Source organism: Saccharothrix sp. ST-888 (assembly GCF_000955975.1).
Classification (GTDB): Bacteria; Actinomycetota; Actinomycetes; order Streptomycetales; family Streptomycetaceae; genus Kitasatospora.
On the sequence record NZ_JYJF01000037.1, the window covers coordinates 1 to 56,232 of the forward strand.

Below are 56,232 nucleotides of genomic sequence, written 5' to 3' on the forward strand. Positions count from 1 at the left end.
GCGCATGCTGCCCGCCGTCCTGGACGGCCACGCGCTGCCCAAGGGCTTCGAGCACCCCGAGCTGGGTGTCGCCATCGGTGTGGACGAGACCGAGCTCGCGCCGGTCTTCCTCAACTTCGAGAGCGACCCGCTGTTCGTGGTCTTCGGTGAGAGCGAGTCGGGCAAGTCCGCGGTGCTGCGGATGCTGATCAAGCAGATCACCGAGCGCTACACCCCGGACCAGGCCGGCATCGTGATCGGCGACTTCCGCCGTTCGCTGCTGGGCGTGGTGCCGCCGGAGTACCTGGTCGAGTACGCGGCGGCAGCGCCCGCCATGTCCTCGATCGTGGAGATGCTCCGCGGGGCCTGCGCCCGCCGTCTGCCCGGACCGGACGTCACGCCGGAGCAGCTGCGCAACCGCAGCTGGTACAGCGGCAAGGACATGTTCGTGATCGTGGACGACTACGAGCTGGTCGCCACCCAGTCCGGCAACCCGATGGCACCGCTGGCCGAGTTCCTGCCGTTCGCCCGTGACATCGGTCTGCGCATCATCATCGCGCGCAGCGCCGGTGGTGCCGGCCGCTCGCTGTTCGAGCCGGTGATGCAGCGGATGCGCGAGCTGGGCGGGCAGGGCCTGGTGCTCTCCGGTGACAAGAACGAGGGCGCACTGCTCGGCACGGTCAAGCCGCAGCCGCTGCCGCCGGGCCGTGGCGTTTACGTCACCCGCCGGATGGCCGCGGGCCAGACCATCCAGGTCGGCTGGCTGCCTGCGCCGTAACACCGAGTGACACCACGAGGCCGGGTCCGGTACGGACCCGGCCTCGTGCGTCCCAGGTGCTGAAACGTTATCGAGTTTCTTGTATGACTTTGCTGCGGTTCTCGTTGTCCGCCCGGACAGCCGCAGCGCTCGGAGGGGTGCCTGGCCAGCAGAAGCCCATGCGACGGACGACCATGGATTCATGGGGTGCAATCTTTCGTTCACCTTCGATTCAAATACGGCATGGCGAAGGTAACAAATAGGACATGCTCGACGATCACCGCCCGCAACCATCGGATCCTCGGCTCGACCCACGCTGACCTGCGGATTCCGAAGCAGTTCGGCCGTTGACGCGATCTATACGGCACGGTTCCATGGCTTCCCGGGAGCGACCAGGACCAACACCAGCCAGCGGAGGCGATAGCGCTCCCTCCCCAGGACCTCACCGAGCCGATCGGAACGCTCATGACCGACACGCTTCGCCCGCCAGCCGCCGCAGCCCCCACTGCGGCGACGGACAGCCTCGACGGGGCGCCGAAGAAGCTGAGCCGTTCGCTCGGTGTCGTAGGCGGGACCCTGCTCACGCTCTCCTGCGTGACCCCCGCCTCTTCGCTGTTCGTGATCGTGCCGAGCCTCTTCAACAGCCTGGGCACCGCGACCGCGCTGACCATCGGGATCGGCGCGATCCTCTGTGTCGCGGTGGCGTTCTGCTACTCCGAGCTCGGCACCCTGGTGCCGAGCGCCGGCGGCGAGTACGCGATGGTCGGCACCCTGGCGGGCCGCTTCACCGGGTGGCTGGTGTTCATCCAGTCCCTGATCGTGGTGATGATCGTGCCCTCGGTCATCGCCCTCGGCACGGCCGACTACCTCGCCCCGATCGTGCACATCGACCCGGCGGTGGCCGGAGCCGGCGTGATGCTGGCCGCCACCGTCGCCGGCCTGCTGGACCTGCGGGCCAACGCCTGGATCACCGGCATCTTCCTGGTCCTCGAGGTCATCGCCGCCGCCGTGGTCTCCTTCCTCGGCTTCGCGCACACCGAGCGCGGCATGGGCAGCCTGCTGCACGGCGTGACCGCCGACACCGGCGGCGCGACCAGCCCGGTCGGCATGGCCGCCGTCCTGGCCGCGATGGGCACCGCCCTCTTCGTCACCCAGGGCTTCAGCACCGCGATCTACCTCTCCGAGGAGCTGGAGAACCCGCGCCGCAACGTCGCCCGCACCGTGCTGTGGACGCTCGCGCTCTCCGTGGTGGTCATCATGGTCCCGGTCGTCGCCATCACCATGGGCGCCCCCGACCTGGCCTCGCTGACCGGCGGCGACATCTCCACCATGGTGGTCGGCTGGAGCAACTCCGCGGTCGGCACCTTCATCAGCCTCTGCATCGCGCTGGCCATCATCAACGCCGGCATCGTCATGGTCATCCAGAACTCCCGGGTGCTCTTCGCCTCCGGCCGCGACCAGGCCTGGCCCGCGCCGATCAACAGGGCCTTCGGCACCCTGAACCGCTTCAGCGCCCCCTGGGTCTCCACCCTCGCCGTCGGCGTCCCCGGCGCGGTGCTCTGCTTCGTTCCGAACACCATGCTGACCAACATCACCGGTGTCGCGGTCGCCGCGCTCTACCTGCTGGTCGCCGTCGCCGCCCTGTTCTCCCGCCGCAAGCAGCACCGGGACGCCCCCGCCTGGCGCCAGCCGCTCTGGCCGGTGCTGCCGGTCCTGCTGATCGTGGTGCTCGGCTACATCCTCACCCAGCTGGACGTCACCGCCCTGCTGTGGACCGGCGGCATCACCGTCGCCGCCTCGCTGTACTGGCTCCTCTACCTCCGCCCCCGCCAGGACACCCACTGGGTGATCACCATCCCGGAGGACGAGCAGCTCTGAGCACAGAACGGCCGCGGGCCCGGCTCCCCTTCGAGGGGGAGCCGGGCCCGCGGCCGTTGTGTCAGGACTCGCCGCGACGCCTTCGGTGGTCCCGGACCACGATCGAGCCGCCCGCGAGGCCCGCGACCAGCAGCGCGCCCGCCCCCACCACGTAGGTGCCGGTCCGGCTGTCCCGCTGGGCCTGGGTCTCCCCGAGGCCGAGCGGCTGCGCGACGATCTTCGTGGTGTCCAGCTGCACCGGTGCGTCGGGCACCGGAGCGTCCTCGGGCTTGGCATCACTGCGGACGGCCTTCACCGGGTCGACCACACCCCAGCCGACGAACCGGTTGGGACCCCGCTCGGTGCGCTGCGCGGTCTGCTCGATCCGGGCCCGGATCTGCGCGGCCGTCCACTTCGGGTACTTGGACTTCAGCAGCGCGGCCACCCCGGCCACGTACGGGGAGGAGAAGCTGGTGCCGTTGTCGACGCACTGACCGCCCTTGGGGACGGTGGAGAGCATCTCCACACCCGGCGCGGCAACCTTCACGAAGTCCCCGTACTGCGAGAACGGGGCCCGCTCGTTGTTGCGGTCCGAGGCGCCGACCGACAGCACGGTGTCGAAGGCCGCCGGGTACGTGGGGCCCTCGCGGCCGTCGTTGCCCGACGACGCGACCACGACGATGCCCTGGTCGTCGGCCTGCTTCAGCACGGCCTGGAGGTCGCTCTTGCGGTCGAAGTTGCCGCTGTCGTCGGTCGCCCGGACGTCCTGGGAGATGTTGATGACGCCGGCCCCCTTCTGGATCGCGATCTTGATCGCGTCGATCAGAGTGCCGACGTCACCGTTGCCCTGGCTGTCGTTCTGCCGGATCGAGAGGATCTTGGCGTCCGGCGCCAGTCCGACGAAGCCCGTCTTCTGCGGGAGCGGCTTAGCCGCGATGATCCCCGCCACCTTGGTGCCGTGGCCGACCGTGTCGTCCTTGCCGTTGCCGTCCACCAGCTTCTTGGTCGACTGGTCCATCAGCAGCGAGCCACCGTCCAGCACCTGGCCCTGCAGCTGCGGATTGCCGTCGTCCACCCCGGTGTCGATCACCGCGACGGTGACGTTGGCGCCCCTCGACTTGCCGCCGTCCCAGAGCTGGTCGAGCAGCACCCGCTGGAGCGCCCACGGCACGCCCTGCACGTCCGCGGCCGGGAAGCTGCAGTCGGCCGCCGCCGCGATCCCCAGCGGCGACCAGTGCACGGCCGCACCGTCACCCGGCCCGGACGCGGGCTGCGCCGCGTACGCGGGTGCGCCCGCCATGGTGCCGATCACCCCCAGCGCGACCAGTCCGGTGGCAGCCCTGCGGTAGGTCCCCAACGACACCTGTCTTCCCCTCTGATCCACCCGATGTCGTGCGCGCGGCGGACCGCGCGCCGGTGCCTGGAACAGGCCCAGGGCGGGCGCCCGGATGGACGCCCGCCCCGATGTGCGCTACTGCCGTGCCCCGTGAACGGAGCCTCGGCTCAGTTTCCGCCCCAGATCGCCGAGTTGCGCTGCTCGGTCGACTGGTAGCTCTGCGCGGCGTTGTCCAGCGAGGTGGCGATCTGGCCCAGGGCCTGCTGCAGGTCAGCGGCCTTGGTGTCCCACTCGCGCTGGCGGGCCTGGTAGCCCTCCTGCGCCGAGCCCTGCCAGCTGCTGGCGATCCGGCTCACGCCGGCCTTCAGCTCCTCCAGCTGCGACTGGATGCGCGAGGCGGTCTGACGGACCTCCTGGCTGGCGTTCTGAATGGTGGAGAAATTAACGAGAATGTGCGCGTCTGACACGGTGTCTTCCTCTCAGTGAAATCGTGGCGGCCGTCAGAACGGCCGATGAGTTACGGCTGCGGCGCCGTGGCTCAGAACGAGCCCCTCATCGACGACTGCTGCTCCTGCTCGGTCTGCGAGTAGGCCTTGGTCGTGGCCTCGATCGCCTGCTTGATCTCGTCGAGCACCTTGTTCAGCGCGGTCGCGTCCTCGTTGAAACGCGTCTGCAGCTGCTGGTAGGCCGCAGCGGCCTGACCCTGCCAGCCCGACTTGATCTCGTCGACCAGCGTGTTGAGCCGCTTGATCTCGCCCTGGATCTGGCCGTTCACCTCACCGATCCGGTTGGCGAAAGCAGTCATTTCTTCAGCGGTCGTCGTGAACTGACCAGCCATGGTCCACCGTCCCCCATGAGACAGACATCCTGACGGACGGCCCTGGCACAGACCATCCGTCAAACATCACGGTGTGATGCCACCCAGCACAATAGTCGCCAACCGCAAGTCACCCAACACCGGGAGTGCGGCAGTTACCAGACCATGACACTGCGCCGACCCACCAACTGACGCAGTGTCACGGATCTGCATCAGGCGTTCTGGGCCTGGAGCGCGGCGTAGGTGCTGAGCACCGGACCGGCCGGGACCAGGTCGGACCACCAGCGCGGAACCAGGGTCGGCGGCACCTTGTCGAAGCCGAGCCGGGCCTGCGCCTCGTTGGTCTGCTGCTGCGCGGCACCGCCCTGCGGGTCGGCGGACGCGCTCGGCGCGGGCGCGCCCTGGCCGCTGGGGCCGTCGTTGTTGCTGGGCACCGAGTAGCGCAGCCCGGTCTCGGTGATCAGGAAGTTGCTGCCCGAGCTGTCCACGCCGCCGTTGCCGTCCACCGCCCGGAAGAGCAGGCCGTGGCCCGGCGAGACGTGCGCGCTCGCGGAACCGCTGCTGACCTGCGTCGGATAGTCGGTGTAGGCCCAGACCGAGCGCTTGACGCTCTTGTCGGCGGCCCAGCCCTCGAAGGTGCTGCAGAGCACCGTACGAGCCGCCTTGCCGTTGTTCACCGCGTGCTCGGCGGGCTGCTCCTTCGGCATGTCCTTGGGGTCGCTGTCCATCATGCTGGTGTCGAAGCTGTCCTTGAGGTCCGCGTAGTCGGCCGGCGACAGCTCGGCCAGCTTCGGCGTGCCGGCGTAGAGACTCTTCAACGACCGGCTGTTGCGCATCAGTTCGGCCTGGAAAGCGGAGATCTGGTAGAGCTTCTGTGCCCCGACCACATAGAAGGTCTTGTTCTGGAACGACAGCAGTCGCCCGACCTTCTGCTCACTCGTCTGCGAGAGCTTCACGGAGGTCCGCGCACCGAGGGAGTTGGACCCCGGCATGGTGGGGAACTTGACGGGCGCTCCGTCTCCCAGCGTGGCCAGCCACTCCTTGGTGACCTGCTGCGGCTTGGCATCGCTGCCGAACAGCGCGGACTCCATCGCGCGGCGGTCGAGCGGGTCGGTGTTGAAGTCACCGAGCGCGTGCTTCATGCCCGTCGAATCGACCAGGAACTCGCTGCCCGGCCGGTCCTTGTCGTCGTTGTCCTTCGAACCGTCCTGCGGGCCCTGCACGAACAGCCACTGACCGGGGGCCAGGACCAGGTCGGGCCGGTGCAGCGTCTTGGCGTCGGCGTCGGCCGCGACGAACAGCGACTGGTTGACGGTCGCCTGGATCTCCCCCTGGCCGGGACGGTCGCAGACCGACCACAGCTTCGGCGTCCCCGCGTCGTCCGCCTGGGGCAGCCGGTCCGGGGCGTACGGGATCCCGATGGTGGCACCGTGGTTCTTGTACGCGTCCAGTGCGGAGTCCACCACCGGCACGACCTTGGCCCCGGCCGGCAGCACCAGCCGGGCCGAGGACATGTTGAGGACCTGGTGCAGCACCTTGTCGTTGGTCTTGGGATCGACCAGCACCACGTAGCGGGTGGTGGAGTCCTTGCCCTGGATGATGTTCTTGCCGTCGTCCCAACCCTTGGGTGCGGTGGGCTTGATGACGCCCCACATCCCGAAACCCGCCACCACGACGGCCGCCACCACCAGGCTCGGCAGCACCGCACGCACCGGACGCGGGGCGTCCTCGTCGCTGCCGCCGCCACCTGGCTGCAGGAAGGCGCCCACCGTGCGCTTGCGCGCGAAGGTGTAGGCGTTCAGCTCGTCCCGGCGTGATGCCATCTCGTCGTCTCCCCTGTTCGACCGGCAGCCGGACTGGCCCGACAGCCTCGGCCCGGCACCTGTGCGTACGTCAGCACGATTGGTCCATGCGCGAGTCTGCCACCCGGCGGGCACGAGGTGCAGCGAACCCTCTACGATGCAAAGCCTCTACGATGCGGCAGCAGACGGTGAGTACGGTACGGGTCCGGTCTGCCGACCAGCCAACCGGGCCGTGAAATCTGATCAGAGAGGTTCACGCGGGGGATGCCAAGCCAGACCGCTCCAGAGCGACGCAGCACATCGCACGGCAGGGGCAACGGCGGCCGGCGGAACGGGGGCAGGGGCACCCGCCGCTCGACGTCGGCCCGGGTGGGAGGTGCGACCGCGCCGGTCGCGGTGAAGATCCACCCGCGTCCCGGCCTGCTCGGCACCAGGCTGCGGTTGCAGCAGCTCGTGCTGATCGAGGTCGCGGCCGCGCTGGTCGCGGTCGGCTGGACCATCAGCAAGGCGATGGCCGGGGTGTTCGCGGTACCCGCCGTGCTGCTGGTGGTGATCGCCGTGCTGCCGCTCAACGGCCGCAGCCTGCCCGAGGGCCTGCAGGTGCGGATGGCGCACAGCGCCCGCCGCAAGCAGGCCCAGCTCAACGTGCCGCCGCCGGGCACCGACCCGGCCCTGGCGCCCGCGCTGGAGGTCGAACCGGCGCTGCGCACCTACACCCACGCCACCGAGGCCGACCTCGGCGGCGGCCGGCCGTTCCGGCGCGAGACCGGCATGGTCGGCGACGGCACGTTCCTGACCTCCGTCCTGCTGGTGCAGGCCAAGGACCAGCCGCTGCGGCCCGCCCGTACGGCCCTGCCGCTGCCGCTGGACGTGATCTGCTCGGCGCTCCAGGTGGACGACATCCCCCTGGAGTCCGTCCAGCTGGTCCAGCACACCCAGCCGGCGCCCGCGCCGCACCTGCCCGAGCAGTCGCTCGCCACCCGCGCCTACCACCAGCTGCCGGACGGGCTCAGCACGCCGGGCCTGCGGCTCACCTGGGTCGCGCTCAAGCTCGACCCGGAGGCGGCGGCCACCGCCGTGCTGGCCCGGGGCGGCGGCGAGGAGGGTGCCCGCAAGGCGCTCCAGCGGGTCACCGACCAGCTGGCCGGACGGCTCAACGGGGCCGGGTTCACCGCGACCGCACTGGACGAGCGCGAGCTGATCGCCGCCCTCGCCATCTCGATCTGCGCCAACCCGATCGCCGTGGCGGGCCGTCAGGGCACCGGCGGCGGTGGCGGCAGCAGCCGCCGGACCCAGGAGAGCCGCAAGTTCTGGCGGATCGACGACCGCTGGCACAGCACGTACTGGATCTCCAAGTGGCCGCAGCTCAGCCGCCCCGGCGGTGCGCCCGGCCGGATCGCCGCCCCCGACCTGGTCAACCTGGTCACCGGAACCCCGGCGCTGGCCAGCACCTTCAGCCTCACCGCGAGCCGGGGCACCGGCGGCGCGGTCGCCGTCAGCGGGCACGTCCGGGTGACCGGGCGCAGCGAGAGCGAGGTCGCCCAGGTCGGGCGGCTCGTGGAGACCCGCGCACAGAGTGCCGGGGTCGGCCTGACCCGGCTCGACCAGGAGCAGGCGCCCGGCCTGCTCGCCACGCTGCCCCTGGGAGGGACTTCCTGATGGCCTATCAGACCTACCCCACCCAGTCCGCCGAACCGGAGGCCGACCGCACCCGGACCACCCTGCGGATCCGTCCCGGCTTCGGCCTGCGCGGCCCGCGCCGCGAGCGGCACGTGCTCTCCCCCGAGGACCTCGCCGCGCTGTCCTTCCCGGTCGGCGACGACGGTGTGGTCATCGGTGTCGACCCGCAGCGGCAGCCCGCCGTGCTGGGCCTGTTCCGGCCGAGCCCGTACGAGGTGGTGCTGGTCGGCGGCATGTGGACGGCGCAGATCATCGCGCTGCGGGCGGCCGCCACCGGCGCCCGGGTCGCGGTGGAGAGCGGGCGTCCGCAGGCATGGGGTCCGCTGGCCCAGGCGGCCGGCGGCGGCCAGCCCTGTGTGACGGTGCACCAGGTCGGGCGGCTCGGCGCGCAGGGTGCCTCGGTGACCTCGCCGGTGCTGGTCGTCCGCGACCTGGGCGTCCGGCCGCCGCGCAGCCGGCTGTCCGCCACCCCGTGGCAGACCACGCTCACCCTGCTGCCGTACCTGGGCCCGAACGCCGCCCGCGTGCTCAACGCCGCCGACCTGGTCGGCGTCCAGCGGATCTCGCCGCAGGAGGCCGAGGTCGTCGCGCGGGTCCTGTCGCTCGGCGACCAGGACGTGGCGTCGCTGCCGACGCTGCCCGAGAACATCACGCTCTGGGCGACCAGGATGCGGCAGCAGTTCGTGATGACCGACCCCGGCGAGGCGGAGGGCCAGCTGCTGGGCGGCCCTCGCCGGATGGACTGAGCACGGCTCAGTTCCGGGATGCCGCAGGTGTCCGTCAGGGGCGTGAGGCCCTGCCCGGTCGACCGTGCACTCGGTCGGCCGGGCAGCGCTCCGCGCCCCTGACGGCTTGCCCGACGGCCTCCGGGCCCGGGAACGGGGGACGAGGTGAACAGCCGGTGAGATTCACTCCAAAGGCGGTTGTCATCACGCCTTGAAGCCCTGGTGAAGGCCCGTGAACCCCTGCGTGAGTTCGGGCACCGCCTTCAGGTGACCGCGAATCACGTCCTAGTCTTGTTGCCGGACGGCACCGCGAACCAGCGGCGAAAACGAGGGAGCCCAAGTGAGCAGCGATCGGGACGGCGTCTACGTCGGCGACAACGCGGCGGAGGACGACGACGACTGGTCGGACGTCCCTGACTACTCGCCGCCGTCCTGGTACACCCAGAGCCCGGAGCCCCAGGCGGCCGCGCCCGCCCCGGCACCCGCGCCCGTACCCGCCCCGGCTCCTGCACCGACGCCCGTGCCTCCGCCCGCACCCGTGCCGATGGCCGAGCCGGCTCCGGTCGCCGTCCCGCCGGCACCGGTGGCAGCCACTGCACCGCCTGCCGCGCACCCCGGCGGCGAGCAACCCCCGCACGTGCCGCCGGTGGTTCCCGCGCCGACCGCCGAGGCTGCCGGGGCACCCGCGGCCGAGCCCGTGGCGGCGTACGCTCCCGTGCCCGCCCCCGCCCCCGTGCCTGCACCCGTAGCCGCGCCTGTTCCTGCCCCCGCACCCGCTCCGGTGGAGGCGGCGCCGCCGCAGGCCGTACCCGCGCCCGCAGCCGAGGCTCCCGCCGTGCCTGCCCCGGTACAGCCGCTGGCCGCGCCCGTCCCGCCCCCGGTCCCCGCGCCCGCGCCCGCGCAGCCGGTGCCGCCGCAGGCCTGGCCGGCTGCCGACACCGCGCCGCAGCCCGGCCCCGCGCCGGCCCCGGCTCCGGCTCCGGCTCCGGCTCCGGCTCCGGCCCAGCCGTCGTACCCGCAGCAGGCCGCACCACCGCAGGCGCCCCAGGCACCCCAGAACCCGCAGGCCCCCAACACGTGGCAGCAGCAGCCCCCGGCCGCACCCGGTCCGGCCGCGCCCACCCCTCCGGTGGACCCCAGGCAGGGCGGCTGGCCGCAGGCCGGCGGGTACCCACAGCAGCAGGGCTATCCGCAGCAGGCCGCGCCGCAGGCGCCGGCGGCGTTCCAACAGGCCGGCGGTCAGCAGCCGATGGCCCACGGCGCGGCGCTCGGCTACACGGCCGCCGTCGAACTCTCCTCCGACCGCCTGCTGCGCGGACAGCCCAAGGCGCAGCGGCAGCAGCCGCGCTTCCAGTTCGGCGGCAAGGCGGCGCAGGCCGACCGGGCCCGCCGGCTGGAGATCATCCGTACGCCGGTGATGAGCTGCTACCGGATCGCGGTGATCAGCCTCAAGGGCGGTGTCGGCAAGACCACGACCACCACCTCGCTCGGGGCCACGCTGGCCAGCGAGCGCCAGGACAAGGTGATCGCGATCGACGCGAACCCGGACGCCGGTACGCTCGGCCGCCGGATCAAGCGGCAGACCGGCGCGACCATCCGCGACCTGGTGACGGCGATCCCGCATCTGCGCAGCTACATGGACGTCCGCCAGTTCACCTCGCAGGACCTCAACTCGGGCCTGGAGATCCTGGCGAACGACGTCGACCCGGCCGTCTCGACCACCTTCAACGACTCGGACTACCGCCAGGTCATCCAGGTGCTCGGGCAGCACTACCCGATCATCCTGACCGACTCCGGCACCGGCCTGCTGTACAGCGCGATGCGCGGGGTGCTCGACCTGGCCGACCAGCTGATCATCGTCTCCACGCCCAGCGTGGACGGTGCCAGCAGCGCCTCGACCACGCTGGACTGGCTCTCCGCGCACGGCTACGCCGACCTGGTGCAGCGTTCGATCACGGTGGTCTCGGGGGTGCGCGAGACCAGCAAGATGATCAAGGTCGAGGACATCGTCGCGCACTTCCAGACCCGCTGCCGGGGCGTGGTCGTGGTGCCGTTCGACGAGAGCCTGGCGGCCGGCGCCGAGGTCAACCTGGCGATGATGCGGCCCAAGGTGCGGGACGCGTACTTCGAGCTGGCCACCCTGGTCGGCGAGGACATCGCCCGTGCCCAGCAGGCCACCCAGGGCTCCTGGGCCCAGCAGCAGCCGTACCCGCAGCAGGGCCCGGCGCAGGGCGGTGGCTACCCGCAGCAGCAGCCGCAGCAGCAGCCGTACCCGCAGCAGGGCGGCTACCCGCCGCCACCGCCCGGCGGCTACCCGGGGCAGCCCGCACCCGGCGCTCCCTGGGCTCCCCAGCCGGGCCAGACGCCGCCCGGGTATCCGGCCCCGCCGCAGCAGGACTGGTCCCAGCAGGGCGGCGAGCGCCCCGGCTACGGCTACCCGCCGCCGCAGGACGGCCAGCAGCCCCCGCCCCCGCCGGGGTACGGCTACCCGCCGCCTCCGCAGCAGTGAACGACCGGACCCCGCCGACCTGAGGTCGGCGGGGTCCGCTGCGCTCCACCGCGTGTCGCGGCCGGTGCTCAGCGCACGTCGGTCATCTCGCGCGCCCGCTTGACGTCGTCGGCCATCCGCTCCAGCAGCGCCTCGATCGAGTCGAACTTCTCCATCCCGCGCAGATACGCGAGGAAGTCCACCGCCACGTGCAGGCCGTACAGGTCCAGGCCGATCCGGTCGATCGCGTAGGCCTCCACCGTGCGGTTGGCGTTGTCGAAGGTGGGGTTGGTCCCCACCGAGATCGCGGCGGGCATGCTCACTCCCCGCCCGTCCTCCGGCCCCGCCGGGCCGGAGGCGGGGGCCCCGGGCTCGCCGAGCACCGTCAGCCAGCCCGCGTAGACCCCGTCGGCCGGGACGGCGCTGTGCGGCACCGTCTCCACGTTCGCCGTCGGGAAGCCCATGTCCCGCCCGCGCTGCGCGCCGCGGACCACCACGCCCTCGACCCGGTGCGGCCGTCCGAGCACCTCAGCCGCACCCGTCATGTCCCCCTCCGAGACCAGCCGTCGGACCAGGGTCGACGAGAAGGGCTTCCCGTCCCCGGCCGCTCCGCACACCTGGAGGTCCACCACCTCGACCTCGAAATCGGCCTTCCGGCCGAGCTCCGCGAGCAGCTCGACGTTCCCCGCCGCCCGGTGCCCGAACCGGAAGTTCGGGCCCTCGATGACCAGCCGCGCACGGAGCGCGTCCACCAGCACCTGCTGGACGAAGGTCTCCGGCGACTCCTTGGAGAACTCCGGCGTGAACGGCAGCACGAGCACCGCGTCCACCCCCAGCTCGGCCATCAACTCCGCCCGGCGCGGCTGCGGCGCCAGCAGCGCCGGGTGGCTGCCCGGACGGACCACCTCGCTCGGGTGCGGGTCGAAGGTCACCGCGACCGCCCGCACGCCCAGCTCGCGGGCGCGCTCGACCGCGCGGCCGATGATCAGTTGATGACCCCGGTGCACACCGTCGAACGAACCGATGGTGACGACGCTGCGCCCCCAGTCCGCGGGGACCTCCTCCAGGCCACGCCAGCGCTGCACCCTGACCGCTCCTCGTTCCGTACCTGGCGCACGCTCTGTACGCTCTTACGTTCCAAACCCTGAACCCCTATAGCGTGCCATGCGCCCGAGTCTGCTTCGGCACCGGAAGGCCCACTTCGCGCGGCAGCGGACGCAGGGCGCCGCGCTCGGACTCCGCCGCGGCGTACTGCGGGTCGCGGCCGGCGGCGACCAGCGCCCGCATCCGGGTCAGCAGCGGACCGCCGACCAGCGGGTTCTCGGCGGCCGGCCACTCCGCGAGCAGCCGCGCGAACGCCGCCGAACGGCCGGCACAGCGCACCAGTACGGTATCCGCCTCGGCGGTCCTCACCGCGATCCGGCGGACCAACTCCCTTGCCTGGTACGGCTCGTGCTCCGTGCAGCGCTCGGCCAGGCACTCCAGCACCGCCGCCAGGACGCCCTCGTCGCGCTCCCCCGTCAGCAGCGCGTCCAGCAGCGGACCGCGCGACGGCAGCCCCGGCGTCGCCAGCCGGACCGCGAAGACCCGCCGCACCGGCGCGGGCCGGGTGCCGAGTGCCAGCACCCGCAGCACCTCCCGCGGCTCCGCCCAGGGCCGCCGTGCCGCACCGGACCGTACGGCCCGCTGCGCGCCGTCGTATTCCCCCGCCTCCTCGCCTGCGGCCTGCGGACCCGCCCCGACCTGCGGCTCCGATGTTCCGGCGAGCAGGCGGTCCAGGTAGTCGGCGATCTGGCCGCCCCGCTCGGGATGCTGGTGCAGCAGCTCGGCGGCCAGGTCGAGACCCCGGCGGGCCACCGCCGGGTCCGCCACCTCGGCGAGCACCCGCAAGCCCTCGGCCATCGCCGCACCCGGCGCCGTAAGGCGCTGCCGGAACGCCGCCAGCACGGGCTCCGGGTCCTCGGCCAGCGCAGGCGCCAGCACCTCGGCGGTGACGAACGGGTCGTCCGCCAGGTACCGTGCGATCGCCGCCGCCAGATACCGCCCCCGGCTCCGCCCGTCGCGCACCAGCAACGCCAACGCCGCACCGTGCAGGGCGGGTTCGTCCTCCCGGGCCAGCAGGGCGGTGGCGGTGAAACGCAGCAGCTCCGGGCCGGGCCCGGTGGCGTACGGCGCGGTGCGCAGCGCATGCACGGCGGCCGCGACATGCCGTTCGGGACGGGGGTCGTGGCTCCAGCGGTCGACCGCGCGACAGAGCGCGGAGGGCTCGTCGGCCGCGAGCAGCGAGAGCAGCGCATCGGCCCGGGGATGGCCGGTTTCCACCAGGCACTCCGTCAGGTCGTCCAGCGCCAGCCTCCGGTGGGCGTACAGCAGGTCGTGGGCCAGGTCGGCGACCGTGCAGTCGGGGCGGGCCGGAAGACGGCGGCTGTCCTCGAACCAGCGGCACAGCAGCGGAATCACCGTATGCGGGTCGGCGGCCAGCGCCTCGGCCGTCGCGGCGCGGAAGGACTGCGCGGCGCCGTCCGCCCGGACCAGGCGGCGGAGCAGGTCCAGTCTGGCGGCGGGGGCCAGCGGCAGGGCCGCCCAGAAGCCGGGCCCGAACGCCTCGGTCCGCTCGCCGCGTTCGGCCAGCTGCGCCAGCAGGGACCGGTGGGCTGCGAGGTCGGCGTCGGAGCGCAGGACGGCGGTGAGCAGGTGTCCGGCCCACCAGGCGGGCTCACTGCCCGCCGGGGAGATCTCCAGTGCCCGCCACAGCCGGTGCAGCCAGCGGTCCAGCGCCTCGGCGCCCCAGGTCTCCCCGATCCGGGTCAGCGCGACCACCACGGGCCCGGCGCGGTGTCTCGGCACCCGGCGGCCGCAGCCGGGGACCGCCGCTGCCGCCGCCCACGCACCCGACTCCGCACTCCCCTCGCCGCCGACGGCGTCCGCCCCGCCGGCGCCGTCCTCCTCCAGCAGCAGCCGCAGTGCGCCGTCCAGGTCCAGGTGCTGGCCCTGGAGCCACTCGCCGAGCTCCTCGTGGGCCAGCCGGTATCCGTCTCCCACCGCGACGAAGAGCCGCTCGCCGAGCACCGCCGAGGCCCAGCCGCCGGCGGTCGGGAACAGCAGCTCGAACGCGTCCGCCGACAGCCCGCCGTGCCCCGATCCGAGCATCTGCCGGGCCGCCTCGTGCACCCGCCCGGCGACCACCGCCGCCAGCCGCCGCACCCGGCCGGGTTCGGCCGCGCCCGGCCGTGGGCCGCCCCTGCGGTGCGCTCCCGGCCGCCTTGCCGTGCCGCCGTCGGCCAGCCGCTGGGCGATCCGCAGGCAGCAGAGGTCGAGAAAGCCCTCGAACAGCTCGCCGCGCCGTGGAGCCGTACCGTGCCACCACACTCCCGCCGCCTGCAGTTCTCCGGCGATCCGCAGCGCCACCGGGTGCGCCGCCCCCGCCCGGCCCAGCGGCCCGGCGGCCTCGGCCACCTCGGTGCCGTCCTGCGCACCCGGCGCCGACGGCGGCCGGCCCGCCAGCCCGTACCGCCGCGCGGCCCGCTCCGCGGCCTCCTCCGGCAGCGGGCCGAGCCCGTGCACCCGGGCGGCTTCGGCTCCCGACCCGTCCGCCCGCTCCCACTCGCCCCACCGCTCCGGCCGGCAGGCCGTCAGCAGCCCCGCTGCCGCCGTCCTCAGCCACTCGGACGTCGCGCACAGCCAGGAGGCCCCGGCGGCCGCCGGGGCCTCCTCCGGGGCGTCCAGGACGACCAGCAAGGGCCGCCCCGCCTCGGCGCAGAGCCGCGCGGCCCGCCCCGGTTCGGGCGGGTCGACGGCGAGCAGTCCGGCCGCCCTGGCCAGTACCCGGCCGACCGCGTCCACCACCGACGTGTCCGCGGGCCGCAGGTCGGCGCCGCGCAGCCAGAGCGTGGGCAGCGGGTGCGGACCACCGGCCCGACGGACCGTCAGGGCGGCCAGCTCGGTGGTACGCCCGCTGCCGGGGGCACCGACCAGCACGGTGAGCGACTCCTGCGGCTCCTCACCGGTGAGGCCGTCCGGACGGTCCACCCGGTCGGCGGCCAGGTCGGCGATCCGCCCCGGCCCGGCGACGGCCGATCCCAGCTGCACGGAAGCCAGTTGAAGCACCCCGGCCAGATTGAGGGCCCGCCCGTACGCGGGCACGGTGGCCGCGTTCCGCGCCACCGCCTCGGCCAGCGCACCGGCCGCAGCCACCGCCGCACCGGAGGCGGCCCAGCCGGCCCCGTCGAACCCGGACGCCCCGGACGCCCCGGACGCCCCGCTTCCGGGCCCCGTACCGGCCCGTGGCAGCACCAGCGGGACGGCCACCGCCCCGCCCCCGTACCCGGACGGCAGTGACGGAGCGACGACCCCGAGCACGGCCCCGGTCCCGGCGTCCACCACCGGCGCACCGGCCGGGAACACCGCCCCGGCCGCCGACAGGTCCAGCCAGAGCGCACCGGCGATCAGATGGAACTCGTCCCGCCAGGGGTACATCGCCGTACCCGCCCCGAGGACTCCCCCCTGCCCGGTCGCCACCGCGCCGTCGTCCCGGAGGTAGGGCACCGCGACCGGTTCCCCGCCCCGGGCGGGGCCGCCGATCGGCAGCGGCGGCACCGGCAGACCGCCGACCGCCTCCGTCCGCACCAGCGCGAGGCCGTACGGAGCGAGCGGTTCGATGCAGTCGGCGCCGAGCACCCGCGCCTGCCCGCCCTCGGTGTGCAGGACCAGCCGGGCCAGCCCGGCCACCGTCTCGTGCGCGGTGACCACGGTGCCGTGCAGGTCCACGACGAAGCCGAGGCCCCGCGTCCGCCCGTCCGGACCGCAGATCCGCAGCAGTGCCCGCCCCGGATCGGCTGCCGTCCGAAGCCATCCGTCAGCCGAATCAGACCACCCACCAGCGGCCATCAGCCCGCCTCCCCCGCCGGGCCGCGAACAGGCCCCGCCCTGCGGGGTGGCCCGCCGCAGCCGCCGTACACGCCCGTCGGGAGCCTGCCCCCGGGCGCGGGCCGGGCACCACAGCCACGCCCTGCACGCCGAGCGTTCACCTCGCGCGCCCGCTCGTACGGGTGAGATCGCCGCGCCCGGGGTTTCCGGGGTTCACCGGCTGCGGCAGGCGGGGATCGCAGGGGCACGGCAGGCGGGGACCGCAGGGCGTGGGGAACGACGCCCACGGCACCCCTCGGTCAGGCAGCACACTCCGGGGCAGGGGCGTGAGGAAGCACGCGAGAAGGGGGCGCGGGTCGTCCCCCGCGCCCCCGGGGGTCAGCCGACGAAGACGGCCACCGGGCGGGCGCTGCCGCCCTTCTCCTCCACCAGCGCGAGGAAGCGCCCCTCCGGGTCGAAGACGGCGATCGGCCCGTCCACACCCAGCCCGGGCGCCTTCAGCTTCATGCCGTTGGAGAGCAGCCTGGCCTGCTCGGCGTCGATGTCCCAGCGCGGGAAGGCGGCGTCCGCCGCCTCCGCGATGGGCAGCACCTCCAGCCGCTCCTCCAGCTGCTCCAGGGTGCGCGCGGAGTCGAGCCCGTACGGACCGACCTTGGTGCGGCGCAGCGCGGTCAGGTGGCCGCCCACCCCGAGGTCGGCGCCGAGGTCGCGGGCCAGCGCCCGGATGTAGGTGCCGGAGGAGCATTCGACGGTGACGTCGAGGTCGATCACGGGGGTGCCGTCCTCGGCGACGGCGGCCCGCTGCTCGTGCACGGTGAAGGAGTGGACGGTGGTCGCCCGGGCGGGGATCTCGAAGTCCTCGCCCTCCCGGACCCGGTGGTAGGAGCGCTTGCCGTCGATCTTGATGGCACTGACCTTGGACGGGACCTGCATGATCTCGCCGGTCAGCTTGGCGATCCCGGCGTCGATCAGGTCCCGCCCGATGCCCGAGGCGTCGGCGCAGGAGGTGACGTCGCCCTCGCGGTCGTCGGTGATGGTGTTCTGCCCGAGCCGGATGGTCGCCTCGTAGGTCTTGGCGGTGAGCATCAGATGCCCGAGCAGCCGGGTGGCCCGCTCGACACCGATGACCAGGACGCCGGTCGCCATCGGGTCCAGCGTGCCCGCGTGCCCGACCTTCCGGGTCCCGGCCAGCCAGCGCATCTTGGCGACCACCCCGTGCGAGGTGAGGCCCTCCGGCTTGTCGACAATGACCAGGCCGTCGGGGCCGGTTCCCTTACGCTTCATCAGTTCTTCTCTGTGCGGGTCTGTACGAGTGTGTACGGGTCTGTGCGGAACGGTTCAGGTCTGTACGGAACGGTCGGGATCCGGAGCTCAACGGCCCGCGGCAAGCGCGGCCCGGAACCGGGCGATGGTCACCGGAACCTCCTCGCGAGCGGCGAACCCGGCCGCGAACTGGTGCCCGCCGCCGCCGAGTCCGGCGCAGACCGCGGCGACGTCGACCGCGCCCTTGGCCCGGCAGGAGCCGCGCAGCGTGCCGTCCGGGTCCTGCTTCAGCACCAGCGCGACCTCCGCCTCGGCGGGGCGGCGCAGCACGTCGATCAGGCCCTCGATCTCCTCGATCGTCACGCCGAACAGCGCGAGGTCCTGGTATGGCACCCAGGTCCACACCAGCCCGAGGCCGCCCGCCGCCTCGGGCTCGTACACGGCGCGGTCGAGCGCGGCGGCGAGCACCTTGAGGTAGCCGAAGGAGGAGGTGTCCCACAGGGTTCGGGAGATCAGGTCGTGCCGGATGCCGGTGGCCAGCAGCCGCCCGGCGAATTCGTGGGTGGCCGGGGTGGTGGCCCGGTACCTGAAGGAGCCGGTGTCGGTGGCGACCCCGGTGTAGAGGCAGGTGGCGAGGTCCTGGTCGAGCGGTACCCGGAGGCGGCGCAGCAGTTCGTCGACGAGCACGGCGGTGGCCGGGGCGGTGGGGTCGATCAGGCGGTGGGTGCCGAAGCCGGGGTTGGAGGCGTGGTGGTCGATCACGATCAGCACGGGGGCGGCGAACGCCTTCTCGTGCAGCAGTCCGAGCCGGCTCTCGGCCGCGACGTCGAGGCAGACCACCAGCTCCGGGACCTCCGGCACCTCGGCGGCCGGGACGATCAGCTCCTGTCCGGGCAGGAAGGCCAGCGACTCGGGGATCACCTGCGGATCGTCGCCGAAGGAGACCCGGACCCGATGGCCGAGCCCGCGCAGCGCCATCCCGGCGGCCAGCGCGGAGCCGAGCGCGTCCCCGTCGGGGTTGATGTGGCAGATCAGGTCGACCGTCTCGGCCTGCCGGATCGCCTGGACCACCCGCTGCCACTCCGGCTCGAAGGCCGCGCAGGGGCCGGGTGCCGGAGCAGACCCGCCGGAGGCACCCGGTGACTCAGTGCGAGGCCCCGGAAGCACCGCGAGGGCACCCTCCACCGTGTCGGTGGAAGATGCCCCCTGGCCGGCCGTGACCGGCTCGGGTGTCACGGTTACTCGTCCTCGTCGTCGCGCTCGGCGCCCGGCACCCGGTAGGGCTCCGCGTCCCCGGCGTACGTCGCCCCGGCGGCGGCCGTCCGGACGGCGGCGTCGGAGAGCCGCGCCTTGTCCAGCAGGTCGTCGATGTTCCGGGCGTTGTCCGGCAGGGCGTCCGCGACGAAGGTCAGCGACGGGGTGAAGCGCACCCCGGTCTGCTTGCCGACCTCGGAACGGAGCACGCCCTTGGCGCTCTCCAGCGCTGCGGCCGTCGCCTCGCGCTCGGTCTCGTCGCCGTAGACCGTGTAGAAGACGGTGGCCTCGCGCAGGTCTCCGGTGACCCGGGTGTCCGTGATGGTCACGTAGCCAAGGCGGGGGTCCTTGATCCGTCGTTGCAGGGTCTCGGCCACAACCACCTGAATGCGGTCGGCGAGCTTGCGCGCCCTTGCGGTGTCGGTCACGTTGCCTCCTCGTACGGTGGGCTCGGTACCCGGGTCAGTGCTCCACCCGGCGGGGCCCACGCCCCAACGTACCTGCCCGCGCCCAGCCTTGTGGGCGCTGTCGGTCCTCGCCGGTGTGACGGTGGTGACTTCCGCACCACCGCACCCGGCTTCTCAGTCATCGTCGTCATGGTGGTAGCGCCTCCTGGCGGAGAGCAGCTGCACCTCGGGGCGGCCGGCGACGAGCCGCTCACAGCTGTCCAGGATCTCGGTGACGTACCCGGCCTCGCCGGACACCACAGCCAGGCCGATCTCGGCCCTGCGGTGCAGATCCTGGTTCCCGGTTTCCGCTGCGCACACGCTGTACCTGCGCTGCAGCTCGGCCACGATGGGCCGCACGATCGAGCGCTTCTCCTTGAGCGAGTGGACGTCGCCGAGGAGCAGGTCGAAGGTGAGTGTTCCCACGAACATGTAAGGCAGGTCTCGCCGACCTGAAGGCCTCGTAGGTCCCCTGAACAGGGGCGTACCAGGACCCTACACAGCGAGACCGGGGCCGGTCGACGGGATAATCATCCCGCAGACCGGCCCCGGCAGCCGACGCTTAGGCGCGCGGCTTCTCGCGCATCTCGTAGGTCTCGATGATGTCCTCGACCTTGATGTCGTTGAACGACCCGAGCGTCACACCGGCCTCGAAGCCCTCGCGGACCTCGGTCGCGTCGTCCTTGAAGCGGCGCAGACCCTCGATGGTGAGGTTCTCCGACACGACCTTGCCGTCGCGGATGAGGCGGGCCTTGGCGTTGCGGCGCAGCAGGCCCTCGCGGACCAGGACACCGGCGATGTTGCCGAACTTGGAGGAACGGAACACCTCGCGGATCTCCGCAGAGCCGAGGCGCACCTCCTCGTACTCCGGCTTGAGCAGACCCTTGAGGGCCGACTCGATCTCCTCGATCGCCTGGTAGATGACCGAGTAGTACCGGACGTCCACGCCTTCCTTCTCGGCCGCGGTGCGCGCACGGCCTTCGGCGCGCACGTTGAAGCCGATGATGATGGCGTCCGAGCCCATCGCCAGGTCCACGTCGGACTCGGTGATGGCACCCACACCGCGGTGCAGGACCCGGAGCTCGACCTCCTCGCCGACGTCCAGCTTGACCAGGGCGTCCTCAAGGGCCTCGACCGAACCGGAGACGTCACCCTTGATGATGAGGTTGAGCTGCTCGATGGAGCCGGCCGCGATGGCCTTGTCCAGGTCCTCCAGCGAGATCCGGACCCGACGCTGCGCGAACGCGGCGTTGCGGTCACGGGCCGAACGCTTCTCGGCGATCTGGCGGGCGGTGCGGTCCTCCTCGACGACGATGAAGCTGTCGCCGGCGCGGGGCACCGAGGTCAGACCGAGCAGCAGCACCGGGCGGGACGGGCCGGCCTCTTCGAGGTGGTTGCCGTTCTCGTCCAGCATGGCGCGGACGCGACCGTAGGCGTCGCCGACCACGATCGAGTCACCGACGCGGAGGGTACCGCGCTGGACCAGGACGGTCGCCATGGCGCCGCGGCCCTTGTCCAGGTGGGCCTCGATCGCAATACCCTGCGCGTCCTGCTCCGGGTTGGCCCGCAGGTCGAGCGAGGCGTCGGCGGTCAGCACGACCGCCTCCAGCAGCTGGTCGATGTGCAGACCCTGGCGCGCGGAGATGTCGACGAACATGGTGTCGCCGCCGTACTCCTCGGCCACCAGACCGAACTCGGTCAGCTGACCGCGGACCTTGGTCGGGTCGGCGCCCTCGACGTCGATCTTGTTGACCGCGACCACGATCGGCACACCGGCGGCCTTGGCGTGGTTCAACGCCTCGACCGTCTGCGGCATGACACCGTCGTTGGCCGCGACCACCAGGATCGCGATGTCGGTGGACTTGGCACCACGGGCACGCATGGCGGAGAACGCCTCGTGACCCGGGGTGTCGAGGAAGGTGATCGGACGCTCTTCGCCGTTCACCATGGTGGCGACCTGGTAGGCACCGATGTGCTGGGTGATGCCACCGGCCTCGCCGGCCACCACGTTGGACTTGCGGATGGCGTCCAGCAGGCGGGTCTTACCGTGGTCGACGTGACCCATGACGGTGACGACCGGCGGGCGCGGGGCCAGCATGTCCTCGTCGCCCTCGTTGGCACCGAAGTCGATGTCGAACGACTCCAGCAGCTCGCGGTCCTCGTCGTCCCGGCTGACGATCTCCAGGACGAAGCCCATCTCACCGGCCAGCAGCTCGAGGGTCGCGTCGGAGACCGACTGGGTCGCGGTGACCATCTCACCGAGGTTGAACATCACCGAGACGAGCGCGGCCGGGTTGGCGTTGATCTTCTCCGCGAAGTCCATCAGCGAGGCACCACGCGACAGGCGGACCGTCTGGCCGTTGCCGCGGGGCAGCATCACACCGCCGACGGACGGGGCCTGCATGGCCTCGTACTCCTGGCGCTTCGCCCGCTTCGACTTGCGGCCACGCGCCGGGCGACCGCCCGGACCACGACCGAAGGCACCCTGCGTGCCACCACGGGCACCCGGACCACCCGGACGGCCACCGAAGCCACCCGGACGCGGGCCGAAGCCACCGCCGCCACCCGGGGCACCGCCACCGGGACGGGGGCCGCCGAAGCCGCCACCGGCCGGACGCGAGCCCGGACCGGCCGGACGGCCGGCGAAGCCCGGACGGGCACCGCCGCCACCGGGACCACCCGGACGGCCGCCGGGGCCACCCGGACCACGGCCACCCGGGCCGGGACGCGGGCCCGGACCGGCCGGACGCTGCGGCATCATGCCCGGGTTCGGGCGCGGCATGCCGGACGGGGAGGGGGCACCCGGACGCGGACCGGCCGGACGGGGCATCCCGTCGGGACGCGGTGCACCGGCACCCGGACCACCCGGACGCGGCGCGCCACCGGGACCGGCGGCGGGACGCGGACGGTCGCCACCGGGACGCGGACGGTCGCCACCGGGAGCACCGGCGGGACGCGGACGGTCACCACCGGGACGCGGACGCTCGCCCTGGCCGGGAGCACCGGCCGGACGCGGACGGTCACCACCGGGACGCGGACGCTCGCCCTGGCCGGGAGCACCGGCCGGACGCGGACGGTCACCCTGGCCACCGCCGGAACGGCGGTCGCCGGGACGGGCCATGCCGGTGGCACCACCCGAGGTGAAGGGGTTGTTGCCCGGACGCGGGCCGGCCGGACGCGGGCCCGGACGGGCACCCGAGGACGGGGCGGCAGCGGCCGGACGCGGCGCCGGAGCAGCCGGACGGGCCGGAGCCTCACCGGCGGGAGCCGGGGAGGAGAACTCGGCCGCCGGAGCAGCCGGAGCCGGCGCGGCGGGACGCGCGGCCGGGCGCGGGCCCGGGGTCGCAGCGGCCGGCTTGGGCGCGGCGGGGGTGGCCGGGGCGGCAGGCGCCGCGGCGGCCGGGGTGGGACGGGGGCCCGGGGTCGCCGTGGGGCGCGGGCCAGGGGTGGGGGCACCCGGCTTGGGTGCGGCCGCGCCGGTGGCACCGGCGGGCTGGGGCGCCGCGGGCTTGCGCGGGCCAGGCTTTGCAGCGGAACCACCAGCAGGCGGCGTCGCTCCCAAAGCGTCAGTCAACTTACGAACGACCGGCGCCTCAATCGTCGAGGACGCCGAACGGACGAACTCACCGAGCTCGGTGAGCTTGGCCATCACGGCCTTGCTCTCCAAGCCAAGCTCCTTGGCGAGTTCGTATACCCGGACCTTAGCCACTTCGCTCCTGTCTACGTGTCCGGGGTCGTGTCCGCCGGACTGTCGCTACTTCATGGGCGTACTCATCGCGTACTCATCGAGTGCTCATCGCAATCTCGACCTACTTCCATCTCGCGAGGTACCTGACGTGTCGCGCAGGGCACCTGGGTGCCGTGCGCTGTGCATTGCTGTGGTGCTTCGCCGCGCCTGAGGAACTCAGGGCGCCGAGGTCTCGCCTACCCGCTCACCGACGTACACGCGCAGCGTGTCGGTGTCGAGCACACCCTGGAGCCGGAAGGCCCTGGGAAACGCCCGTCGACGTACCGCGAGGTCGAGGCAGGCCGACTCGGGGTGCAGATGTGCACCCCGCCCCGGCAGTGCGCCGCGCGGATCGGGGACACAGACGCCCTCGACCGCCACGACACGCAACAGCTCGTGTTTGGCCGCTCGCTTGCGGCAGCCCACGCAGGTGCGTTCCGGGCATGCGCGGACATGCGTCCGGCCAGACACGCTCAAGTCTACCCCTCCGGAGGGACATGGCGCCGCCCCGCCGATCACAGCGGGACGGCGGATACGTTTACTGCTCGGTCGGGGATTCCCCGGCCGGCACCTCGGTGTCCGGTCGGATGTCGATCCGCCAGCCGGTCAGACGGGCCGCGAGGCGGGCGTTCTGGCCCTCCTTGCCGATCGCCAGCGACAGCTGGTAGTCGGGCACGATCACCCGGGCGGAGCGCTGGGCGTAGTCCACGATCTCCACCTTCGTCACCCGCGCGGGGGACAGGGCGGAGGCCACCATGTCGGCCGGGTCCTCCGACCAGTCGACGATGTCGATCTTCTCGCCGTGCAGCTCGCCCATCACGTTGCGCACCCGGCTGCCCATCGGGCCGATGCAGGCGCCCTTGGCGTTCAGGCCGGGCTTGCGGGACCAGACCGCGATCTTGGTCCGGTGGCCGGCCTCACGGGCGATCGCGGCGATCTCGACGCTGCCGTCGGCGATCTCCGGGACCTCCAGCGCGAAGAGCTTCTTCACCAGGCTGGGGTGGGTCCGCGAGAGCGTCACCGAGGCACCGCGCACGCCGCGGCGCACGGCCACCACGTAGCACTTCAGCCGGGTGCCGTGCTTGTAGTCCTCACCCGGGACCTGCTCCTGCGGCGGGAGGATGGCCTCCAGCTTGCCGATGTCGACCAGGATGTTCTTCGGGTCGTTGCCCTGCTGGACGACACCGGTGACGATGTCGCCCTCCTTGCCAAGGTACTCGCCGAAGGTCTGGTCGTCCGCGGCGTCACGCAGACGCTGCAGGATGACCTGCTTGGCGGTCGAGGCGGCGATCCGGCCGAAGCCGCTCGGGGTGTCGTCGAACTCCTTCGGCTCGACACCCTCCTCCAGCTCCGCCGGGTCCTCCAGGGCCCACACGGTGACATGCCCGGTCTTGCGGTTCAGCTCGACCCGGGCCCGACGGCGGGAGCCCTCGGTGCGGTGGTAGGCAATGAGGAGGGCCGACTCGATCGACTCGACCAGCAGGTCGAACGGAACGCCCTTCTCGGTAACCAGCCCACGCAGGGCGCTCATGTCGATGTCCACGGCTACGCCTCCTCTTCTCTCATCACGTACATGGTTCAGCCTGCTCGTCAGTCGTCGGAGGCGTCGTCGGCGTCGTCCGCCACAAGGTCCTCGGCCTCGTCCAGGAGCTTCTCGTCTTCCTTGCGGTTGAACTCGACCTGGACCCGGGCCTTTGCCACCTCGGTGTACTCCAGACGGCGCTCCTTGGCCCGGCCGCGGCCCTTGACCGGCTGCACCTCGACCAGCGCGCCGTCCTCGTCGGCCGTCAGGACGCGGACGACGATCTCGCCGCCGTCCGCCAGCGTGGCCTTGACCAGCCGGCCCTCGGCCCGGCGCCAGTGGCGCGGCGCGGTCAGCGGGCGCTCCGCACCCGGCGAGCCGACCTCCAGCAGGTACGGGGCGTCGCCCATCACGTCGGAGTCGTCCAGCGCCTGGCCGACCAGACGGCTGAACTCGGCAATCGCGTCGAGGTCCACACCGCCGTCGGCGTCCACGTCGATCTGCACCTGGCGGCGGCTGCCCGCCTGGGTGACCTTGACGTCCTCAAGGTCCAGTCCGGCGTCGGCGGCCAGCGGTTCGAGCAGCGTGCGCAGCCGGTCAGTGGGGGTGGTGCTCATCCGGGTGACTCCTCGGCCGCGTCTGCTGTTGTCGGTTGGTGCTTAAGTCAACGCGAAGCCTATCCGGTCAACCCCGGAACCGCCGATTCCGCCGAGCGGCACGACCCCCCGGCTGCACCCTGTTGCCGGGCCATCGCCCGGCCGGGCTGCGAGGAACATCACATTGACGTGGCGGCCACGACCACGGCTGGCGGCCGTGGTGACTCTGTAATGATTCACAGCAGCGGGGGGCGCGCCGTCTCCCATGCCCCCATCCCCTGACCTTGCGGGAGCGCGACGATGCTGTCCCCCACCCGGCGGACCCTCCTGGGCCTCGGCGCACTCACCGGCGCCCTGGTCCTCTCCGGTTGCACGGGTGGTGGCGGCAGCGACGGCGGCACCCGCGCGGACCGGCCCGACCCCGACCTGCCGCTGCGGGCCCGCGCGGTGGCCACCACCGACACCCTGCTCGCCGACTACGACGCCGTCCTGGCCGGATCCGGCGCCGCACAGGCGGACCGGCTGCGGACCTTCCGGGCCGACCTGGTCGTCCACCGCGTCGCCCTCGCCACCGGCCTCCCCTCCCCCGGCGCGAGCACCCCGCCGAACCCGCCGAGCGCGGGCGGCCCGCCCGGTAGCCGATCGACCGGCCCCGCGGTGAACTCGGTGGCCGCGCTCGCCGCCGCCGAGCGGCAGGCCGCCGGTGCCAGGCTCGCCGACCTGGACGCCGCCTCACCCGCCCTCGCCAAGCTGCTGGCCTCGGTCTCGGCCTCGGACGCCCTGCACGCGGCCGCGCTCGGCGACACCGGCCGGATCACCGTCCCCGTCCCCGCCCCGGCGCCCTCGGACGGCACCGCACCGTCCGCCTCGGCCGCCTCGCTTGCCCCGTCCGCCTCGGCCACCCCGTCGGCCGCCGGCAGCCCGGCGCCGCTGCCGAGCACCGCCACCGCCGGGCTGCAAGGCGCCCTGGCCGCCGAACACGCCGCCGTCTACGGCTACGGCGTGGTCGGCGCCTGGCTCCCCGCCGGGGCGCAGCGCCAGGACGGCTACGCCTCGTACGCCGCCCACCAGGCCCGGCGTGACGACTGGCAGCGGCTGCTCGGCTCCGGCGGCGCGACCCCCACCGCCGCCGCACCCGGCTACCGGCTGCCCTTCCAGGTCACCAACGCCGCCACCGCAGGACAGCTCGCCGCCCACATCGAGACCCAGCTCACCGGCGTGTACGCCAACCTCGTCGCCGCCACCACGGGAGCGCTGCGCGGCACCGCCGCGACCAGCCTGCGCGAGACCGCCCTGAGCGCCACCCACTGGGGCGCCGACCTCTCCGCGCTCCCCGGCCTGCCCGAGCCCGGCGCCGACCCGAGCGCAAGCGCAAGCGGGTAGCCCGCGGAGCCGTACCGGCGCGCGCAGCCGCCCGGCCGACATCCCGACAGTCGGCCCATCTGTGCGCCTGACCAGCGGTTTCGCTCCGATGGCCGACAATGGGCGGGCAGTGTCCCAGGGGGAAGTACCGGAGCGAGAGGCCCAGCATGTCGCCAGTACCAGGGCAGTTCACCGTCCCAGAGCGCCTGGCGGCGACCGTCCGGGCCACCGCCGGGGCAGCGGGCACGGCCTGGCTGGCCGCCCTCCCGGAGATCCTCCGCGAGCACCTCGCCCGCTGGGACCTCACCCTGGAGCGGATCGGCGAGCCCGGCGGACAGTTCAGCCTGATCGCCTACGTGCGCCGCCCCGACGACTCGCTCGCCGTCCTCAAGGCCCAGCCCGTCACCCCGGCCACGGCGTACGAGCACGCGGCGCTGCGGCACTGGGCCGGGCGCAGCGCCGTGCTGCTGCTGGACGCCGACCCGGCCGCCGGGGTGCTGCTGCTGGAGCGGCTGCACGGCGACATCCCGCTCCGCTCGCTCGCCGAGGCGAAGGCGATGCTGGAGGCCGCGGGTCTGCTCCAGCGGCTGTGGGTGGCGCCGGCCGAAGGGCACCCGTTCGCCTCGGTCGCCGACCGGGTCGGGGAGCGTGCGGTCGAACTGCGCCGTCGCCGGGAGCTGCCCGAGGCCGCCGAGACCCGGCCGCTGGTCGACGAGGCGCTGGAGACGGCCGCCGGGCTGCTCGCCGACGAGCCCGAACGCGTGCTGCTGCACGGCGACTTCCACCACGGCAACGTACTGGCCGCCGACCGGGCTCCCTGGCTGGCGGTCAACCCCGAGCCGCTGGTGGGCGAACGCGCCTTCGACCTCGCCTGGCTGGCCCAGGACCGGATGGACACCCTGGCCGGCGCCCCGGGCCCGCGCGGCGCGGCCCGCCGCCGCCTGCACCAGCTCGCCGACGCGGTCGAGGTGGAGCACGAACGGCTGCGTGGCTGGACCCTGTTCCGCACCGTCGCGGCCGGGCTGCGCAGCCTGGAGTCCGGCGACAGTGCGAGCGCGGAGCTCTATCTGGAGTTCGCCGCCTGGCTCTGATCCCGCGTCAGCAGCGGCAGCGGTGCGCCCATCACCGCGTACGGGCGGACGGTGTTCGGGAAGAGCACCTGCCGGGCCAGGTCCTGGTAGCCGAGCGAGCGGTAGAGCCGCCGGGCGGGGGTCTCCGCGTCGATCGCCGAGAGGATGCTGCGCGGCAGTCCGGAGCGTTCGCACAGGGTGCGGATCAGTGAGCTGCCGATGCCGCAGCCCTGGAACTCGGGCAGGACGTGCAGCTCGGTCACGGCGAACACGCCGTCCAGCCAGTGCTCGTGCCCGCGCGCGGCCAGGTAGGGCTCGATCACCGTGCTCCACCAGTGCTCGCGCAGGTTGGGCATGCCGTAGCCGAAGCCGACCAGCCGACCTCCGCTGAGCGCGCCCAGGGCGATCACCCCGGGCTGCTGGGCGTGCCGTGCGACGATCTGCAGCCGGACCGCCACCTCCTCGGGCCGCAGCCCGAAGGCGACCGCCTGTACGTCCAGTGCGTACGGCGCCCAGGCCGCCAGGTCGATGGCCTCGATCATCACCTCGGTCAACTGCTCCATGACCGGGACGTTACTACTACAAGCCGCACACGGTGGCCTGCTCAGGACAGGTCGTCCGGTCAGAACAGGACGCTCATGAAGGCGCCGACCTCGCGGAAGCCGACCCGGTGGTAGGCCGCCCTGGCCCGGACGTTGTAGTCGTTGACGTACAGCGAGACCACGGGTGCGACCTCGCGCAGCGCGACGCCCAGGACGGCTGCCATGCCCGACTCGGAGAGCCGCTTCCCGCGGTGTTCGGGCGCCACCCAGACGCCCTGGATCTGGCAGGCACCGGCCGTGACGGCACCGACCTCGGCCTTGAAGACCACCTCGCCGTCCTCCGAGAAGCGGGCGAACGACCGCCCCGAGGCGACCAGTTCGGCGACCCGGGCCTGGTAGAGCAGGCCGCCGTCGCCGGCCAGCGGTGAGATGCCGACCTCCTCGGTGAACATCGCCACGCAGGCGGGCATCAGCGCCTCGATCTCGTGCTTCCCGACCCGGCGGACCAGCGGGTCGGGCACCACCTCGGCGGCGGGCTCGGTGGTGGCGAGCAGCGGCTGGTGGGCGCGGACCTCGCGCGGCGTTCCCCAGCTGCGCTCCAGCAACGCCCAGAGGGCGGCGGTGGGTTCGGCGGGGCCGACGATCGAGGAGCAGCGGCGGCCCTGCCGGCGGGCCCGTTCGGCGAAGGCGCGGACCGCGTCGGGCCCCGCGTTGACCAGGACCAGGTTGGCCCCGGCGTAGCAGAGCGACCTGAGCCGGCCGTCCTGGTCGAACCAGCCCCACATCTCACCGCCGAGCCGCCAGGGGTCGAGCCCGACGGCCTCGACCCGGGTGGCGACGAAGGCGTTGGCGACCGGGTCGCGGTGCAGGATCTCCAGGGCGGCGTCGAGATCCGCGGTGTCCAGGATCCGGGTGGCGGCAAGGGCGCGGGCAACCTGGAAGGGCCCGGGAAGCATCACACCACGATCGAGCACAGCCACCTCACCAATCGAACTCGCCCAGCCCGGTCCGGCCGATCCCGTCGCCACGAGCGAGCGTGCACCGCCCGGGACGTCGGACTCCGGGCACCCTACTCCGCCGGCCCCCGGAAGCATGCCGCGGGGCCGTCCGTGGACGGACGACCCCGCATCGGCACGCCGAGGTCACTCGCCGGCGACCACGGTGGGGCTGCCGGCCGCGACGCCGTCCTGCTGCATCTGCTCGGCCAGCTTCAGGGCCTCCTCGATCAGCGTCTCGACGATCTTCGACTCGGGGACGGTCTTGATGACCTCGCCCTTCACGAAGATCTGGCCCTTGCCGTTGCCGGAGGCGACCCCGAGGTCGGCCTCGCGGGCCTCACCGGGGCCGTTGACGACGCAGCCCATGACGGCGACGCGCAGCGGCACCTCCATGCCCTCGAGCCCGGCGGTGACCTCCTCGGCCAGCTTGTAGACGTCCACCTGGGCGCGGCCGCAGGACGGGCAGGAGACGATCTCCAGGCCGCGCTCACGCAGACCCAGCGACTCCAGGATCTGGTTGCCGACCTTGATCTCCTCGGCCGGCGGCGCGGAGAGCGAGACCCGGATGGTGTCGCCGATGCCCTCGGCCAGCAGCGCGCCGAAGGCGACGGCCGACTTGATGGTGCCCTGGAAGGCCGGTCCGGCCTCGGTCACACCGAGGTGCAGCGGGTAGTCGCAGGCGGCGGCGAGCTGGCGGTAGGCGTTGATCATCACGACCGGGTCGTTGTGCTTGACCGAGATCTTGATGTCCCGGAAGTCGTGCTCCTCGAAGAGCGAGCACTCCCAGAGCGCGGACTCGACCAGCGCCTCGGGGGTGGCCCGGCCGTACTTCTCCATCAGGCGCTTGTCCAGCGAACCGGCGTTGACGCCGATCCGGATCGGGATCCCGGCGTCCTTGGCGGCCTTGGCGATCTCGCCGACCTTGTCGTCGAAGGCCTTGATGTTGCCCGGGTTGACCCGCACCGCGGCGCAGCCGGCGTCGATCGCCGCGAAGACGTACTTCGGCTGGAAGTGGATGTCGGCGATCACCGGGATCTGCGACTTCTTGGCGATGATCGGCAGCGCGTCGGCGTCGTCCTGCGAGGGCACCGCGACGCGGACGATCTGGCAGCCCGAGGCGGTGAGCTGCGCGATCTGCTGCAGCGTCGCGTTGATGTCGGAGGTGACGGTGGTGGTCATCGACTGCACCGAGACCGGGGCGTCGCCACCGACCGGCACGTTGCCCACCATGATCTGCCGGGAGTACCGGCGCTTGGCGAGCGGCTTGAGCGGCAGGGACGGAATACCGAGCGAGATCGCGGTCATGTGCGCAGGGTTCCCAAGGGGTGGAGGTGTGGTCGGCCGACCGTGCATGTGGCCGGGCCGGGTGTGCGGACAAGCACACACCCGGCCACCCACGGTACGCCACGGCCCCTGCCCCGGGCACATCTGCCCGGTCGGGCGGGGCTAGTTGAGCTTGACGGGGTTGACGAGGTCGGCCACCGCCACCAGTGCCGTGAAGCAGATGAAGATACCCGCGACCACGTACGCGACCGGCATCAGCTTGGCCACGTCGAACGGGCCCGGGTCGGGACGGCGGAACACTCCGGCGACCCGGCGGCGCAGCGACTCCCACAGCGCCCCGGCGATGTGGCCGCCGTCCAGCGGGAGCAGCGGCAGCATGTTGAACAGGAAGAGCGAGAGGTTGATCCCGGCGAGCAGCTGGAGCATGAAGGAGAGCTGCTGGGTGGCCGGGAGGTCCATCGCGAAGACGTCGCCGCCGAGCCGGGCGGCGCCGACCATGCCCATCGGGGAGTCCACCGGGCGCGGGTCGTGGCCGACGATGGCGTGCCACAGGCCGGGGATCTTGCCGGGCAGCTCGACCAGCGAGGAGATGCCGTGCCTGGCCATGGTGGTCATCTGGTCGATGCTCTGGCCCAGGCTCAGGTGCACCACGCCGATGGCCGGCGAGAAGCCGAGGAAGCCGGCCTGGACGGGGGCGCCCTTGACCGCGTTGCCGTCCGCGTCGACCGGATTGACGGTGTTGCTGGTGATCGCGGCGGTCAGCGGGACCTGCTCGCCCTTGCGCTCGACCAGGATGGTCACGGTCCGGCCGGGGGACTTGCGGATGTCGGCCTGGAGCTGCTTGTAGGTGCTGATCCGGTCGCCGTTGAAGGCGAGCACGGTGTCGCCCGGCCTGAGCCCGGCCGCGTTGGCCGGGGACTTCGGGGCGTCCTTCGGGCAGGTGTCGGTGGCCGACCCGGTCGGCACCACGCACTCGCTGACGGTGCCGATGGTCGGGACCGGCATCTGCGAGCCGAGGCCCATGAACAGGCCGAGGTACAGCACGAACGAGAGGATCAGGTTCATGAACGGACCGGCGAACATCACGATCACCCGCTGCCAGGGCTTGCGGGTGTAGAACAGCCGGTCCTCGTCACCGGGCTGGAGCTCCTCGTAGGAGGCCTCCCGGGCGTCCTCGATCATCGAGCGCCACGGCGAGCTGCTGCGCTGGGTTATCCGCCCGTCCGCTCCCGGCGGGAACATCCCGATCATCCGGATGTACCCGCCGAGCGGGATCGCCTTGATGCCGTACTCGGTCTCGCCCTTGCGGCGCGACCAGACGGTCCGCCCGAAGCCGACCATGTACTGCGGCACCCGGATCCGGAAGAGCTTGGCCGTGGAGAGGTGGCCCAGCTCGTGCCAGGCGATCGAGAAGAGCAACCCGACCAGGAAGAGCAGAATGCCTAGCACCCACATCAACGCTGTTGTCACTGCTCGTCCTCCGTCATGCCGCTCCGCCCGCCGTACGTCGTGTTCAGCCTGCCGCCAGCTCGGTGGCCCGGGCGCGGGCCCAGTCCTCCGCGTGGAGGACGTCCTCGACCGTGAGCGAAGTTCCCGCGGTGGGGGTGCCGTGCTCGGCGACCACCTTGGCCACGGTGTCCACGATTCCGGTGAAGGCGAGGCGGCCGTTCAGGAAGGCCTCGACGCACTCCTCGTTGGCGGCGTTGAAGACGGCCGGTGCCGTCCCGCCGAGCGTACCCACCTCGCGTGCGAGCTCCACCGCCGGGAACGCCTCGTTGTCGAGCGGGAAGAACTCCCAAGTGGCGGCCTTGGTCCAGTCGCACCCCGGGGCGGCGTCCGGGACCCGGTCCGGCCAGCCGAGGCCCAGCGAGATCGGCATCCGCATGTCCGGCGGGCTGGCCTGGGCCAGCGTTGAGCCGTCCGTGAACTCCACCATCGAGTGCACGATGGACTGCGGATGGACCACGACCTCGATCCGGTCGAACGGGACGTCGTACAGCAGGTGCGCCTCGATCACCTCAAGGCCCTTGTTGACCAGGGTGGCCGAGTTGACGGTGATCACCGGTCCCATCGCCCAGGTCGGGTGGGCCAGCGCGTCCTTCGGCGTGACGGCGGCGAGCTGCTCGCGGGTCCGGCCCCGGAACGGGCCGCCGCTCGCGGTGACCACCAGCTTTCGCACCTCCGCCCGGCTGCCGCCGGCCAGCGCCTGGAAGATCGCGGTGTGCTCGGAGTCCACCGGCACGATCTGGCCCGGCTTGGCCAGCGCCTTGACCAGCGGGCCGCCGACGATCAGCGACTCCTTGTTGGCCAGCACCAGCACCCGTCCGGCCCGCAGCGCGGCCAGGGTGGGACGCAGACCGATCGACCCGGTGATCCCGTTCAGCACCGAGTGGCACTCGACGGCGGCGACCTCGGTGGCCGCGTCGGGCCCGGCCAGGATCTGCGGCAGCGGGCGGCCCGCCGCCTTGGCGGCCAGCGCCTCGCGCAGCGCGGACACCGCGTCCTGGCGGGCGACGGCCACGGTGTGCACACCGAGCCGCAGCGCCTGCTCGGCGAGCAGCTCCACCCGCCCCCCGGCCGCCGAGAGGGCGACCACCCTGAACCGGTCGGGGTTGCGCAGCACCACGTCGATGGCCTGGGTGCCGATCGACCCGGTGGAACCGAGGATCACCAGCTCCCGGGGACCGTCAGGGTCCTGCTGGGCGGGCGTGAAGTGCAGCTGCGGGTGGGCGAGCGAGTTCATGCGCTCCATTGTGGCCTCTCGGCCCCCGTGCTCGCCCCCACCTGTCGGCCCTGGGCCCCGGGTACGCCGACAGCCCGCCACCACGGTGTGGTGACGGGCTGTCGGCGTACGGCTCAGAGGTCGAGGCCGGTGAGGACCATGACCTTCTCGTAGGTGAAGTCGTCCATCGCGTACTTGACGCCCTCACGGCCGACGCCGGAGTCCTTCACGCCGCCGTACGGCATCTGGTCGGCGCGGAAGGAGGGCGCGTCGCCGATGACCACGCCGCCGACCTCCAGCTCGCGCTGGGCCCGGAAGGCGTTCTGCAGGTCACGGGTGAAGACGCCCGCCTGGAGACCGAACGCGGAGTCGTTGACGGCCGCGAAGGCCTCGTCCACGCCGTCCACCTTGTGCAGCGAGAGCACCGGGCCGAAGACCTCGGCACGGGCCAGGATCGCGTCCTCGGGCAGCTCGGCCAGCACGGTCGGGGCGTAGGTCGCACCCTCGCGGGTACCGCCGGTGAGGACCTTGGCGCCCTTGGCGACGGCGTCCTCGACCCAGGACTCGACGCGCTTGGCGGCGTTCTCGTCCACCAGCGGGCCGACGTCGACGGCGTCGTCCTTCGGGTCACCGGTGACCTGCGCCTGGACCTTGGCGACGACCTTCTCCACCAGCGCGTCGTAGACCGAGGCGTCGGCGATCACGCGCTGCACCGAGATGCAGGACTGGCCGCCCTGGTAGTTGGAGAACATCGCGATCCGGGTGGCCGCCCAGTCCAGGTCGGCCTCGGAGGACCAGTCTGCGAGGACGACCGCGGCCGCGTTGCCGCCGAGCTCCAGGGTGACGTGCTTGCGCGGCACCGAGTCCATGATCTGGTAACCGACCTTGTCGGAACCGGTGAACGAGATGACCGGCAGGCGCTTGTCCTGGACCAGCGCGGGCATCTTCTCGTTCGCCACCGGCAGCACGCTCCAGGAGCCCGCCGGCAGGTCGGTCTCGGCCAGGATCTCGCCCAGCACCAGAGCGGAGAGCGGGGTGGCCGGGGCCGGCTTGAGGATGATCGGGGCGCCGACGGCGATCGCCGGGGCGACCTTGTGGGCGACCAGGTTCAGCGGGAAGTTGAACGGGGCGATGCCCAGCACCACACCGCGCGGGAAGCGGCGGATCAGCGCGAAACGGCCCACGCCGCCCGGGTCGGTGTCCAGCCGCATGGTCTCGCCGTTGGTGCGGCGGGCCTCCTCGGCGGCCCAGCGGAACACCGAGACGGCACGGCCGACCTCGCCACGCGCCCACTTGATCGGCTTGCCGTTCTCGGCGGTGATCAGCTGGGCGATCTCCTCGGTGCGCTCGGCCAGGCGCTTGGACACGTGGTCCAGAGCGGCGGCCCGGACGTGCGCCGGGGTCGCGGCGAAGACCGGCAGGGCGGCAGCGGCGGCGGCGACCGCCTCCTCGACCTGCGCGTCGGTGGGGACGCTGACCTTGCCGACCAGGCTGCCGTCGAACGAATGCCGGACCTCGAAGTCCCCGTCGCCGGTCGCCCGGCGGCCGGCCAGCCAGAACTCATGGGTGGTGGTCACAGTCGTACCGGCCCTTTCCTCGTCATGCTCCGCTCCACGGCCATGGAGCCCAGAGCCAGAACCCCAACGGTAGGGGCCCGGCCGGTCAAACCGGATTGGACGCGGCGTAGTGGTCGGCCCGAACGCCAGTACACGATGGCGAAGCACCCCTGGAATACGGGGGACCGCGCGGAACGGGCGGAACGCGATGCGACCGAGGTCACCCGCGCCCGGCCCGCCGGCGGCGTCCCGCGCGCCCCGGATGCGGCGGTGCGGGCCGTCCGCCGAGGACCGCCGCAGGCCCGGGACGGTCCACCGGGCGCCGGGGGTCTACTCCTCGCCCGCCCGCAGGGCCAGCCAGAGCTCCATCCGGACGTCGGTGTCGTCCAGCGAACGGCCGAGCAGCTCCTCGACCCGGCGCATCCGGTACCGCAGGGTGTGCCGGTGCACGCCGAGATCGGCGGCGGCCGCGTCCCACTGGCCGTGCCGGGAGAGCCAGGCGCGCAGCGAGGCGACCAGGTCGCCGCGGGCCGTCCGGTCGTGATCGCGCAGCGGCCGCAGCAGGCCCTCCGCGAAGGCCGTGACCGCCTCCTCGCCCAGCAGCGGCAGCAGCGACCCCGCACCGACCTCCTCGTGGTCCACCGCACGGCGGCCACCGCGCAGCGCCACCGCCAGCGCCCGCTCCGCCTGGGCGAAGGCCGTACCGGCCTCCTCCAGACTGGTCGGCGCCGAGACGCCGAGTGCCAGGCCCTCGTGCTCCTCGATCGCACCCAGGCAGGCCCGGTGCGCCGCGCCGTTGTCCAGCGCCAGCACGGTCAGCCGGGCACCGTGCGGCCCGTCGTCGCGGGAGACCAGCAGCCGCTCGCCGACCCGGCCGCCGGCCTGCTCGGCCCGGTCGCCCAGCTCGCTCAGCGCCTCGGCTGCCTCCGACCCCGCGGCGGCGCCGGCCACCAGCACCCTGGCCGTACCCTCCGGCAGACCGCCGAAGAGACCCGCCGCGACCTGCCGCGCGGTGCCGACCTCGCCCGCCAGCACCATGCCGAGCAGCGCCGCGCCCATCCGCTCCTCCGCCTGCCGCAGCTCGCGCGAGCGCTCCAGGGTCAGGGTGAGCAGCGCGACGGCCGCGTTGAGGACGTACCGCTCGGTCGGGGTGATCCGGTCCTCGGTGCCGACCGCCAGGAAGCCCCTGGCCCGGCGGTCCGCGCCCAGCGACTGGACCACCACGTAGTCCTCGTCGGCGGTGTCGATCCCCGGTGCGCGGCCCTGCAGGGCCGCGCTGGACGGGGCCGGTCTACGGCGCAGCCGGTCCACCTCGGCCGCCAGCCGGCCGGCCCGGCGGGCCGCCCAGTCCGGTGCCACCGCGGACAGCGCGCCAGAACCGTCGTACAGCGCGGCCCAACCGCCGAGGCGGGCGGCCAGCCTGCGCACCACGGCGGTGGTGCCGTCCTTGCCCAGGGCGGCCCGGGTGAGCTCCTCCTGGGCCTCGAAACTGGTGGTCACCGCTTCGTACTGCTCGGCGGCGAGCGCGGCCGAGACGGTCTTGCTGATCGCGATGAACGGCGTCGCCTCCGGGACCCGCAGCAGCGGCAGGCCGCGCTGCGCCGCCGCCTCCACCAGCGCCTGCGGCACCTCGGTGTGCGAGAGGCCCACCCCCAGGCCCAGACCCACCACGCCCGCGTCGGCCAGCCGGTGCACGTACGCCTGCAGCTGCGAGGCGGCCTTGCCGAGCTTGATGCCGGTGGTGAGCAGCAGCTCACCGCCTTCGAGGAACGGCGTGGGGTCGTCCAGCTCGCTGGTGTGCACCCAGCGGACCGGCCGTTCCAGGTGGTCCGCACCGGCCAGGACGGTCAGGTGGAGCGAGGTGGTGCGGACGACGGAGGCGAGTGTGGGGGGCATGCCAACCTTCGGTGATTTCGACCTGTTCGCGCCATTGCGATCAGGCGAGGGGGAATCTGCCTCCATTATGTACGCCCCGGACAAGCCGCAAGGCCGAATCCACCGCAGCGGAGTCAGCCGGGGGCGTCGGCCGAATCGCCTCCCCGGACCGTCGGTCCGTCAGTTTCCTTGCCGCCCGGCACAGTCGCACCGCCGCACCCGGGTCGGCCGCGCCCGGTCGGCCGCGCCCGGTCAGCCGCGCAGGTCCACCAGCAGCGGCGGGACCTGCTCGCCCGTCACCGAGGTCAGCGAGATCACCGCGTGGCCGGTTGGCAGGGCGTGCGCGAGGTCCGACGGGGACCAGCGGTGGCGCTCGACGTCGCGGGTGGTGACGCTCTCGGTCTGGGCGGAGGTCCCGGAGAGCGTCTTGCGGGCCAGGCGGCCGGAGCGGCGGAGCAGCCCGCCGGAGGTGTCCGGGGTGTGGGTCACCGAGGTCTCGGGGACCAGATGGGTGCCCCAGGCCTCGGAGAAGAGTCTGCCGTCCCAGGGCGCGATCCCGGGGAAGGCCATCCGGCAGCCGACCGCGCCGAACAGCGGCGCGCGCAGCGCCTCGGGCAGGTCGACCAGGGTGCGCAGCAGCAGGACCGCCCCCGCGTTTGCGCTCCGCATCCGCTGGAGGCCGCGCACGGTGTGGGCGTCGAGTGCCGCCGAGGCGTCGTCCACCACCAGGCCCGCGAACAGCGCCTGCTCCTGCCGCACCCCGGCGGCCTGGACGAACTGCGCCACCACCAGCCGGGAGAGCATCCGCGCCGCCTCCGGGTGACTGCGCTCGGGCAGCTTGACCCGGACCCGCAGGGGGTGGTCGAGGGCCCGCATGGCGAAGGCCGGCTTGCCGGGCTCGGGCCCGGCGAAGCACTCCGCGAAGGCGGGCCGGTCGAGCAGCGCCAGCCGGTCCGCGAGCAGCACACCGGGGTCGTCGGCGCGGCCGTGCTGGCGCACCCGGTGCTGCAGGTCGGGCTGGTGGCCGGCGAGCAGCCCGGCCTCGCGCAGCGCCACGCCGAGCGCCACGAAGCTGTCGGGGTCGCCGCCGAGCAGCGCCCGCAGCTCGCGCACGCCGGGGTAGCGGCGGTAGACGGCGTGGAAGGGGCCGACGATCTGCTGCAGGGCGGTCCTGGCGTTCTCGGCGCGGGCGGAGAGCTCGTCAGGCAGCAGCGCGTCGGCCAACCGGGCGGCGGCCTCGTCCACCTCACCGGCGGCGCCGAACAGGTCGAGCCCGTACGCGGAGTCCGGGTCGCCGGGGGCGATCACCACGTCGTACCACTCGTCGGGGCCGAGGTCGGCCTCGGCGGCGCCGACCACCACCGCGCAGGCCGTCCCGGCCAGGGCCTGGAGGCAGAGCGCCTCGGCGACCGGGCGGGCCAGCCTGGCGGTCTTGCCGGTACCGGCCGGGCCGACGGCGAGCAGCGAGGTGCCGAGGACGGCCGGGTCGAGGGCGAGCCCGGCGCTGCGGTGGGTGACCGGGTTCTTGATCACGTCCTGGGTGGTGCCGAGCCGCAGCTGACGGGTGAGCAGATCGTGCCGGGCGCCGCGACCGGGCAGGTCGCGGGCTTCCGAGGGGTGTGCGCAGGCGGCGGCGCCGCGGGCGGCGATCTCCTCGGCGAAGGCGGACAGCAGGTCGGGTTCGCCGAGGACGGCCTCCCAGGCGCGGTGGATCCGGACGTAGTCGACGTCGCCGACGGCCTCGGCGTCCAGCCGCCGGGCGGCGTACGGGGCTCCGCCGTGCCGCAGCCGGCGCCAGGGGTCGGCTGGCCCTGCGGGCTGCGCGGCCTCGGCCGGGTCGGGCTGTTCCTGGGTGACGGTACGGGCGAGCAGCGGGACGGCGTAGCGGCGCCAGACCTCGGTCCAGCGGCCCATCCGCCCGAAGAGCTTGATCACTCCGGCCAGTACCACGGCGTTCACCGCGAGCAGCGCGATCAGGGCGGTGGTCTGGCTGATCCCGTCCAGCAGTCCGAGCAGTCCGGCGAGGTAGAGGACGAGGTCGACGCCGTAGAGATAGGCGGGCCAGGCGACCAGCAGATTGAGTGCGGCACGCAGCAGCAGGGGCCCGGCGGGGACCTCCGCGTCCTTGGTGCGGTTCGGGTCCAGCGGGCGGTAGCCGTACCGGTAGATGCCGATGCCGGCCTCGGGCCGGGGGGCGCCGACCCAGGCGGTCAGGTCGAAGGGGTGGCTGCGCTGCTGCGGGAGGGCGACCGAGGCCCGGTCCGCCGGTGCAACCCACTGCCCCTGAGTGCCGTCCAGTCCCATGTCCCCGGCCCCGCTCCCTGTGCCCGCCCGGCTGTGCCATACCCATGCCGCCCGTCCGGCGACACGCCCGCGCTCAATGTAGTGGAGCGGAGCCTCGCGGTAGTCGATCCACACGCGCTGGCCGCTCAGGACAAGTCGGAAGGCGCACTGCTACCGAGTGGCGCATGCCTGAGCCTCCAGCCCAGCCTTAGCCTGCGAGGACCGCGCCTTGAGAAACTTGGAGAACAGCATGAGTGCTGCAACGCCGCTCCCCCAGGAGCGCCGCCTGGTCACCGCGATCCCCGGCCCGAAGTCGCAGGAACTGCAGGCTCGCAAGCTGGGCGCGGTGGCCGCCGGTGTCGGCACCACCCTGCCGGTGTACGTCGCCCGTGCGAACGGCGGTGTGCTGGAGGACGTGGACGGCAACTCGCTGATCGACTTCGGCTCCGGCATCGCCGTGACCAACGTCGGCAACAGCGCCGAGGCGGTCGTCGCCAAGGCGAGCGAGCAACTGGCCGCCTTCACCCACACCTGTTTCATGGTGACCCCGTACGAGGGCTACGTCGCCGTGGCCGAGCAGCTCAACGAGCTGACTCCGGGCGACCACGAGAAGCGCACCGCGCTGTTCAACTCCGGCGCCGAGGCCGTCGAGAACGCGGTGAAGATCGCCCGCGCGTACACCAAGCGCACCGCCGTCGTGGTCTTCGACCACGGCTACCACGGCCGCACCAACCTGACCATGGGCCTGACGGCGAAGAACATGCCGTACAAGCAGGGCTTCGGTCCGTTCGCGCCGGAGATCTACCGCGTCCCGGTCGCGTACCCCTACCGCTGGCTGACCGGCACCGAGAACTGCGCCGCCGAGGCCGCCGCCCAGGCGATCGAGATCATCACCAAGCAGATCGGCGCCGACAACGTCGCCGCGATCATCATCGAGCCGATCCAGGGCGAGGGCGGCTTCATCGAGCCGGCCAAGGGCTTCCTGCCGAAGATCGTCGAGTTCGCCAAGGCGAACGGCATCGTCTTCGTCGCGGACGAGATCCAGACCGGCTTCTGCCGCACCGGCCAGTGGTTCGCCTGCGACGACGAGGGCATCGTCCCGGATCTGATCACCACCGCCAAGGGCATCGCCGGCGGTCTGCCGCTGGCCGCCGTGACCGGCCGCGCCGAGATCATGGACGCCGCGCACGCCGGTGGCCTGGGCGGTACCTACGGCGGCAACCCGGTGGCCTGCGCCGCCGCGCTGGGCTCCATCGAGACCATGAAGGAGCAGGACCTCAACGGCAAGGCGCAGCGGATCGGCGAGATCATGCTGGGCCGCCTGCGGGCGATGCAGGAGAAGTTCGACATCATCGGCGAGGTCCGCGGCCGCGGCGCGATGATCGCCGTCGAGCTGGTGAAGCCGGGCACCAAGGACGCCAACCCGGAGGCCACCGCCGCGATCGCCAAGGCGTGCCACGCCGAGGGCCTGGTCGTGCTGACCGCCGGCACCTACGGCAACGTGCTGCGCTTCCTGCCGCCGCTGGTGATCCCGGAGCACCTGCTCACCGAGGGCCTGGACATCATCGAGGGCGCCTTCTCGATCGAGGGCACCTTCGCGGGCGCCTGATCCGCGGCCGCCCGACCGAGAACGTCGGCGTTCCGCCGGCTCCTCAAGGGAACGGACCCGGTCCTTGCGACCGGGCCCGTTCTGTCGTTCGACCCCGGATGATCCTTGAACCGCAGACGGTCGCGATGCCGTGGAGGTTGCTCCACGGCTGGTGAAGATGCTGTGCGAAACTGACGGACCTCCTCGGCCCCGCACCGGCTTTGACGTACTGTCATGACAGATGGACAGCGAGCTGCAACCCTTCGCGACACCACCTGCCGCCGCCCCTGGGGCGACCGGCCCAGAAGACCGATCGACCGACCGTCCGGCCCACACCCCCCGGGGCGCACGGAACGGCGATCACCACAGCCGCCTCGGAGCTCTCCCCCCTGCTCCGGGGCGGCTTCTCTGTGCTGTCGTGCCCCTGACACTTCTGCTGGTGCTGGCCGCGGTCTCCTGGCAGGTGGCCGTCGACGGGCCGCTGCTCGGCCTGGACACCGGCGTCCGGCAGGCCGTGCACGACCTGCACCACCGGCTGAACAGCCCCGCCCTCGACCGCCTCGGCCTCTTCCTCGCCGACCTCGGCAGTTCCGTCCCGGCCATCCCGGTACTGCTCGGCGCGGCCGGACTGGCCGCCTGGCGGGAGTGGCGAAGCGGCGTACGGCGCTGGTGGCTGCCGCTGCCGACGGCCGTCCTCGCCGCAGTCCTGATCCCGCTGCTGGTCGTACCGGCGAAGACCTGGTTCGCCCGGCCCGGGCCGCTCGGACTGCCGCTCACCTCCGACCAGTGGGGCTGGTACCCGTCCGGGCACACCGCCACCTCGGCGATCGCCTACGGGGCCGGCGCGCTGCTGCTCGGCCGGACCCTGGCGGCGACCGCCCGGCGGTGGCTGTACGCAGGCACCGCGCTGCTCTGCCTGGGGGTCGGCGCGGGCCTGGTGTGGAGCGACTTCCACTGGCTGCTGGACGTGACCGCCAGCTGGTGCCTGGCCGGACTTGTGCTGTGGAGCCTGGACCGCCCGGTCAGCCGCCGCTGACCTGCTCCCCCTCGTTGCGGTGGACCAGGCCGGCTTCACCGCTGTCGCGGTGCCACTCGACCACCAGCTCGTCGCGGGCGCCGAAGCGCACCAGGTGGCGCCCGACCACGTCCTCCAGGCCCGGCAGGTTCTCCGCCAGGCCCTCGACGGTCAGCAGCAGCGCATCGGACTCGGCGGCCAGGGTAGCGGTACCGGCGCCGAAGACCAGTCGGCCGCGGCCGGCCTCCTCGGACCACTCGGCCTCGATCTTGCGCCCCATGTGGGCCGCCAGCTGCTTGCCGTAGCGCGCCGGGCGGTCGGTGGCGACACGGGCTTCGGAACGGGACATGCACACTCCAACGTTCGATGGATCCGAAGGGCAGCTGAGGGTGCCCTTATCTGGCGCCCACGCTAGCCCAGATACTGAGTCTGGCTCAAGATGTTATCGGGACCGTATCCCCCGGACGGCCCGATACCCTGACCTCACCTCCCCCAGCCTCCGGGCGGGGGCACACCCGAGCCGGGAGCCCGCCATGACCACCTCGCCCGTCGACACCGCAGCGGAGCTGGCCGACACGCTGACCCGGGCGATGAAGCGGATCCGGCGGCGGACCATGACCCGGCTCGAACCCTTCGGCATCACCCCCGCCCAGGCCCGCGCCCTGCGCGTACTGGCCCACGCCCCCGGCTGCGAGGGCCGCGAGGCGATGCGGCTGAGCGAGCTCGCCGACCACCTGCACATCGCCCCGCGCTCGGCCACCACGGTGGTGGACGCCCTGGAGGAGGCCGGCCTGGTCGAGCGGACCCCGGACCCGGCCGACCGCCGAGCCGTCCGCGTGGTGCTCACCGCCGACGGCCACGCGGCCCTGGAGCGGATCCACCAGGTCCGCCACGAGGTCGCCCAGGAGTACTTCGCCCCGATCAGCCCGAGCGACCAGGACGCACTGCTGAAGGCGCTGCGGAGCGCCGAAGCAGCGTACGAGTCGGTGCCCCCGCCGCCCCGGGGCGCAGCGCGCTGAGTGCGATGCCCACGATCACCAGCGCGGCCGCGCAGGCCGCCGGCAGGGTGACCCGCTCGCCCAGCAGCAGCCAGGACGAGGACATCCCGAACACCGGCACCAGCAGCGAGTACGGCGCGACCGCGGTGGCGTCGTAGGTCCGCAGCAGGAAGCTCCAGGCCACGAAGCCGAAGAGGGTGGCGCCGAGACCGACGTAGGCGATCACGCCGAGACCGCCCGGGGTGATACCGCTCAGCGCGCGCAGGTCCGCCTCGGGCCCCTCGACCAGCAGGGAGAGCGCCAGTAGCGGCAGCGGCGGGACGGCGCTCACCCAGACCATCCAGCGCAGCGCGTCCGGCGGGGCCGCCTTGCGGGTCAGCACGTTGGACAGCCCCCAGAACACCGCCGCCAGGATCACCAGGGCGAAGGCTGCGACCGGACCGCCGAGGCCGTTGTCCACGGCCGCCAGCACGATCCCGGCGAACGCCACCGCCAGACCGGCGATCCGCCGCCAGCCGGAGCGCTCACGCAGCAGCCAGGCGGCGAGCAGCGCCGTGAAGATCGCCTGGCTCTGCAGCACCAGCGAGGACAGACCGGCCGGCATCCCGGCGTGCATCCCGAGGAACAGCAGGCCGAACTTGGCCACCCCCAGCGTGCAGCCGACCAGCAGGATCCAGCGCCACCGGACACCCGGACGCCCGACGAAGAACACGGCGGGCACCGCCACCACGGCGAACCGCAGCGCGCAGAACAGCAGCGGCGGGAAGTCCTGCAGACCCACGTGGATCAGTACGAAGTTGAGGCCCCAGACGGCGGCGACCAGGACGGCCAGGGCGATGTGACCAGGGGTCATGGCATGGGTACTGCGGACGGAAGCTGGCATGCGTCGAGCATCACCGAGACCCAATGTGAAGCACCAGCGACGAGTTCTGAACCTCGCGGTTTAGCATCGCTACATGATGGATCTCGGACGGCTCCGCGCCCTGCACGCGGTCGCGGTGCACGGCTCGGTGGGCGGCGCAGCCGCCGCCCTCGGCTTCACTCCCTCGGCGATCTCCCAGCAGATCTCCAAACTGGAGCGTGAGACCCGGACCACCCTGCTGGAACGCCAGGGCCGCGGGGTGGCCCTCACCGACGCCGCCCGGCGGCTGGCCGACACCGCCGAACACGTGCTCACCCTGGTCGAGCAGGCCGAGGTGACGCTGGAGGAACAGCGCGGCCTGCCCTTCGGGCGGCTGCTGCTCGCCGCCTTCGCGACCGGGGCGCGCGGCCTGCTCCCGGGCGCCCTGGCCGAGCTCCGCGAGCGCTGCCCCGAGCTGGACGTCCGACTGCTGGAGGCCGACCCGTACCCGGCCGCCGATCTGGTGGCGCGCGGCGAGGTGGACCTGGCCTTGGTCCAGGACTGGCCGACGGTGCCGCTCCCGGTGCACGAGGGGGTCTCCCGGATGGAGCTGGGCATCGACCCGGTCGATCTGCTGCTGCACGCCGACCACCCGCTCGCGGAGCTGGCCGTGGTCCCGGTCGCCCGGCTCCGCGGGCAGCGCTGGATCAGCGTGCCGTCCGGGAACATCTGCCACGACTGGCTGGTGCGGACCATGCGCGAGGCGGGCGACGAACCCGATGTGGTCTACCAGGTCGGCGAGTTCGAGACGCAGATCGCACTGATCGCCGCCGGGCTGGGGATCGGCCTGGTGCCGCGGCTCGGGCGCGGGCCGCTGCCGCCCGAGGTGATCGCCCGGCCGGTCGTTCCCGAGCCCAGCCGGCGGGTCTTCGTGCTCTGGCGCACCCAGACCTCCCGGCGGCCGGCGATCACCGCCGCGCTGGAGGCGATCCGCAACCACTGGGTCGCGCGGTAGCGCAGCGACTCGGGCTTCGGGCTTCGGGAGGGACTGCGGCCGGGCGGGCGGGAGAGGGGCGGTCAGTCGGCGAGGCCCACCACCAGCCACATGAACCCCACGCCCACCAGTGTGCAGATCAGGGTGGTGCGCGAGGGGTGCGGGCTGTGCGCCTCCGGAAGGATGTCCGAAGTCGCCAGGTAGAGCAGGAATCCGGCGAAGAAACCCAGGTAGAGGCCGAGTGTGTGCTCCGGGATGGTGAAGAGCAGGGTGATCGCGGCCCCCGTCACCGGTGCCAGCGCGTCCGCTCCGAGCAGGGTCAGCGCCCGCGTCCGGTTGTTCCCGTACATCCTGGTGATCGTGTAGGTGTTGAAGCCGTCGGCGAAGTCGTGCGCCACCACCGCGATGGCCACCGCCGTGCCCACCGTCGTCCCGGCCTGGAACGCGGCGCCGATCGCGAACCCGTCCATCAGGCTGTGCCCGACCAGCGCGCAGGCCGCCGCGAGACCGACGCCGGGGCGCGTACCGTGGGCGTGGCCGTGCCCGTGGGTGTGCGCCGCGTACTCTCCCTCGTGCCCGCGGTGGATGGCCACGGCGCGCTCCGCGACGTGGATCGCCAGGAACCCGGCCGCGAACATCAGCAGCGCCTGCGGCACCCCGTGGAGATCCTCGGGTGCGGCGTCCAGGGCCTCGGGGAGCAGGTCGAAGGCCACCACCCCGAGCATCAGCCCGGCGGCGAACCCGAGCACCAGATGCCGCCGGTCACCGGTTCGCTGGGCGACGAACCCGCCGATCAGGGTCATCAGGAAAGCGGCGGCAGCGACGAGTACGGCGGTCATCCCGTTCACTTTCCCCGGGTGGAGAGCAGGCCGTCGCGGAGTCCCGTCGGGCTGCCGTTCGTGATGGCCGGGCGGCTGCGCTGACCGCTGCCCACGGGCGAAGCCTGCCCGGCCGGGCCCGGTCGCGCCGGACCCTGCGCCAAGCCTGCCGTCGTCCGCGCGCCCCGCGCGCGTCGGAGAGCCCGTCAGGGTGACTGCGTACCGTGGTCGGCCACCCGCCCGTCAGGGGCGCAGGGCCCGGCGTGAACACCCGCATGCGACCGGCCCGCCCCGGGCGGCGGGCACCCCGAAGCCGCCCGCCGCTCGGCGGAAGCCCGTGCTCGGCCCCCGGCTAGGCAAGCGGCAGACCGAGGTGGGTCTGCGCCAACTCCCGTACGCCGTCGCCGTCCACCAGGTGGATCTGCTGGTACGGCGCAGTGCCCGAAAGGTCGAGGGCAGCGTCGGAGAACCGGCCGCAGGTCAGCCGCAGGCCGCGGTCGGCCCCCTCCTCGCGGACCGCCTCCACCAGCGTCCTGAGCTCCTCCTCGGTGACCGGTTCCGCTCCCCGGGAGGCCCACACCACCCAGCGGCCGGGCAGTGCGCTGCCCGGCGCACCCTCGCCGGTGGCGACCAGTCCGGCCGCTCCGCGCAGCCGTACGCTCCATCCGGCCAGCCCGCCTCGGGTGAGCAACTCACGTACCAGGTGGGCGAATTCGTTCGGTGAGAGCTCGGCCGCCGAGGGGACGGCGGAACCCGCGGACGCGCTGGGCTCGACGGCGGCGAGCGCATACGGGTCGGGGGTCACCGCGGCAGCCAGGTCACGCAACCGGACCAGCGCCTCGTCCTGTTCGGCGTCCGCGTAGACGCCGTCGCCGTAGCCGTGCTCCACCCGCTCCTCGTCGGCCGGGTCCGCCGGCAACAGCCGGGTGCGGGCCAGGGCGTTGCGGTCGGCGTCCACACTCAGCAGGCAGCGCGGCTCACCCGAGGGCGTCTCGCGCAGCCAGCCGTTGAGCACCACCCCGGCCAGTATCTCGTCGGTGTCCACGGCGTCCGCCGCCTGGAGCGCGCGCAGCGCGAGGCGGGCGGCGAGCCGGAGGTAGTCCGCCGCCCGGTCGGCCGGCGGGCGGGGCACCGGTTCGATCTCGCCGGAGGGCGTCAGCCGGTAGCCGGACAGGGCGGGCACCCGGTCGAGCGGCGGCAGGTCGAGGTCCAGCACGGCGGTGCGGGTGAGCGGCCGGAACACGGCCCGGCAGGGGGCGGGCAGGTCCTGGGTGGCACCCTCGGCCGCGGCGAGCGCACGCTCCAACAGCGATTCCACCGCTGCGGGTTCGGCCAGCCGGTACGCCCGACGGCACTCCTCCAGCGTCTCGTTGTACTCGCGGACGGCCCGTGCCCGGGCCTGCTCGGCCTGCTCGTGCGCCCCCCTGGCGGCCACCGTCCCGGAGTCGGCGGCCTCGGCCCGGCGGGTGCGCCACTCGCGCAGATCGCGCTGGTGGCGCAGCCGGGCCTGGGCCAGTTCACGCTGGTAGCCGGAGTCCAGCAGCCGCCGGGAGGGCGCCTCGTCGGGGTCGGCAGCGGGCGGCTCGGCCGGGAGGTAGTCCTCCCAGCGGGGCTCGGCCTCGTCGGGCGGCGCCAACTCCCCGGCCTGGTAAGGACGGGGCTCGTAACTGCGCAGCTGGCTCTCGAAGTCCATCGCGGAGACCGGGAGCGCGGCTCGGCGCAGCAGGTCGGCGAGGCGTTCGTGCTCGGCCTGGACGGTGAGCGTCCGGTGGTGGGTCAGGGCGGCCGCCCGGCCGTGCGCGGCCACCGACTCCTCCGGCGGAACCCCCTGCTCGGGCACGTCTGCTCCCAGATCACGGAAGACCGAGGCCAGGAAGCCCGGTTGAAGGACCGTGGCAGTACCGTCCGGCTGGCTCTCGGGTGAGTACTGCATCGGCGGTCGTTCCCCCATGCTCGTGCGCTCGGGCCTGCTCACGCCCCCTCGGACCCGCCGCGCTCGCCCGTCGACCGGAGGTGCCGGTCGGCGCTGCCTGCCCATCGGCGGTGCCTGTCGGTCGGCGGGTGCCGGCCGGGGCCGCGTGGCGGCGGCCCCTGGGCAGCATTGTCCACCGTTCGGGCGCGCAGGTCAGCCAAGCTCTTCAGTTGGTCGGGGTGTTGGCCTCTGGTGGGGGTATTGGCCTCCCGGGATGGACGGGCGCCCGGCCGGATCCGGCCAGCCGCAGCCGACCCGGCCGGTGCCATGTCCGGTCGCGCCCGATGTGCCGGACACCCGCCGCCGCGGTCTCAGTTGGTCCGGGTGTTGGTGAGGTGGAGTCCGATGTAGCCGACATAGATCCGGCCGCTGCCCGAACAGTCGTCCAGATAGTGCAGGCGCGGAGCCGTCCGGCCGCCGCCGATCCGCAGGTGCGCGCCCATGAAAGCGCGCCGGGAGACGTCCACGCACTCCGGCACGGGCAGCATCCGCTCGCGCTTCCACTTGGTGTGGCTCTCGACCGTACGCGACTCCCCGCGTACCGCCTTGCGTGGCGGGAAGTGGTGGCAGCCGGGCGGGGTGTGCTCGCACCACTGCTTGAAGTCGCCGTGGGCTTCGCCGCGCACGGCCGCCGCCGCGTACTCCTGGAGGGCCGTCAGCCCGTCCCAGGCGAGGCGCGCCCAGCCCGTCCCGTCGGACCGGCCGTCCAGCGCGAGCGCCTCCTTCTGGTCGCCGGTGAACTCCACCAGCGGGAACTCGCCGAAGCGGCAGACGAGCTCGCCGAACGTGGCCGGTGTCGGGTCCGGGTACGGATCCACCGCCGGGCGCGCGCCGGGCAGGTGGTCGAGCGGCTCCGGGGCGGTGACCGTGCACAGCCTGCCGCCGGTCACCACCGACCGCACCTGCACCATCGTCCGGCGGAACCCGCCATACTGCTCCTCGCTCTCGCCCCAGCGCTCCCGCGACCGGAAGGCGTGCAGGCTGCGGCCGAACACCTGCAACTGCAGCTCCTCGGCGCAGTGGTGAGCGGCGGCCTCGGCGCCTGCGGCCAAGTCCGCGTGCGGCTCGGGCCGGTGCCCCTGCTGCTTCTGCGGTGCCTGCCGCAGCGGGTGCGGCGGGGCAGCCGGCTGGGACCGCGGGGACGGGGCAGCCAGGTGGGACTGCTGGGCCGGCAGTGAGGGCTCCGGACGAGCGGCCCGCTTCACCTCGGCGGGGATCTGCAGCTGCGGGACCGCGAGCAGCAACGGCGCCGGAGGGAGCTCGGCTGCCACCCGGCGGGGCTCGCGGGCGAGCAGGGCCGCGGCGCGGCGGATGTCCTCCTCGATCCGCTGGCGGGCCAGCACCGGGTGGCGGCTGCCGTCCAGCCGGGACGCCGGATCCACCTCGGGCAGATAGGTGCGGACCGCGCCGCCGTACACCTTGTGGTACTCCAGCGCGACGTTGAACAGCGGCAGTGCCGCCTGGTCCAGCACGTAGAGCACGGCCAGACCGGTCAGCTGGCGCAGCAACGGCTCGACCGTGCCGGAGAGCCAGTCGTCGAGCGGAACACCGGAGGGAGTGCTGGCCACGATGGTCGGCAGGCGGCGCTCCGGATCACAGAGCTCGTCGATCAGCGTGTCGACGCCGCTCGGGGTGATCAGACGGGCCGTCGGGCCGACGGCGGCCGGCCCGTCCGTCGCGTCGAGCAGTGGAAGCAGCGTACGGGCCAGCTCGGGCACCGGGACTCGGCCTACCGTCCGGACTCCGGGGCCGGAGGCGAGGTGCTCGGCCTCCAGCCGGACCCAGGTCTGGGGGCCGGCGCCGGGGGCACCGGAGGCGGTGGTGGACGAGGTGGCTTGAGTGGCTGGAGTGGAAGAGGCGGCAGAGGTGAACGGAGTGGTGGTGGCTATGGTGAGGGTCAGTTGATGCGTGCCGTGCGGGGCGGGCGTCCGGAGTCGGCGGCGGGTGTAGTGGCCGATGACCCGGCTCTCCTCCGGCGGTTCATCGGACGGCTCCGACGGCCCGCCGCCCGGCGAGCCCGCCTGCGCCGGCAGCACGGCCGACGGTGCCCGGTCGGCCCTGGCGGCTGCGGTGGCCCGGCCGGTCCTGACGGACGCGGCCCGCAGCGGGCCGAAATCGCGGTCCAGCAGGATCCGTTCGCCCAGGCGAAGGCGTTCGGTGGCCGGGGGCGGCGGGCCTGCTGTCCAGGGCGCTTCCGCCCTCGGTGGGGGCTCCTCGCAGCCCTCCTCCTTCAGCCAGGCCGCCAACTGCTGGTCCGCCAGGGCAACCGTCTCCTGGTACGGCCGAGGAGTGGTGACTGTCATCCGGTAGGGCACGGCCTGGCCGAACTGGCCGGACGGCTCGGATGCTTGGCCCATGGACGGGGTGTGCTCCGGAGTCATGCGCGGTACCTCCCGTGGTGCGGCGGTGGGGTCTGAAGTCCTCCATCGATGAATCGGTCTACGGATTCCGCGGGCCCGGCGCCGGGGGCGGATCCTTGTTCTGGGAAACGCCGTCTCCGGTAGCGGAAGTTCCAACTCCCGGCATGGTTAATTCGTTCGAGTGTCATGTGGACTTCGTGCGACCGTCACAACACGGGGAAATGCGAATGCGCCGCCCTCCCCCGCGCGCAAATCACCAGGTCGGGCGGGGGTTTCGGGACGGCCCGGTCAGACCGGGCTTCGGCGAAGGTCAGACCGGCACTTCGACGAAAGTCCGTCCGGCCGCCACCGCCTCGGCCGCACCTCCGGTCGCCTCCGCGAGCCAGGCGTGAAAAGCCGTCACTTCCGACTCGGGAACACCGACCTCGATCCGCACCCCGGTCGCCTCGTACGCCAGCTCGCGCACCGCATAACCGGCCGCCCGCAGATCGTTCTCCAGCCGACCCGCCCTGGTGTGGTCCACCGCCACCGAGAGCAGCAGCACCGGACGGCGCTCCAGCAGTCCGACCGAGTCCACCGCCTCCGAAACCGCGCTCCCGTACGCCCGTACCAGCCCGCCCGCGCCCAGCTTGATACCGCCGAAGTACCGCGTCACCACGGCGACCGTGTCGGTCAACCCGCGCCTGCGCAGCACCTCCAGCATCGGCACACCGGCCGTACCGCCCGGCTCCCCGTCGTCGCTGGAGCGCTCGCGCGGCTGCTCGCCGCCGACCACGAAGGCCGTGCAGTTGTGCCGGGCGTCCCAGTACTGCTTGCGGATTCCGGCGATGAAGGCCTGGGCCTCGTCCTCGTCCGAGACCCGCGCGAGGTGGCAGATGAACCGGGACTTCTTGATCTCGATCTCATGGGTGCCGGAGCTCCGGATCGTCAGATACGGCTTCGGACTCGGGCTCGGCTCCGACATGGCGGGATGGATCTCCGTAGTTGCGGGAGGGCGGAAAGCGGAAAGCTGGCGGGGTCTTGTTCGACCCCGCCAGCTTAACCATCGGCCGACCGCGGCCAAGGACGCTGCCGGACGGACCGGTCCGGCGGTCCGGCGCCGTGCCGGCCGGGTCAGCGGCCCGCGAGCGCGTCCAGCTGCCTGCGGTCCAGACCGGTGAGCCCGGTGACCTCCGACAGGTCCACCGCACCGCAGTCCAGGCCGCGCAGGATGTACCCGCTGAGGGCCTTGGCCGTGGCGGGCTCGTCCATCACGTCACCGCCGGCCTTCGCCACGTACGCCGCGAGTCGGGCCGAGGCGGCGGCCAGGCCCTCGCGGTAGAACGCGTACACGGCGGCGTAGCGGGTCGGCAGGTGTGCCGGGTGCATGTCCCAGCCCTGGTAGTAGGCGCGGGCGAGCGAGCGGCGGACCAGGCCGTGGTGCAGCCGCCACGCCGCGTGCACCTGCTCGGTGGAGCCGGTCGGGATCACGTTGGTGGAACCGTCCGAGAGGCGCACGCCGGTGCCCGCCGCTGCCACCTGCATCACGGCCTTCGCGTGGTCGGCCACCGGGTGGTCCATGCTCTGGTAGGCGGCGCTGACCCCGCACGAGGCGCTGTAGTCGAACGTGCCGTAGTGCAGGCCGGTGGCCCGACCCTCGGCCGCGTCGATCATCCGGGCGACGGTGGCCCGGCCGTCGGGGCCGAGGATGGCCTGGGTGGTCTCGATCTGGATCTCGAAGCCGATCCGCTTCGCCGGGAGGCCGGCCCGCTGCTCGAAGTCGTCCAACAGACCGACGAGCGCGGTGACCTGCTCCACGTACGTCACCTTGGGCAGGGTGAGCACCAGGCCCTCCGGCAGACCGCCCTCCGCGAGCAGTGTGGCGAGGAAGAGCTCCAGAGTGCGGATGCCGCGAGCGCGGACCGCCGCCTCCATGCACTTGATCCGGATCCCGATGTACGGCGGCGCGGTCCCGTTGGCCACGGCGGCGGAGACCAGCTGGGCGGCGCGGACGGCAGCGGCGTCCTCCTCGGCGTCAGGGCGGGGGCCGTACCCGTCCTCGAAGTCGATCCGCAGGTCCTCGACCGGCTCGCGCTCCAGCTTGGCGCGGACCCGGGCGTGCACGTCGGCGAGCAGTCCGTCGGCCGGGACACCGAGGGCGGCGGCCAGCTCCGCCGGGGTACCGGCATGGGTGTCGAAGGCCAGCAGCGCCTCGCGGCCCCAGTTCTGCACGGTGCCGGCGTCGAAGGCGTCGGCCGGTACGTACACCGTGTGGACCGGCTGACGCGTGCCCGACTCGCCCGGGTAGCGGCGGGCCAGTTCGGTGTCGACCGGCGCGAGCAGAGCCTCCACCGCGGCTCGGGCGTCAGCCGAGAAGGACGCACCGCCCTCGGACTTGTTACCGTCCACGTCGACCTGCGACATCGGGCTCCTCCACCTGCAGATGTTCAACATTTTGTTGATGTGAAGGTAGTGGCGGGGCATGCGGGGCGTCAATGGCCGCCCGAAAGCCGGACGGCGGCCGCGCCTGGTGCGCGGCCGCCGGCCTGTCGTGCGTTCGTCGTGCTTGTCGTGCGTTGGTCGTGGTCTCTTGTGTTGTCTGGCGTGCTGCGTCGCGCGCTGGGCGTCGTCCTGCCCGTTGTGGGTCTGCCGTACTGGCTCGCGGTCAGTCCCGACCGGAGGCGACGTACCGGTCCTGGAGCTGCGCCCAGATCCGGTCGACCTCGGCCGGGTTCACCGAACCGTCCGGACGGGAGCCGACGATCCCGAGCTCGGCCGACAGGTACTCCGCGAACCGCTTCGGCTGGGGCTGGTGGCCGTACTGGTCGATGTAGCCGAGCAGCGCATCGAAGCAGACATCGGGGTCGAGCGGGGCAGCGGCGGGACGCCGGTCCTGCTCGTTCTGCACGCCCTGCGCGTCCGACTCGCCCTGCACGAACGCGGCCCCGGCTTCGGCCATGCCCTCGGCCAACGGTCCGTCAGTCATCGGTGCCTGGAACGCAGTCGGCTGGACTGCAGGTGCAGCCACGGTCGCCGCCTCGGGCACCAGCTGCTCCAGCCGGACCGGTCGCTGCCCTCGCGGCCCCTTCGCAGCCTGCTGCTGCGAAGTCTGCGGGTGCGACGCCTGCGGACCGTGCGCGCCCTGGACGGCGGCCGACGGCTGGGGCGACGGCTGGGCCGACTGCGCCCCGCTGGCTCGGGCTTCGAGCCCTGCTACCGCTGCCAGCGGCACCTGAACGACCGGATCCGTCTCCTGCGGAGCCGGCCGAGGGGCACGCGGAGGCTTGAACCAGGGCGACATCTGCCCCGGCATCCGCACCGTGTTGGCCACCGCACCCTGCTGCACATTCGCCGCCGGGACGGCCCGCGCGGTCCAGACGTTCAGCTCCGACTGAACCGGTGCCGGCGCCGATTCCTCCCCCGCCGGGTCGTTGGCATCGCGCAGCCGGACGGCCGCGAGCTTCGCCAGCGTGGGCACCGCAACCGCCGCCGACACCGGTGCGCCGGGCGCCATCGGTGCCTGCTCCGCCGCACCCTGGCCGCCAGTTGCGGCTGCCGCTACGGCAGTTGCCTGCGCGGCCGGGACCTGCGCGGTGGCCGCGTGCCCGGTGGCGGCACGCCCGGCAGTGGCCTGTCCGGTAGCCGGGTGTCCGGACTCGATCTGTCCGACCCCGGCCTGGGCGGCCTGCACGGGCTGCACCTGCTGGGCTGCCGCTGCGGACTGCGCCGCCGCCGTGGCCGACTCCAGCGGGCCGTCGATCCGGTCCAGGATGCTCGGGTCGAGCGGAACCCCGTACTTCGCCAGCTTCAGCGGCAGCAGCGCCTGGAACGGCGCCGACCGCCGCCAGCCGCGCCCGTAGCGGAACCGCAGCTGTGCTCGGTACACCAACCGGTTCTGCTCCAGCCGGACCGTCTCGTCGTACGACCGCAGCTCCCAGAGCTTCATCCGCCGCCAGAGGCGGAAGGTCGGCACCGGCGAGAGCACCCAGCGCATCAGACGGACCGACTCCATGTGCCGGTCGGCGGTGATCGCCGCGATCCGGCCGACCGCGTGCCGGGACGCCTCGACCACCACCACGAACAGCACCGGGATGACCGCGTGCATCGCCATCCCGAGCGCATCGCCCCAGGAGGCCGCCGCGTTGAAGGCGATGGTGGCGCCGGTCAACAGCCAGGCGGTCTGGCGCAGGAGCGGGAAGGGTATCCGGAGCCAGGTCAGCACCAGGTCGAGCGCCAGCAGGACGACGATCCCAGCGTCCACGCCGATCGGGAAGGCATACGCGAAGGTGCCGAAGCCTTTCTGCAGCGCCAGCTCACGCACAGCGTTGTACGAACCGGCGAACCCGATGCCCGAGATCACACAGGCGCCGGCCGCCACCATGCCGAGCAGAACCCGGTGGGCGCGGGTGAGGGATGGACGTGCCATTCGTTTATCAACCCCTGGGACTCGGCTGCTGTCGTGCGCGACTGTCGCAGCCGGATCCACTCTCATATCGGGTACGGGATCACCGCACGACCGACCGTCTCGGCCAACCGGATCCTACTCGTAAGCGCGTTCCAACTACGGCCTGCCTCTGCCCGTCACCCGGTTAGACCGCTTGTGAAGGGGTCCCGTTGAGGTGCGCCAGGACCGCGAGAACCCGGCGGTTGGCGTCGTCGGCGGGTGCCAGTTCCAACTTCGTGAAGATATTGGCAATGTGCTTGGCCACCGAGCCGTCACTGATGCCCAGCCGGGCTGAGATCGCGGAGTTGGAACAGCCCTCCGCCATCAGTTCCAGCACCTCCCGCTCCCTCGCTGAGAGGCGCTGGAGCGGCTCCGAACAGGACCGGCTCTGCAGCAACTTGGCGATCACGTCCGGGTCCATCGCCGTACCCCCGGTGGCCACCCGATGGACGGCATCGATGAACTGCCCCGCGTTGAAAACCCGGTCCTTCAACAGGTACCCGATCCCACCGGACCCGTCCGCCAACAGCTCCCGCGCATAGAGTTGTTGGACATGCTGCGAGAGGACGAGCACCGGCAGACCGGGAATCTGCCGGCGAGCGGCCAGCGCCGCCTGGAGCCCCTCGTCGGTGAGCGTCGGGGGAAGCCTGACGTCCACCACCACGACATCGGGCCGGTGTTCGAGCAGGGCCGCCAGCAACTGGGGGCCCGTCTCGACCGCGGCCGCGATGGTGAAGCCATGCGCCTCCAACAGGCGGGTCAGGCCTTCTCGGAGAAGGTAGAGGTCCTCTGCGAGGACAACACGCACGGCAACTCCATGGTGATCGTGGTGGGACCGCCCCGCGGGCTGCTGAGCGACATGGCTCCGTCGAAGGTACCCAACCGCCTTTCGATTCCGCGCAGCCCGCTGCCCCGCTCCGGATCCGCTCCGCCGTGCCCGTCGTCCGTCACGGTGATCCGCAACTGACCGGCCCGGAAGAGGATGTCCACCCAGACCTGCCGAGCGCCGGAGTGCTTGGCCGCGTTGGCCAGCAGCTCACTGACGCAGAAGTACGCCGCCGCCTCCACCGGTGCCTCCGGCCTGGCCGGCAGACTCACGGTCACCTCCGTGTCCTGCGCACTGTCCAGGGCGAGCACCCGCACCGCATCGCCGAGCCCGCGCTCGGCCAGTACGGGCGGATGTATACCGCGCACCAAGTCCCGAAGCTCCTGAAGCGCCCTGGCCGAGGACTCCCGGGCATCCGCGAGCAACTGCCGCGCGGCCACCGGATCGGCCTCCATCAGGTGCTCGATCGTGCCCAGTGTCATCCCGATCGCCACGAGCCGGGCCTGCGCCCCGTCGTGCAGATCCCGCTCGATCCTGCGGAGCTCGGCCGCCTGGCTGCCGACCGCATCCGCCCGCGAGGTGGTGAGGTGCTCCACCCGCCGAGTCAGCCGGGCCTTGTCCCAACCGCCCGGTGAGTCCGAGTCGAGTATCCGCCGCATCCACTGCCCGTACTGTCGAACCGCGTACGGAGCTGCCAGCAGGCCGACGGCCGCGATCCCCAGCCCCACCGCCACGACCGCCAAGTCCCTCAGGAGGGGTGCGGGCGCGAAGATACCGCCGCCGAAGAAGTCCCTGTGCGCCGCCTGGAGTTGGACGATCGCCGTCCCCGTCCCGAAGGCCGACAGGCCCAGACAGGGCAGCGCAAGAGCAGCGGCCAACAGCGTGTTCGTCGAGATCCACTTCAGGTCCCGCCAGGTCTGCGGATCCGTCGCCACCGTCCGCACGGAGAGCGCCAACTCGGCCGTCCGCCTGTCCCGGTGGTACGAGTGCCCCGTCCACCAGTGGCCCCGCTCGTCCTGTGTCGGGCTCGGGGTCACCGCGTAGCTCTGCGGAATACGAGCACCGAACCACAGCTGCGCCCGGTGCCGCGACCATCGGGTGTTCAGCCGGCTCCCCCACACCAGCCCCATCGGCCAGGTAAGCAGAGCCACCACGGCGACCAGCAGATTCGGCAGGTCATTGGCCGACCGGTTGAGCACCCCGACGAGCCACAGAACCGCCCACATCAGCAGCACGAACGGTGCCAGTCCGGCCTGGAAGACCACCTGCAGACAACGGAGTTGCGCCTGTAGCCCCTCCACCGCCCTCTCCCGCCCCACGCCCGTCCACCTGACGACCGTCGGCAAACTCTGACTCGCCATCCGGACCCCTCCGCTCGTTCCTCACGCTTCGGGTACCAGTCTGGTCAGGCCGTCGCACGAGCGCACTGGCCCCTGGACCCGACTTCAAGGTGGACCTAGCACCACCCACCGAGCATCGGTACGAAAATAGAAAAAGCCGTGGCCCCCAGCGAAACGCTGGGGGCCACGGCTTGAATGATTGTTCGGCGGCGTCCTACTCTCCCACAGGGTCCCCCCTGCAGTACCATCG

Annotated in this window: 42 protein-coding genes and 1 pseudogene; 11 read left to right on the plus strand and 32 right to left on the minus strand. The window is 72.8% G+C overall.

The genetic code is table 11. The features are described from left to right. Both UK12_RS41250 and UK12_RS14440 read left to right on the plus strand, forming a co-directional pair. A pseudogene (locus UK12_RS41250) lies at positions 1–757 on the plus strand (type VII secretion protein EccC); the annotation flags it as partial. A gap of 444 nt (positions 758–1,201) precedes the next feature. Beyond that, positions 1,202–2,614, plus strand: coding sequence for an APC family permease (locus UK12_RS14440; RefSeq protein ID WP_045303344.1), 1,413 nt, complete (start codon positions 1,202–1,204; stop codon positions 2,612–2,614). A 61-nt stretch (positions 2,615–2,675) separates the two neighbouring features. Here UK12_RS14440 and mycP read toward each other — a convergent pair whose 3' ends face one another. The 4 genes from mycP to UK12_RS14460 form a co-directional block, all read right to left on the minus strand. Beyond that, positions 2,676–3,956, minus strand: a complete 1,281-nt coding sequence (gene mycP / locus UK12_RS14445) for a type VII secretion-associated serine protease mycosin (RefSeq protein WP_045303345.1) — start codon at positions 3,954–3,956, stop codon at positions 2,676–2,678. A gap of 140 nt (positions 3,957–4,096) precedes the next feature. After that, positions 4,097–4,396, minus strand: coding sequence for a WXG100 family type VII secretion target (locus UK12_RS14450; RefSeq protein ID WP_082119610.1), 300 nt, complete (start codon positions 4,394–4,396; stop codon positions 4,097–4,099). 71 nt (positions 4,397–4,467) lie between these two features. Next, positions 4,468–4,767, minus strand: a complete 300-nt coding sequence (locus UK12_RS14455) for a WXG100 family type VII secretion target (RefSeq protein ID WP_045303346.1) — start codon at positions 4,765–4,767, stop codon at positions 4,468–4,470. Positions 4,768–4,958: 191 nt separating this feature from the next. Further along, positions 4,959–6,569 (minus strand): type VII secretion protein EccB, encoded by a 1,611-nt coding sequence (locus tag UK12_RS14460; RefSeq protein ID WP_045303347.1) that lies wholly within the window; start codon positions 6,567–6,569, stop codon positions 4,959–4,961. 348 nt (positions 6,570–6,917) lie between these two features. Between UK12_RS14460 and eccE the strand changes: the two genes are divergently transcribed. From eccE to UK12_RS14475, 3 genes are all read left to right on the plus strand, one after another. Beyond that, complete coding sequence (gene eccE / locus UK12_RS14465; RefSeq protein WP_197084857.1) at positions 6,918–8,207, plus strand: type VII secretion protein EccE; 1,290 nt, start codon at positions 6,918–6,920, stop codon at positions 8,205–8,207. Next, the gene (locus UK12_RS14470; protein WP_045303348.1) at positions 8,207–8,974 is read left to right on the plus strand and encodes a hypothetical protein; all 768 of its coding nucleotides are present in this window, start codon (positions 8,207–8,209) and stop codon (positions 8,972–8,974) included. Before eccE ends, UK12_RS14470 begins: the two co-directional genes overlap by 1 nt. Before the next feature lie 319 nt (positions 8,975–9,293). Next, a complete protein-coding gene (locus UK12_RS14475; protein WP_045303349.1) occupies positions 9,294–11,462 on the plus strand; it encodes a MinD/ParA family ATP-binding protein in 2,169 nt (722 codons plus the stop codon). Positions 11,463–11,530: 68 nt separating this feature from the next. On the opposite strand, the gene UK12_RS14480 is transcribed toward UK12_RS14475, so the two are convergent. The 10 genes from UK12_RS14480 to rimP all read right to left on the minus strand — a co-directional run bounded on the left by UK12_RS14480 (position 11,531) and on the right by rimP (position 25,136). Beyond that, positions 11,531–12,526: a bifunctional riboflavin kinase/FAD synthetase gene (locus UK12_RS14480; protein WP_045303350.1), complete on the minus strand. Its 996-nt coding sequence runs from the start codon at positions 12,524–12,526 to the stop codon at positions 11,531–11,533. Between the two features lie 67 nt (positions 12,527–12,593). Then, complete coding sequence (locus UK12_RS14485; RefSeq protein ID WP_156178720.1) at positions 12,594–16,328, minus strand: serine protease; 3,735 nt, start codon at positions 16,326–16,328, stop codon at positions 12,594–12,596. A gap of 357 nt (positions 16,329–16,685) precedes the next feature. After that, positions 16,686–17,591, minus strand: a complete 906-nt coding sequence (gene truB / locus UK12_RS14490; RefSeq protein WP_045303351.1) for a tRNA pseudouridine(55) synthase TruB — start codon at positions 17,589–17,591, stop codon at positions 16,686–16,688. 87 nt (positions 17,592–17,678) lie between these two features. Further along, positions 17,679–18,641 (minus strand): DHH family phosphoesterase, encoded by a 963-nt coding sequence (locus UK12_RS14495; protein WP_197084858.1) that lies wholly within the window; start codon positions 18,639–18,641, stop codon positions 17,679–17,681. A 167-nt stretch (positions 18,642–18,808) separates the two neighbouring features. Next, the gene (gene rbfA / locus UK12_RS14500; protein ID WP_045303352.1) at positions 18,809–19,252 is read right to left on the minus strand and encodes a 30S ribosome-binding factor RbfA; all 444 of its coding nucleotides are present in this window, start codon (positions 19,250–19,252) and stop codon (positions 18,809–18,811) included. A 153-nt stretch (positions 19,253–19,405) separates the two neighbouring features. After that, on the minus strand, positions 19,406–19,702 hold the full coding sequence (locus tag UK12_RS14505) for a DUF503 domain-containing protein (RefSeq protein WP_045303353.1): 297 nt from the start codon (positions 19,700–19,702) through the stop codon (positions 19,406–19,408). Between the two features lie 130 nt (positions 19,703–19,832). After that, on the minus strand, positions 19,833–22,979 hold the full coding sequence (gene infB / locus UK12_RS37960) for a translation initiation factor IF-2 (RefSeq protein ID WP_045303354.1): 3,147 nt from the start codon (positions 22,977–22,979) through the stop codon (positions 19,833–19,835). Between the two features lie 195 nt (positions 22,980–23,174). After that, positions 23,175–23,516, minus strand: coding sequence for a YlxR family protein (locus tag UK12_RS45035; protein ID WP_442973795.1), 342 nt, complete (start codon positions 23,514–23,516; stop codon positions 23,175–23,177). Between the two features lie 19 nt (positions 23,517–23,535). After that, entirely contained in the window at positions 23,536–24,540 is a 1,005-nt protein-coding gene (nusA, locus tag UK12_RS14515; RefSeq protein WP_045303355.1) for a transcription termination factor NusA, read from the minus strand. A 47-nt stretch (positions 24,541–24,587) separates the two neighbouring features. Next, positions 24,588–25,136: a ribosome maturation factor RimP gene (gene rimP / locus UK12_RS14520; RefSeq protein WP_045303356.1), complete on the minus strand. Its 549-nt coding sequence runs from the start codon at positions 25,134–25,136 to the stop codon at positions 24,588–24,590. Positions 25,137–25,415: 279 nt separating this feature from the next. On the opposite strand from rimP, the gene UK12_RS41255 reads away from it, so the two are divergent. Together UK12_RS41255 and UK12_RS14530 are read left to right on the plus strand one after the other, a co-directional pair. Next, positions 25,416–26,498, plus strand: coding sequence for a ferritin-like domain-containing protein (locus UK12_RS41255; protein ID WP_082119613.1), 1,083 nt, complete (start codon positions 25,416–25,418; stop codon positions 26,496–26,498). A gap of 146 nt (positions 26,499–26,644) precedes the next feature. Then, entirely contained in the window at positions 26,645–27,568 is a 924-nt protein-coding gene (locus UK12_RS14530; RefSeq protein WP_045303357.1) for an aminoglycoside phosphotransferase family protein, read from the plus strand. Here UK12_RS14530 and UK12_RS14535 read toward each other — a convergent pair. From UK12_RS14535 to UK12_RS14570, 8 genes are all read right to left on the minus strand, one after another. Continuing rightward, the gene (locus tag UK12_RS14535) at positions 27,541–28,110 is read right to left on the minus strand and encodes a GNAT family N-acetyltransferase (RefSeq protein ID WP_045303358.1); all 570 of its coding nucleotides are present in this window, start codon (positions 28,108–28,110) and stop codon (positions 27,541–27,543) included. The genes UK12_RS14530 and UK12_RS14535 overlap by 28 nt on opposite strands. Positions 28,111–28,169: 59 nt before the next feature. Further along, positions 28,170–29,045 carry a GNAT family N-acetyltransferase gene (locus UK12_RS14540; RefSeq protein WP_045303359.1) on the minus strand — a complete coding sequence of 292 codons (876 nt, stop codon included), beginning with the start codon at positions 29,043–29,045 and terminating at the stop codon, positions 28,170–28,172. A gap of 186 nt (positions 29,046–29,231) precedes the next feature. Further along, positions 29,232–30,392, minus strand: coding sequence for a flavodoxin-dependent (E)-4-hydroxy-3-methylbut-2-enyl-diphosphate synthase (ispG, locus tag UK12_RS14545; RefSeq protein WP_045303360.1), 1,161 nt, complete (start codon positions 30,390–30,392; stop codon positions 29,232–29,234). A gap of 141 nt (positions 30,393–30,533) precedes the next feature. Further along, positions 30,534–31,841: a M50 family metallopeptidase gene (locus tag UK12_RS14550; protein WP_231591210.1), complete on the minus strand. Its 1,308-nt coding sequence runs from the start codon at positions 31,839–31,841 to the stop codon at positions 30,534–30,536. Between the two features lie 43 nt (positions 31,842–31,884). Then, the gene (gene dxr / locus UK12_RS14555; protein WP_052681884.1) at positions 31,885–33,114 is read right to left on the minus strand and encodes a 1-deoxy-D-xylulose-5-phosphate reductoisomerase; all 1,230 of its coding nucleotides are present in this window, start codon (positions 33,112–33,114) and stop codon (positions 31,885–31,887) included. A gap of 113 nt (positions 33,115–33,227) precedes the next feature. Beyond that, the gene (locus tag UK12_RS14560) at positions 33,228–34,670 is read right to left on the minus strand and encodes an aldehyde dehydrogenase family protein (protein ID WP_045303363.1); all 1,443 of its coding nucleotides are present in this window, start codon (positions 34,668–34,670) and stop codon (positions 33,228–33,230) included. Positions 34,671–34,979: 309 nt separating this feature from the next. After that, positions 34,980–36,545, minus strand: coding sequence for a PucR family transcriptional regulator (locus UK12_RS14565; protein ID WP_045303364.1), 1,566 nt, complete (start codon positions 36,543–36,545; stop codon positions 34,980–34,982). 231 nt (positions 36,546–36,776) lie between these two features. Next, the gene (locus tag UK12_RS14570; protein ID WP_052681885.1) at positions 36,777–38,828 is read right to left on the minus strand and encodes a hypothetical protein; all 2,052 of its coding nucleotides are present in this window, start codon (positions 38,826–38,828) and stop codon (positions 36,777–36,779) included. A 229-nt stretch (positions 38,829–39,057) separates the two neighbouring features. Here UK12_RS14570 and gabT point away from each other — a divergent pair, with 229 nt between their 5' ends. Together gabT and UK12_RS14580 are read left to right on the plus strand one after the other, a co-directional pair. Then, positions 39,058–40,416 (plus strand): 4-aminobutyrate--2-oxoglutarate transaminase, encoded by a 1,359-nt coding sequence (gene gabT, locus UK12_RS14575; RefSeq protein ID WP_045303365.1) that lies wholly within the window; start codon positions 39,058–39,060, stop codon positions 40,414–40,416. A gap of 397 nt (positions 40,417–40,813) precedes the next feature. Further along, positions 40,814–41,431 (plus strand): phosphatase PAP2 family protein, encoded by a 618-nt coding sequence (locus UK12_RS14580; protein WP_045303366.1) that lies wholly within the window; start codon positions 40,814–40,816, stop codon positions 41,429–41,431. Here UK12_RS14580 and UK12_RS14585 read toward each other — a convergent pair. Next, positions 41,418–41,759, minus strand: a complete 342-nt coding sequence (locus UK12_RS14585) for a DUF2218 domain-containing protein (protein WP_045303367.1) — start codon at positions 41,757–41,759, stop codon at positions 41,418–41,420. The genes UK12_RS14580 and UK12_RS14585 overlap by 14 nt on opposite strands. Before the next feature lie 184 nt (positions 41,760–41,943). On the opposite strand from UK12_RS14585, the gene UK12_RS14590 reads away from it, so the two are divergent. Continuing rightward, a complete protein-coding gene (locus UK12_RS14590) occupies positions 41,944–42,429 on the plus strand; it encodes a MarR family winged helix-turn-helix transcriptional regulator (protein WP_045303368.1) in 486 nt (161 codons plus the stop codon). On the opposite strand, the gene UK12_RS14595 is transcribed toward UK12_RS14590, so the two are convergent. After that, positions 42,332–43,291 (minus strand): EamA family transporter, encoded by a 960-nt coding sequence (locus UK12_RS14595; RefSeq protein WP_231591211.1) that lies wholly within the window; start codon positions 43,289–43,291, stop codon positions 42,332–42,334. The genes UK12_RS14590 and UK12_RS14595 overlap by 98 nt on opposite strands. Positions 43,292–43,364: 73 nt before the next feature. Between UK12_RS14595 and UK12_RS14600 the strand changes: the two genes are divergently transcribed. Beyond that, entirely contained in the window at positions 43,365–44,264 is a 900-nt protein-coding gene (locus UK12_RS14600; protein ID WP_045303370.1) for a LysR family transcriptional regulator, read from the plus strand. A gap of 62 nt (positions 44,265–44,326) precedes the next feature. Here UK12_RS14600 and UK12_RS14605 read toward each other — a convergent pair whose 3' ends face one another. The 8 genes from UK12_RS14605 to UK12_RS14640 all read right to left on the minus strand — a co-directional run bounded on the left by UK12_RS14605 (position 44,327) and on the right by UK12_RS14640 (position 55,943). After that, entirely contained in the window at positions 44,327–45,082 is a 756-nt protein-coding gene (locus tag UK12_RS14605; RefSeq protein WP_045303371.1) for a ZIP family metal transporter, read from the minus strand. Between the two features lie 331 nt (positions 45,083–45,413). Continuing rightward, on the minus strand, positions 45,414–46,994 hold the full coding sequence (locus tag UK12_RS14610) for a restriction endonuclease (protein ID WP_045303372.1): 1,581 nt from the start codon (positions 46,992–46,994) through the stop codon (positions 45,414–45,416). Positions 46,995–47,344: 350 nt separating this feature from the next. Continuing rightward, positions 47,345–49,390 carry a hypothetical protein gene (locus UK12_RS14615; protein WP_045303373.1) on the minus strand — a complete coding sequence of 682 codons (2,046 nt, stop codon included), beginning with the start codon at positions 49,388–49,390 and terminating at the stop codon, positions 47,345–47,347. 313 nt (positions 49,391–49,703) lie between these two features. Beyond that, positions 49,704–50,357 carry a YigZ family protein gene (locus tag UK12_RS14620; RefSeq protein ID WP_045303374.1) on the minus strand — a complete coding sequence of 218 codons (654 nt, stop codon included), beginning with the start codon at positions 50,355–50,357 and terminating at the stop codon, positions 49,704–49,706. A 149-nt stretch (positions 50,358–50,506) separates the two neighbouring features. Further along, positions 50,507–51,796 carry a DUF6986 family protein gene (locus UK12_RS14625; protein WP_045303375.1) on the minus strand — a complete coding sequence of 430 codons (1,290 nt, stop codon included), beginning with the start codon at positions 51,794–51,796 and terminating at the stop codon, positions 50,507–50,509. Between the two features lie 241 nt (positions 51,797–52,037). Then, positions 52,038–53,798: a DUF2637 domain-containing protein gene (locus UK12_RS41260; protein ID WP_082119617.1), complete on the minus strand. Its 1,761-nt coding sequence runs from the start codon at positions 53,796–53,798 to the stop codon at positions 52,038–52,040. Positions 53,799–53,961: 163 nt separating this feature from the next. Continuing rightward, a complete protein-coding gene (locus tag UK12_RS14635) occupies positions 53,962–54,624 on the minus strand; it encodes a LuxR C-terminal-related transcriptional regulator (protein ID WP_045303376.1) in 663 nt (220 codons plus the stop codon). Next, positions 54,576–55,943 (minus strand): sensor histidine kinase, encoded by a 1,368-nt coding sequence (locus tag UK12_RS14640; protein WP_045303384.1) that lies wholly within the window; start codon positions 55,941–55,943, stop codon positions 54,576–54,578. The genes UK12_RS14635 and UK12_RS14640 overlap by 49 nt, the downstream gene beginning before the upstream one ends. Positions 55,944–56,232: the final 289 nt, after the last annotated feature.

Coding starts and splice junctions, on each gene's coding strand:
- UK12_RS14440 (WP_045303344.1), top strand. CDS start 1,202: ATGACCGACACGCTTCGCCCGCCAGCCGCCGCAGCCCCCACTGCGGCG.
- UK12_RS14455 (WP_045303346.1), bottom strand. CDS start 4,767: ATGGCTGGTCAGTTCACGACGACCGCTGAAGAAATGACTGCTTTCGCC.
- UK12_RS14460 (WP_045303347.1), bottom strand. CDS start 6,569: ATGGCATCACGCCGGGACGAGCTGAACGCCTACACCTTCGCGCGCAAG.
- UK12_RS14470 (WP_045303348.1), top strand. CDS start 8,207: ATGGCCTATCAGACCTACCCCACCCAGTCCGCCGAACCGGAGGCCGAC.
- UK12_RS14485 (WP_156178720.1), bottom strand. CDS start 16,328: ATGGCCGCTGGTGGGTGGTCTGATTCGGCTGACGGATGGCTTCGGACG.
- truB (WP_045303351.1), bottom strand. CDS start 17,591: ATGAAGCGTAAGGGAACCGGCCCCGACGGCCTGGTCATTGTCGACAAG.
- UK12_RS14505 (WP_045303353.1), bottom strand. CDS start 19,702: ATGTTCGTGGGAACACTCACCTTCGACCTGCTCCTCGGCGACGTCCAC.
- rimP (WP_045303356.1), bottom strand. CDS start 25,136: ATGAGCACCACCCCCACTGACCGGCTGCGCACGCTGCTCGAACCGCTG.
- UK12_RS41255 (WP_082119613.1), top strand. CDS start 25,416: ATGCTGTCCCCCACCCGGCGGACCCTCCTGGGCCTCGGCGCACTCACC.
- UK12_RS14530 (WP_045303357.1), top strand. CDS start 26,645: ATGTCGCCAGTACCAGGGCAGTTCACCGTCCCAGAGCGCCTGGCGGCG.
- UK12_RS14535 (WP_045303358.1), bottom strand. CDS start 28,110: ATGGAGCAGTTGACCGAGGTGATGATCGAGGCCATCGACCTGGCGGCC.
- UK12_RS14540 (WP_045303359.1), bottom strand. CDS start 29,045: ATGCTTCCCGGGCCCTTCCAGGTTGCCCGCGCCCTTGCCGCCACCCGG.
- ispG (WP_045303360.1), bottom strand. CDS start 30,392: ATGACCGCGATCTCGCTCGGTATTCCGTCCCTGCCGCTCAAGCCGCTC.
- dxr (WP_052681884.1), bottom strand. CDS start 33,114: ATGAACTCGCTCGCCCACCCGCAGCTGCACTTCACGCCCGCCCAGCAG.
- UK12_RS14565 (WP_045303364.1), bottom strand. CDS start 36,545: ATGCCCCCCACACTCGCCTCCGTCGTCCGCACCACCTCGCTCCACCTG.
- UK12_RS14570 (WP_052681885.1), bottom strand. CDS start 38,828: ATGGGACTGGACGGCACTCAGGGGCAGTGGGTTGCACCGGCGGACCGG.
- gabT (WP_045303365.1), top strand. CDS start 39,058: ATGAGTGCTGCAACGCCGCTCCCCCAGGAGCGCCGCCTGGTCACCGCG.
- UK12_RS14585 (WP_045303367.1), bottom strand. CDS start 41,759: ATGTCCCGTTCCGAAGCCCGTGTCGCCACCGACCGCCCGGCGCGCTAC.
- UK12_RS14590 (WP_045303368.1), top strand. CDS start 41,944: ATGACCACCTCGCCCGTCGACACCGCAGCGGAGCTGGCCGACACGCTG.
- UK12_RS14595 (WP_231591211.1), bottom strand. CDS start 43,291: ATGCCAGCTTCCGTCCGCAGTACCCATGCCATGACCCCTGGTCACATC.
- UK12_RS14600 (WP_045303370.1), top strand. CDS start 43,365: ATGATGGATCTCGGACGGCTCCGCGCCCTGCACGCGGTCGCGGTGCAC.
- UK12_RS14605 (WP_045303371.1), bottom strand. CDS start 45,082: ATGACCGCCGTACTCGTCGCTGCCGCCGCTTTCCTGATGACCCTGATC.
- UK12_RS14610 (WP_045303372.1), bottom strand. CDS start 46,994: ATGCAGTACTCACCCGAGAGCCAGCCGGACGGTACTGCCACGGTCCTT.
- UK12_RS14615 (WP_045303373.1), bottom strand. CDS start 49,390: ATGGGCCAAGCATCCGAGCCGTCCGGCCAGTTCGGCCAGGCCGTGCCC.
- UK12_RS14620 (WP_045303374.1), bottom strand. CDS start 50,357: ATGTCGGAGCCGAGCCCGAGTCCGAAGCCGTATCTGACGATCCGGAGC.
- UK12_RS14625 (WP_045303375.1), bottom strand. CDS start 51,796: ATGTCGCAGGTCGACGTGGACGGTAACAAGTCCGAGGGCGGTGCGTCC.
- UK12_RS41260 (WP_082119617.1), bottom strand. CDS start 53,798: ATGGCACGTCCATCCCTCACCCGCGCCCACCGGGTTCTGCTCGGCATG.